Annotated in this window: 38 protein-coding genes and 1 other annotated feature (1 of these 39 running past the window's edge); of the genes, 27 read left to right on the top strand and 11 right to left on the bottom strand. The window is 57.6% G+C overall.

Going from position 1 to position 57,671, the window contains the following annotated elements; genetic code table 11:
• From cas3f to ACFOSU_RS12475, 5 genes are all read right to left on the bottom strand, one after another.
• Positions 1-2,093 carry the 5' portion of a type I-F CRISPR-associated helicase Cas3f gene (gene cas3f, locus ACFOSU_RS12495; RefSeq protein WP_380690102.1) on the bottom strand. The gene continues 1,270 nt to the left of window position 1, outside the view, so the window shows 2,093 of its 3,363 coding nt (coding positions 1-2,093); its start codon is at positions 2,091-2,093; its stop codon lies beyond the left edge, outside the window.
• Positions 2,090-3,073, bottom strand: coding sequence for a type I-F CRISPR-associated endonuclease Cas1f (gene cas1f, locus ACFOSU_RS12490; protein WP_380690100.1), 984 nt, complete (start codon positions 3,071-3,073; stop codon positions 2,090-2,092). Before cas1f ends, cas3f begins: the two co-directional genes overlap by 4 nt.
• 506 nt (positions 3,074-3,579) lie before the next feature.
• Positions 3,580-4,353: a metallophosphoesterase gene (locus ACFOSU_RS12485; RefSeq protein ID WP_380690099.1), complete on the bottom strand. Its 774-nt coding sequence runs from the start codon at positions 4,351-4,353 to the stop codon at positions 3,580-3,582.
• Between the two features lie 282 nt (positions 4,354-4,635).
• Positions 4,636-5,199, bottom strand: a complete 564-nt coding sequence (locus ACFOSU_RS12480; protein WP_380690097.1) for a hypothetical protein — start codon at positions 5,197-5,199, stop codon at positions 4,636-4,638.
• Positions 5,200-5,530: 331 nt separating this feature from the next.
• Positions 5,531-10,864 (bottom strand): hypothetical protein, encoded by a 5,334-nt coding sequence (locus tag ACFOSU_RS12475; protein ID WP_380690180.1) that lies wholly within the window; start codon positions 10,862-10,864, stop codon positions 5,531-5,533.
• A 378-nt stretch (positions 10,865-11,242) separates the two neighbouring features.
• Positions 11,243-11,358: a sequence feature (AL1L pseudoknot), on the bottom strand.
• Positions 11,359-11,899: 541 nt separating this feature from the next.
• On the opposite strand from ACFOSU_RS12475, the gene ACFOSU_RS12470 reads away from it, so the two are divergent.
• From ACFOSU_RS12470 to ACFOSU_RS12460, 3 genes are all read left to right on the top strand, one after another.
• Positions 11,900-13,324 (top strand): sodium:solute symporter family protein, encoded by a 1,425-nt coding sequence (locus ACFOSU_RS12470; RefSeq protein ID WP_380690095.1) that lies wholly within the window; start codon positions 11,900-11,902, stop codon positions 13,322-13,324.
• 109 nt (positions 13,325-13,433) lie between these two features.
• The gene (locus ACFOSU_RS12465; RefSeq protein WP_380690093.1) at positions 13,434-15,086 is read left to right on the top strand and encodes an amidohydrolase; all 1,653 of its coding nucleotides are present in this window, start codon (positions 13,434-13,436) and stop codon (positions 15,084-15,086) included.
• The gene (locus ACFOSU_RS12460) at positions 15,086-16,063 is read left to right on the top strand and encodes a CobW family GTP-binding protein (protein ID WP_380690091.1); all 978 of its coding nucleotides are present in this window, start codon (positions 15,086-15,088) and stop codon (positions 16,061-16,063) included. Before ACFOSU_RS12465 ends, ACFOSU_RS12460 begins: the two co-directional genes overlap by 1 nt.
• Before the next feature lie 215 nt (positions 16,064-16,278).
• Here ACFOSU_RS12460 and ACFOSU_RS12455 read toward each other — a convergent pair whose 3' ends face one another.
• Positions 16,279-17,190: a LysR family transcriptional regulator gene (locus ACFOSU_RS12455; protein WP_380690089.1), complete on the bottom strand. Its 912-nt coding sequence runs from the start codon at positions 17,188-17,190 to the stop codon at positions 16,279-16,281.
• Positions 17,191-17,292: 102 nt separating this feature from the next.
• On the opposite strand from ACFOSU_RS12455, the gene ACFOSU_RS12450 reads away from it, so the two are divergent.
• The 5 genes from ACFOSU_RS12450 (at position 17,293) to ACFOSU_RS12430 (ending at position 23,549) form a co-directional block, all read left to right on the top strand.
• A complete protein-coding gene (locus ACFOSU_RS12450) occupies positions 17,293-18,825 on the top strand; it encodes a 4Fe-4S dicluster domain-containing protein (RefSeq protein ID WP_380690088.1) in 1,533 nt (510 codons plus the stop codon).
• A gap of 23 nt (positions 18,826-18,848) precedes the next feature.
• Positions 18,849-21,776: a molybdopterin-dependent oxidoreductase gene (locus ACFOSU_RS12445; protein ID WP_380690086.1), complete on the top strand. Its 2,928-nt coding sequence runs from the start codon at positions 18,849-18,851 to the stop codon at positions 21,774-21,776.
• Positions 21,776-22,666 (top strand): hypothetical protein, encoded by an 891-nt coding sequence (locus ACFOSU_RS12440; protein ID WP_380690084.1) that lies wholly within the window; start codon positions 21,776-21,778, stop codon positions 22,664-22,666. The genes ACFOSU_RS12445 and ACFOSU_RS12440 overlap by 1 nt, the downstream gene beginning before the upstream one ends.
• A gap of 150 nt (positions 22,667-22,816) precedes the next feature.
• Positions 22,817-23,188, top strand: coding sequence for a YidH family protein (locus ACFOSU_RS12435; protein ID WP_380690178.1), 372 nt, complete (start codon positions 22,817-22,819; stop codon positions 23,186-23,188).
• A 7-nt stretch (positions 23,189-23,195) separates the two neighbouring features.
• Positions 23,196-23,549, top strand: a complete 354-nt coding sequence (locus ACFOSU_RS12430) for a DUF202 domain-containing protein (protein ID WP_380690082.1) — start codon at positions 23,196-23,198, stop codon at positions 23,547-23,549.
• 263 nt (positions 23,550-23,812) lie between these two features.
• Here ACFOSU_RS12430 and pdxR read toward each other — a convergent pair whose 3' ends face one another.
• Positions 23,813-25,285: a MocR-like pyridoxine biosynthesis transcription factor PdxR gene (gene pdxR, locus ACFOSU_RS12425; protein ID WP_380690080.1), complete on the bottom strand. Its 1,473-nt coding sequence runs from the start codon at positions 25,283-25,285 to the stop codon at positions 23,813-23,815.
• Between the two features lie 1,015 nt (positions 25,286-26,300).
• Here pdxR and ACFOSU_RS12420 point away from each other — a divergent pair.
• From ACFOSU_RS12420 to ACFOSU_RS12345, 16 genes are all read left to right on the top strand, one after another.
• Positions 26,301-26,810, top strand: a complete 510-nt coding sequence (locus ACFOSU_RS12420) for a TRAP transporter small permease subunit (protein ID WP_380690078.1) — start codon at positions 26,301-26,303, stop codon at positions 26,808-26,810.
• The gene (locus tag ACFOSU_RS12415; RefSeq protein ID WP_380690076.1) at positions 26,810-28,126 is read left to right on the top strand and encodes a TRAP transporter large permease; all 1,317 of its coding nucleotides are present in this window, start codon (positions 26,810-26,812) and stop codon (positions 28,124-28,126) included. Before ACFOSU_RS12420 ends, ACFOSU_RS12415 begins: the two co-directional genes overlap by 1 nt.
• Before the next feature lie 150 nt (positions 28,127-28,276).
• Positions 28,277-29,347, top strand: coding sequence for a TRAP transporter substrate-binding protein (locus ACFOSU_RS12410; RefSeq protein WP_380690074.1), 1,071 nt, complete (start codon positions 28,277-28,279; stop codon positions 29,345-29,347).
• Positions 29,348-30,035: 688 nt separating this feature from the next.
• Positions 30,036-31,466: an acylating sulfoacetaldehyde dehydrogenase gene (gene sauS, locus ACFOSU_RS12405; protein ID WP_380690072.1), complete on the top strand. Its 1,431-nt coding sequence runs from the start codon at positions 30,036-30,038 to the stop codon at positions 31,464-31,466.
• Positions 31,467-31,477: 11 nt separating this feature from the next.
• A complete protein-coding gene (locus ACFOSU_RS12400) occupies positions 31,478-32,602 on the top strand; it encodes a succinate--CoA ligase subunit beta (protein WP_380690070.1) in 1,125 nt (374 codons plus the stop codon).
• Positions 32,599-33,483 (top strand): succinate--CoA ligase subunit alpha, encoded by an 885-nt coding sequence (locus tag ACFOSU_RS12395; protein WP_380690068.1) that lies wholly within the window; start codon positions 32,599-32,601, stop codon positions 33,481-33,483. Before ACFOSU_RS12400 ends, ACFOSU_RS12395 begins: the two co-directional genes overlap by 4 nt.
• Positions 33,484-33,602: 119 nt before the next feature.
• A complete protein-coding gene (locus tag ACFOSU_RS12390) occupies positions 33,603-35,120 on the top strand; it encodes a tripartite tricarboxylate transporter permease (protein ID WP_380690066.1) in 1,518 nt (505 codons plus the stop codon).
• Positions 35,107-35,562, top strand: coding sequence for a tripartite tricarboxylate transporter TctB family protein (locus tag ACFOSU_RS12385; protein WP_380690064.1), 456 nt, complete (start codon positions 35,107-35,109; stop codon positions 35,560-35,562). The genes ACFOSU_RS12390 and ACFOSU_RS12385 overlap by 14 nt, the downstream gene beginning before the upstream one ends.
• Before the next feature lie 44 nt (positions 35,563-35,606).
• Positions 35,607-36,593 carry a tripartite tricarboxylate transporter substrate binding protein gene (locus ACFOSU_RS12380; protein ID WP_380690062.1) on the top strand — a complete coding sequence of 329 codons (987 nt, stop codon included), beginning with the start codon at positions 35,607-35,609 and terminating at the stop codon, positions 36,591-36,593.
• A 42-nt stretch (positions 36,594-36,635) separates the two neighbouring features.
• A complete protein-coding gene (locus tag ACFOSU_RS12375; protein ID WP_380690060.1) occupies positions 36,636-38,267 on the top strand; it encodes a GMC family oxidoreductase in 1,632 nt (543 codons plus the stop codon).
• Between the two features lie 252 nt (positions 38,268-38,519).
• A complete protein-coding gene (locus ACFOSU_RS12370) occupies positions 38,520-39,821 on the top strand; it encodes an MFS transporter (protein ID WP_380690058.1) in 1,302 nt (433 codons plus the stop codon).
• A 678-nt stretch (positions 39,822-40,499) separates the two neighbouring features.
• Positions 40,500-40,904, top strand: coding sequence for a nuclear transport factor 2 family protein (locus ACFOSU_RS12365; protein WP_380690056.1), 405 nt, complete (start codon positions 40,500-40,502; stop codon positions 40,902-40,904).
• Positions 40,905-40,968: 64 nt separating this feature from the next.
• On the top strand, positions 40,969-42,411 hold the full coding sequence (locus ACFOSU_RS12360) for an NAD(P)/FAD-dependent oxidoreductase (RefSeq protein WP_380690054.1): 1,443 nt from the start codon (positions 40,969-40,971) through the stop codon (positions 42,409-42,411).
• A 152-nt stretch (positions 42,412-42,563) separates the two neighbouring features.
• Positions 42,564-44,006, top strand: coding sequence for an APC family permease (locus ACFOSU_RS12355; RefSeq protein ID WP_380690052.1), 1,443 nt, complete (start codon positions 42,564-42,566; stop codon positions 44,004-44,006).
• Between the two features lie 177 nt (positions 44,007-44,183).
• Complete coding sequence (locus ACFOSU_RS12350) at positions 44,184-45,170, top strand: AAA family ATPase (protein ID WP_380690176.1); 987 nt, start codon at positions 44,184-44,186, stop codon at positions 45,168-45,170.
• Positions 45,170-46,888: a cobaltochelatase CobT-related protein gene (locus tag ACFOSU_RS12345; RefSeq protein ID WP_380690050.1), complete on the top strand. Its 1,719-nt coding sequence runs from the start codon at positions 45,170-45,172 to the stop codon at positions 46,886-46,888. Before ACFOSU_RS12350 ends, ACFOSU_RS12345 begins: the two co-directional genes overlap by 1 nt.
• A gap of 15 nt (positions 46,889-46,903) precedes the next feature.
• Here ACFOSU_RS12345 and ACFOSU_RS12340 read toward each other — a convergent pair whose 3' ends face one another.
• Together ACFOSU_RS12340 and pta are read right to left on the bottom strand one after the other, a co-directional pair.
• Entirely contained in the window at positions 46,904-47,659 is a 756-nt protein-coding gene (locus tag ACFOSU_RS12340; protein WP_380690048.1) for a sulfite exporter TauE/SafE family protein, read from the bottom strand.
• A gap of 25 nt (positions 47,660-47,684) precedes the next feature.
• Positions 47,685-48,698 carry a phosphate acetyltransferase gene (gene pta, locus ACFOSU_RS12335; RefSeq protein WP_380690174.1) on the bottom strand — a complete coding sequence of 338 codons (1,014 nt, stop codon included), beginning with the start codon at positions 48,696-48,698 and terminating at the stop codon, positions 47,685-47,687.
• 776 nt (positions 48,699-49,474) lie between these two features.
• Here pta and ACFOSU_RS12330 point away from each other — a divergent pair.
• The 3 genes from ACFOSU_RS12330 (at position 49,475) to ACFOSU_RS12320 (ending at position 53,566) form a co-directional block, all read left to right on the top strand.
• Positions 49,475-50,941 (top strand): sodium:solute symporter family protein, encoded by a 1,467-nt coding sequence (locus ACFOSU_RS12330; RefSeq protein WP_380690046.1) that lies wholly within the window; start codon positions 49,475-49,477, stop codon positions 50,939-50,941.
• 83 nt (positions 50,942-51,024) lie between these two features.
• Positions 51,025-52,671: an amidohydrolase gene (locus tag ACFOSU_RS12325; protein ID WP_380690044.1), complete on the top strand. Its 1,647-nt coding sequence runs from the start codon at positions 51,025-51,027 to the stop codon at positions 52,669-52,671.
• The gene (locus ACFOSU_RS12320; RefSeq protein WP_380690042.1) at positions 52,664-53,566 is read left to right on the top strand and encodes a CobW family GTP-binding protein; all 903 of its coding nucleotides are present in this window, start codon (positions 52,664-52,666) and stop codon (positions 53,564-53,566) included. Before ACFOSU_RS12325 ends, ACFOSU_RS12320 begins: the two co-directional genes overlap by 8 nt.
• Before the next feature lie 339 nt (positions 53,567-53,905).
• Here the strand turns inward: ACFOSU_RS12320 and xsc are convergent, their stop codons facing one another.
• Together xsc and thiO are read right to left on the bottom strand one after the other, a co-directional pair.
• Positions 53,906-55,726: a sulfoacetaldehyde acetyltransferase gene (gene xsc / locus ACFOSU_RS12315; RefSeq protein WP_380690040.1), complete on the bottom strand. Its 1,821-nt coding sequence runs from the start codon at positions 55,724-55,726 to the stop codon at positions 53,906-53,908.
• Positions 55,727-55,966: 240 nt separating this feature from the next.
• Complete coding sequence (gene thiO, locus ACFOSU_RS12310; protein ID WP_380690038.1) at positions 55,967-57,139, bottom strand: glycine oxidase ThiO; 1,173 nt, start codon at positions 57,137-57,139, stop codon at positions 55,967-55,969.
• Between the last annotated feature and the right edge of the window lie 532 nt (positions 57,140-57,671).

Genomic DNA, 57,671 nt, shown 5'->3' with positions numbered 1-57,671 from the left:
GGCGTATCCTTGGCCAGCGCCTTGATTCGGCGTTGGGCGAACGCATCGTGCTGTGCTTGAAATGCCGTAGCATCGCCGCAATCGTGGTGTTGCCTGTCGTGCTCGTCGAACCAGGCACAGCAGATATTCAGCGGCTGCCCCGGTTCGCCGCGATTCTTCTGATATTCGGCGCGCCCAGCGCTATAGGCAGAAAACAGGCCCTCGACCATCGCCGGGGGCAGCGTCGCCGACGACAGGATGAGCCGCGAGCCAAGCAAACCAGTCCAGTACACAAGTCGACACAACGCGGGCATGTCGCCCATGCCGAAATCGTCGGGTTCATCGAGAACGAGATCTGCGCCCATGAGCCGCAGCATCGGTGGGATCTGGCTGCCGCCGCGCAGGCTTTCGGTGGCCGGCATCAGGTGGTCGATAGTGCATACGAGGATAGGGGCGGTTATCAGCGCGCGTGCCTGTGGCGATTCGACCACACGCGAGAGCAGCGGATGCTCGTTGATTTGTCCGTCGAAATAGACATGGCTATCGGTATCGAACAAGGGCTCGGCGGAGCTCTTGCCCTGGGCATCCAGCGCGCGTTCGCGATATTCGTAGAGTCGTCGGCTGGCCTGCCCGCCCACGCGAATCGCCAGATCGTCGCTGGCCAGATTCAAGTCGCGTCGATAGGCGCTCCCGGTCTGCAGCGTGAGCGTGCGCAGACCGAGCGCGATGGTGAAGCGCGTGCCACGATCCGGGTCGGCCAGGGCATAACAGATGCGGCCATTGGCCAGCGTTTTGCCACAGCCGGTCGAGGCCATGTTGACGCCGAAAAAGCCTTGTCGTTCGCTGCGTTCACGCAGTGATGCGGCGAGGTCGAACGCACGGTCCTGCCAGCGAAATCGGGCATCGGCGCTGCGCTTGCGAAAGCCCTTGTGACGAGCGATACGCGGCAGTGCCGCTATGGTGTCCGGCAGGCGATGGCTGATCTCGCCGACTTCGCGGGTCACGCCCAGCAGGTGGTCGTCCAGCCGCTGGGCCAGCGCGCCGCTGCGATCCGTGTTGGCGAATAAGGGAAAATCGCGGTCGCCATACGTCGTACGATGGCGTGCCTGATCGCTCAGGCTGGAATAGTGATGATCGGCTAGCATCAGGCACAGACGCGCGATGTGCAGCGCGTAAACGTTGTCGATACCGACCGCGGCCAGCGCGTCGAGGCGTGTCAGGCTCTGATGGGCGATACGCCGAGCGCGCTTTCGCCATGCTTGACTGCGTACCGGCAGGCCGTGCGGGAACTGCCAGTAGGGCGCGATGATCGATTGCTCGTTTGGCGCATCGATTTCGTTCCAGGCGGCGGTGATGTCGTTCGGTAACGTCGGGATCGAGTCTGCATTTACACGCGACGCGCGCTTGCCGATGCGCTGCTGTTCGTCGTCTTCTGCATAGCTTGGCAGTACGGGCAGTCTATGATGGCTTAGCACCAGCCAACCGACGGTCCTGGCAATGGATGGCAAATCAGCCAGCGGCAGCGGCGCGCTGTCTGTTTCCCCGTCACGAATCAGGCGGGCCAGCCAATCCTGTTCGTTGATCTCTTCCGGGGCCCCTAGCCGGGTCAGCCAACCGACGTCGTCATCGTCGCCGACGAACGCCTGCAACAACCGCAACGAAATCCATTCATGGCGATAGCGATTGCGTTCGGTGTTCTTGCCGGTGAGCTTGTCCTGGAATGCCTGGCACGCTTTGCCGAAGTCATGGAAGAGGGCGGCGAGCGATGCCAGTAGATGAATATCGGTGAGTGTGTGCCAGTCGTTCTCATCCGATCGGCGAAGCACGTTGCTGCGCGTCGTGTTGGTGGGCACCGCGCCGCGAAAATTGAAGCGCGAGCCGTCGCCGACGACCCACAGTAATTCGCTATGATCGCGCCCGCGGATCCAGTGACAGGCCACGGCGGTGTTCTTGCGAGCGTTCTTGCGCAGCATGCGGCGCAGCGTGTCCAGGCCCGCGTTCGTGATGGGCGTCTGCCACGTGCGTTCGCCGCGTCGTTCGGCAAATTGGTCGAGGATTCGGCGTGTTTCCTTGAGCGCGTTCTTGCGACACTGGGAAACGAGCACGACATTCATGCGGATGCGGCCCTTCGTGCCAGGTCATCGGCGACTCGCTTGATCGTATCGATCATCCCGTCGAGAGCCTCGACCTGGGTCAGGCGCTGGATACAGGCCTGACGGAACTCCTGTTCCTCATCGCCACGCGCCGCCGAGATGAAGGCCTGCGGCAGGATTACCCCATCCTTGACCAGGTCGGCGACGTCGAAGACCAGACCGCCACGGCGCGTCTTGCCATGTAGCACGGCCAATCCGTGCGGCAGACCCAGCACCCAGCAGGCCGTTGCCGCCAGACCGTAGGCCAGATAATTACCGTGATCGAGAAAGCGATTGGCGGGGTCGGTGCCGCTGCCGCGCTTGGCGCGAGTGAAATCGCCGTAATTCACGCTGGTCGTGGCCAGTTTGTACAAGGTGCGTGTGAGGCGGGCTTCCAAGGTGAGTAATTCAGTGGTGTTCTGTGCGGACCCGATGGCTTCGGCATGGCGATTCAAGGCGTCCTGGAGCCGTGCGCTGTCGCAGTTGAAGCCCGCGTCGCGCAGTGCCCGATCGTCGTTCCAGAGATTGCTGATCGTTTGCAGCCGCGATTGCTGAAACGCTTTGGCCGCCTCAAGCCGCAGATCGTCATCGAACCAGAATCGAACCCATTGCTGCAGATATTCGGTCGGGCGATATTCGCTTTGCGGCGTGAGCCAAGCGACATCGATATCGACTTCCGTAGCCGAAAACAGAGGCGTGCCGCCGCCGCCGCAAAAGCCCACCAGCACGCCCGCCTTGGACAACTCGCGCATCGCCGCCTGGGTAATCGACGTGCCTGTCCCCAGCAGGATCGACGTGGTGTTGGCAATCGGAATGTTCCAGTATTTGGATTCCTTACCTTCGTCGGTAACGTATTCGACGCGCCCGCCTTTGACCAGTACTCGGCAATGCTGCAAGTAGTACAGATTCGCCCGCTTGGAATGCAGAATTGTTTTCAGATCGCTCGGCGCGAGGTCTTCCATGCTTGTCCCCCTTTTACCGAACCTACGACAAACGCAAATCGCTGGGCAAGTAACTAGAAGGATTTAGCATCTGACCAGCCGTTCTACAGGTCTCGAACAGTCGCCTCGTCAATTACCGCTCGAACGATGGGCTAGGCGCCCGGCTGACTCACGTTGTTCGGCTTACCGGCTGATGACGTAATCGCCGTACTATCGTTTCAACGATGAGCGGTGGTTAACCCAGAGGGGCAGCGCATTGTCGAGGAAGTCCCGACAGCTCAACCGCCTTCTTTGAAGTGTCCGGCGAGAACAGGTGTGTCGGGTATATCCCCACAGGTTGGAGAGGAGCGCAGGCATTTCGCCGGCGGGTTCGAGCGGAAGTGGATCGTTAACCGAGTTATACGCAGCAAAAGAGCTAGAGCACCGCAATAGACGGTGCCGAGATGACGCCGCGTGGCGGTGGGGCCAATGTCTTGGCTTAATTAATGGCCACAGTCAGCGGAGATAATTCGCCGCTACAGGTTCGGCTACAGGTCTATCACGAGCCCGGCATCGAAACCGCACTCTTCGTCTCTATAACCGAGTTGGTTGCTGACGACGCGTGTCGTGCCTTTCGGCGTGACGATGGTCGTATCCGCCGACCAATGGTTGTGCCCATAAATCCATAGCGGAACCGCATCGCCCATCAGGTGCTCGAGATTCGAATGGAAGTACGCAGTCATCTCGTCGCCTGGACCGAATTGGGGGTTGGTAACAGCCCAGGTCGGGGCGAAGTGCGTTACAACCACGGCCGGAGCGCTGGGCCGTAGGGCTCCCTCCAGCCATGCGACATCGCGGTCGTACCATTCAACCATCCGATTGGGCGAAATCAAGCGCCCGTCGCTCCGGATCTCGGCAAAGTCAGCCATGACGGGATGCGCGACCCGCGCCACGTGACTCCACGGCAGCGGACCCGAGTCGAATCCTGTCCATAAGGTGCAACCCAGGAATCGTTGTCCGAGAATCTCCAGTTCATCGCGCTCAAGCAGATGCACGCCCCGTTCGGCAGCCAGCGCTCTGGCCTTGATAAGAAGAATCGGGGCGTCTTTGCCGAAAAATTCATGGTTACCCATAACATGGTTACCCATAACGTAGAGCGTCGGCCGACTGAACGTCCTGCCGGCCCACGCGATGCCTATCGTGCTGGTATGAGTATCGCCTGCGAGCACAACCAGATCACAATCAACGTCATCCCGAATATTCGCCTTCTCGGGGCGCTTGTAAAATTCGAGGTGCAGATCAGAAAGAATACGGATCTTCATGCGGGTCCGTGTGCTATGAGTACGTGATTGAGCCAGTAGAGGTTAGTTTAACGCTGGGTTCTGCGCCGTTCCGCGGACGGTATAGAAAAGTTAACGGATGCTTTCGATCTTCTGCCGCTATACGTTTTGGGACATACGGATTGTGGATCCATTACACGCCTTCCGGCCGATGATGAGCCTTGGTCGAAGTGTCCACATTAACGGATGAGAGCCCACGCGGTATTTCGCAGTTGGAAGATGTTCGCACGATGGCCTCGACGTACGGGAGGCGTACAAATGACTCTATGAGTCCCCACTGCCATGCCCATTAAAAGGGTCTTCCAAAAGGCGCTTCACGCGGATATAGGCCTCGATCCAACAATTCAGAAGCCTGATAGTCTCTTCAAGATCTAAATAGCTCGCTCCTGCGCCCAAATTCTTTAGCCCTCGAAAAATTTCGCGGAATATCTCGCCAACTTGGCTGTCGACGTTTACCCATCTGTTATCAGTGCGCAAACGGCCTCGTTTAAAATCGAAGCTTTCCAGTCCCTCGTCATTTTTTTCAATCGGCTTTGGCTTGGTTGGTGCGTTTGGGTCATCGACGACCAGTGGTCGAGGTTCATATTCGCGGCCGTTGACCTCGACTGGACCCTCCCAGCCTGATAGTTCGTCAATCAGCTGTTGGCGTCCCTCCGAAGTTTTTTCGGAATTAACGAAAGCCTGCCGTGATGCATCGATAACGGCCTGAAAATGCTCCTCAGATGGGAACATATCGCCGCCTGGCACGACTGTGGCCCTTATTCGAAAACCCGTTGCCGTATTTTCATCGTCTGGATGAAAGATCGGGTTGATCGCGATCATTTTCATATTGGCACGAGCGGCCTCTGGGCAAACGTATTTCCCCAATTCGGTCAGACACTGTTGGAACCTGGAGTAATGCCTAGGACGTATCGGGAACGTTAGGACAAGTGTGTTCTGCATAGCGTCATCCAGTTGTGTTTTGCAACACTATAAAAGCATGACCGAATAGTCGTTTGCAAGAACAAAATATTAGTAACCGTGTGCCCTAATTAGATATGTGTTTATTGATTATATAAAAAGCAATTTAGGGGTTCCAAGACGTGGTAGGGTCGAAGCAGTTCGATGAATATCAGACGCGCGACTATGGAAGACCTTTTCTTGCGTAGATCGGGAGCTGCTAACGCTGTAACCAGCTTATCGCAGCTGCAATAAGCAACAGCAGGGTGCGATCGGAATCTTGTAGATTCACGCTTAGCATGTATTTTCCTTCCATGTTTATTACTGCCCGTTTATGCAGGCGAACGGCTTGAGCCAGAGATGCGGCTTCTGCATCAAATACCAGCTCTAAGCCCTCGACAGCCAGCTGACGCAGCAGCCACCGACGCAATATAGCGGCGTTTAATGAACCGTTCTGCAGTGAAGCGTCGATGCTGCGGAATATGCTCCGCAGATCATGGGCGCGCGGAATTCTCAAATGTCCTCGCGGTCTGACCCGACGGCCGGTTAGATACCCTAATTTTAATCCACGGTCGCGCTCGCCCAAGAACTCGGCTATTGCTCTGTAGCGGTCAACCGTGAGACGTAGTCGCCACGCCGCTGTGTAATCGTTTATGCCCTCGCGTTTTGCTAACGCAACGCTGGCAGCGAGTTCCGCGGTCAGCGCTGACAAGTCAATTGTGGAAGGGCTCTCCGTCAGTGTCACGTTCGTCTCCTCTTCGATCACGTTGACCCGTTGATGGAGGAGCGCAGGCAGCCAAGTTGAGTTGAAACGACTCAAGAATGGGCCACCCCCACTGACCTGAGTTCCGCCATGGTGCACGCGCCATCGGTCGATATCATTCGTCTTGCGTGCCAGGAGGGCGGCTTCGAGTTGGCGAGATAGTCCAAGCCAAGGGGGCGTCTGGGCATGGAGTAGAGGAACCGAGTGTGCGTACCAGATAAGCGTTGTGGTGGGAGTGGCGTGTCCAAGTTGTTTGGAGAGATAACGAAACTGGAGTCGGGCCGGCAAGTGGTTTATCGGTTTGAGCCGTTCAAATGACGAGTCGTAATGCGCCCCGGGTTTCAGCATTCTCATGGGTTGCGTGGTGTGACTGGGATGGGTAACCAGCGCTGCAGCTGTGGCGGCGTTGTGGCGAGCAATATGTCCGCGTGCGCTGGATGCGTCGATATAGGTCGACGCCGCAGTTCGAAACCCGGTCGAAATCGTGCGGGCTATGCCCGGTACATCCATACCGATATCAGGTGCTAACAATATTTTCCCCGGATTATTGATTTTCCAGCCAAGTCGCCCTAGTAACTCGGTTAGTCGGGTGCTGATTGCGCCAGGTATGTGTACCGATACGACGCGTCGACTTGATAGCGTTTTCAGTTGTCTTCGCTTTATAGGATGAACATGTATTGATAACTTCTCGTTGTCGATGGCGACATCGCGAGACATTAGTCCGGCAACCTCGCCGAGGCGCAAACCGGTTGTCATCTGAATGAGAGCGCCGGCTTCGGCTATCGTCGCCTCGTCGGCCGCAGTATCAAGTGAAAGCGCAGCGAGCGAACGATTGGTCGTAGCCGATAGGGCTGACTCTATAGCGGCACTTTCTTCATGACTCGAACAGTAGCCCGCACGGCGTGGTGCACTGGATTGCAGGCCGTCAAACGCTCTTGAAAGATCGATCTCAACTCCTATCCGATCGAGTATTTCGGAAAAATGAGACGCTGCTGAGGCCACCGTGCGAGCTGTGGCTCGCCGGGCTCCAGACCTCGATCCGATTGCGATTTTTCTGAACGCCTGCTCGAGATCGTCTGGATCAGTAACAAAAATGTTTCCCGGGCCGACACTGCGTATCAGTCGAGCGCCAATTGTAGTTAGGTAATCGTAGGCCGACGTGTCTGCCAATCGGTGCTCTTTGCGGAGGTAGATCACGAAAGTCGTTAACAGATAAATCAGGCTGGTGGAGCCAAACCTATTTCGAAACTCTTCGGCGAGTTCGGTAAGGCGTCGACGATTGGCTACCACATCACGTCGCACAGCGATTTCATTAGCGAGGCGACTGACGCGCCGGTATTCGGCAATCGCTGCTTTACGATTGATCGTTTCGCTGCCTTCCGTGGATGGCTCGCTTAAGACCGAATGAGCGACTAGCGCTTCGATCCTAGAAGAAAAGAGTGGGGCCAGTCGGCTCAATGAAGGGCCGATACTGTTTAGGACGCCGCGTTCCCAAGCGCTGCGCGTGCCGGCGATGTGGCATTGGCGACCCAGTCCGATTAGCAATAGCAGATCGTCAAGAGCCGTTTTGGTGTCGTGAGGCAGAAGATGGTGGATTTCATTCTGCGTGGTTAGTGCTTTTTCTATCTGCCGTTGAGTCGCTGGCGTTGAGCGACGGCGATGAATGTTCGAAACAAGCGTCACGATATCGCCTGTGAGCATCTGAGCTTCTGTCTCCTGCAGTCTGGAACCCGGTGGTCCTATGGGCACTTCGGCGATAACGCCCGCATCGAATTTATCGAAGGCATGTAGAGGGAGACTCGGGTCGAGTAGGTGGAGTAAACGTGTGGTCGTCGTGCCTGCGCCATAACTCGCTAACAATATAGTGGTGGCCGCCAGTATCGAGTCTTCGTCACCATTACGCATACCCCGATCCAGAACCTCAAGTGCGCCGGTCTCGATGGCCAGAGCCCAGCGTGAGGCATCGAAATGGACGGTAGCGAAGGCGCTGTGAGAGTTGTCAGGCGAGTGCAGCTGCGGTACGAACGGACGCCGCAGCGCTCGGCGATTAGGTGCCGTGCGGCTGCGAAGAGCGATCAACTCGGCGAGCTTCTCGCGTACAACGTGCTGAACGCCAACAGGCTCTCTTCTCGACTCTTTCAGTAGCTGCTGAATCGCTTGTGGCTCTATCAGCCACTCATCGGCGCTCTCCATAGCAATTTGGGCGTCGAACGCGCCGACCAGTTCGCGGCCTCGCTGATCTTCGATATCGCTCGGTTCGGCCAGCTTTAAGTTGCGACGAGTCCGACGTATCGTTCGAAGTCGTTTGTAGTCGGCGATCAGCTCGTTGGCTCGCCGAGGCAAGATTGCATTCGGCGGGCTGTGACGCCGGGCCGCCCCAACCAGTCGAAATCCGAGCTCTTCTACGTAGCGCTGCAGGTTCGGAGCAACACGATTGCCAAATTCCATCGGTGAGTCTGGGTCGCAGGCATCGAACACCGAATCCCCGATGCTATGACCCATCTGCAGTGCGGTATCTGAACCGGCAATATCGAAGCGATCTGCATGACTGGCAAAAAGATGCCTGATTAATGGGAGGGGGATTACCCACTGAGGCCACAAGTTGGCCAGAGCGTGTCGATTCAATTCCGTCCTGTCAGCTGTTGCGGCATCTTTATCGTTCGCAAACCACAAGGGACCTGTGCCGTGTAATGCTGCCCGAACACGCTCCAATAAAAGAGCGTCGCTGTCTTTTCGGCTAGCTAGCAGCCGCTCGGCGCGACTTAGCTGGCGAAGATACGCCTCGAGCTGCCCTGTAAAAAGCTGTGGTAACACGCAAACTCTGGCATCGAGTTCGGGATGGGTGGTTTTATCGGCGACTAGGCACAAGCTCCACTGACCCATGTTGCCGCTGGAGACTAGGAACTCGCGCCGGGTAATCGCGGCGATTGATGATGTGAACCGGTGAGCTGTACAGACCCCGAAAAGCAGCGCCAGGTAAGCCCCAAGGGCATGGACGCCGGCCATCACTTTTGCAATTGGCGCCTTGGTGAGTTGTATTGACGCTTCGGTTCGGGCAGTGACCGTTTCGACTGCTTCGCGTGCTTTCTCCCATCGAATTGCGGCGCGCGATGCCCCAACTAGATTTCTATTCGGTAGCTCTCGCCCTTCAACCTGAATGCCCATTGAACTGAGTGCATCACAATATATGGATGCCAGTCGGCTGGCAGGCGTCGCATAATAGTGCCCCGCTGCAGTCGAATGCTCGAGCGAAGATCCCGATAACCATTGAGCGTCGCGGAGATGGCCGGTGTTTACGAAAGCTTGGACCGCGAGCGTGTGAATACATCTGGTCTCGGTAAAACGAGGACAGGTCTGTCGTAGTCGGTTGCGCAAGTCGAACCATGCTCTTTGCCAGTGCTCGATCCGGCCTATGGCTGACAGCTCCTCGGATGAATAAAGTTCGCGCAATGTTGAAAGAGTAAGCGCAAGCGGCTGCGGCAGTGGTAGTGCCAACTCTGCCGATGTCACTTCGAACCAATCAGATGGCAGCCCGTTCAGTCTTGGCAGCGGTTGAATCGTGGTGATCCAAGATTCGGGAGTCAGGCGTAATGCTCCGGGAACTTCACTTTCGGTTCCTCGCGCGAGGTTCAAAATTGCATCGAGGCACTCTATCCGTCGCCTGCCTGTCAGCAGCATCAGCGATGCGCACGCGGCAGCGGCAATATCTATAGCTGCGCCGGCCGTTGCAGATGCCATCGTTGCTAACAGGATGTGCCAGATTTTAGAGGCCTCTCCGCACGTTAGCGTGCGGTCTGTATCGGGTAGCAAAGCCCCTTCAAGGTGGTGCCGAGTCGCTTGCTCGAACTCGAATTTGGTCGAGTCCAAGCTGTCGCTGGGTCCGACCTCTAGAGGCTCGTCTTCGTCTTGATAGAAGTCGAGGACAAAGGCACGTTCATAACCTTCCAGGTCTTCGAGAGGAATCTCGTCGTCCGGCGGGGCATCAAGCGAGGTTGGCGGCTTTTTGAAACGGTGGATTCCAACCAGTCCACCTGGGGAAATTGTCTGAGGCGGAGGAATGATCCGGGCAAGCGTCGGTTTATCAGCGCGTGGTCGCTTAGTAGGTGGCGATGTCCGATTAGCTTTCCGCCTTTTTCGAGCCGCGGCTGCTGCAGGCGTCAGTGCGGAGCGAGCGAAGCATTCTGCTGCGTCGCTCTGCTCTAAGAAGTAAGGAGAGATCAGCCGACCAAACTCATCCGCTTCGATTCCGATTGGCCATCGCTCAGCCAGAGCAGGCGACGCCGTATCGTCGAATCTGTTTGTGGGTTCAACCGTGAGAACATCACGGATTCGTCGAGCGGCTGCTTGGGTCCCGGTTCCTTGCATTCCGCCGGTGATTACGCGTAGGAGAGTCGCTCGAAGTATGGCTAGGGCTGCGTGCTCTCCTCGGCGTGGAACGAATGCACCGTAGTAATAGGAAAGGCCCAGCGCACCTGCAATCGGATGCATGTTCCCTTGCGCCCGAGTTGGATCACGGTGAAATTCGATGTGAAACGCATCTGCCAGACAGGCGAGTTGCTCCAGCCGCTCCTGCTCTTGGTTGGAGTAGAGATGATTGAGTAGGTCGAGCCCCCGGCGGATCTCGCCCGCAACGAGTTTCCCTTTTGGGATGCATCCGTCGTCTAGTAAGGCGAGAGCCGGATGCGTCAAACGGGAAATGCGAACGCTGTTTTCGTTGGCAACGAGTTCGATGCCATGCAGCTCCGCGAATGCAGCTATACGGTCATGTTTTGGTTGGGACTGTGAGCCCATGACAGTGCCTTTTGCGTAGTCATAACCGCAGTATTAAGCGTCAACGATCAGCGTTAATGCGGTAGCGAATACGCTAAATCATATCGAAAAACCTAAACCAAATAAGGAAATAAGGTGGAATAATCCATCAGAAGGAAAAATAATGGCGCTTAATATGATGCCACTAAATATGGCTACGAACCGCAGTCGGGAGTTCGACTCTCTCCGGGCGCACCATAAGTAAAAAGACCAGAAGCCTTCGGTTTCTGGTCTTTTTTTTGCTCGCTAGTTTGGTGTCCCAAGACTGTTGGATCGCCTCGCACAATTGTGCATTGCGCTGTTGTCGAGTTTAACGACGCTGGGGACCGACTTGTTCGGTTTTTCGCCTGAACAAGTCCAGGATGTGATCGGCAAGACCCTGCAGATCGACTCGACACCGTACGGGTGGTGTTGGGCGTCCATGAAATCGATCATCACTTGTCTCGGCGGTCGATGCGCTAAGGGCAAAATACGCAGAAGCCGTGCGCAGGGTCTCGTTCGCGCGCTTCAACTCGCGATTCTCTCCCTCAAGCATATTGACGCGCTTACGCTTGACCGTGGCCTAAGCGCACCCACTAGCGCAGCGTCTCGTTGTGGAGCCGAACTTGCCTGCGATCGAGCCGATGGCCACCCACCGGGACGCGTACTTGTCTCGATGATCGGACACCATCCGCACCGCACGCTGGCGGACTTCCGGTGAATATTGTTTGCTCTGTTCTATAGCTCCAGTCTCTCAAGAGTTGGAGCCTACGGTGAAGCCGGGGTGATTCGGAACCCACCAGGACGTTCACGGATAATTCCAAAGTAGTGGTGAGGGGAATACCCAGGGAAGTGCACGTCGGATTTGGATTCTCCATCACTCTCGGTTGCTGGTCTCACCTGATGAATAGGTTTGGCTCTATCGCCGGCGTAATTGCCGCTGCTAGCTTCCAAATCTACTAAAAGATTGGCCATAAATTATTTCGGCTTAAGAAATAAAATGAGTTGTATTGGACAGTCGGGTAAAAAAGGGGCGCCATGACTTGGTATATCGTTTGGCTAGTATTGTTTCTCGCAGCCATTCTTGCGTTAGGTCTCATTTATTCGCGCAAAGTGGAGACCGCCGATCAGTACGTTATGGCGGATTTCAGTTTGGGCCCCTTTGCGATCGTGGGGAGTATCGCCGCCACGGTGCTTGGGTCGGCCGCAATTATCGGCGCCGCCGGCAAGGGATTCGATTTGGGCGCGGCGTGGATATTTTCCAAGACATTTGCGCCGGTATCGATTCTGCTTGCGGTGATTCTGGGTACCACCATCCGCAAGCTGAAGCTTTATACGATTCCCGATCTATTTGTACGCAGATTTGGGCGAGCGACAGGCCTCATACCTGCGATTATCATCGCGATTTTGTACATGACACCGACTTTCGGTATGCAGTTGGTGGCGATGGGATCGATCTTGAGTACCGTAATTCACATGCCCGAATTTTTGGGCATGCTCCTCGGTTTCGTCATTTGTGTCGCATTCACATTGCTCGGCGGTATGCCCAGTGTGGCCTGGACAGACGCGGCGCAATCAGTACTGATAGTCGCTGGTGCATTCATATTGCTTTTTGCGGGCATTCATTATGCAGGTGGCGTCGATACTGTTATCCGGAATACGCCCAGTGAATATCTAAACCCCCTCGGCGGCACATTGCCGACCAAGGATATTCTCAAATACATATTTGTTTTTGGACCGTTCTATCTGATTTGGCAAACCACTTGGCAACGATTGACCGCTGCTCGAAGCCCGAAGGTGGCGGTCTGGTCGGTGAGTATCGGAATGGTGGTCGCAGCCTTGATTTCTCTCGTGTCGATCTGCATCGGTATCGTTGCGCGACAAGTCATACCACTCGATACGGATCACGACCTGGTTTACACCCTTTTCCTTACGCGTGTGACGACCCCCGCGCTCGGTGGTTTTCTCATGATTTCGCTTTTTGCAGCGGTGCTGACCGGCGCCACATCGTTTCTCTTGAGTGGCGCTACGAATATCTCCAAGGACATCTATCAGGGATGGATTGAGCCGGCCGCCGATGACCGGGCGGTTCTGAAAGTTTCGCGCTGGTCAGTGGGTGGTATGGCCGTGCTGGGTCTCGTCATCGCTCTTTCCATCAATGACATCATCAAGATATACACGTATGCCTTGTCATTGTCCGCGATCACGCTGGTGATGCCGGTGATGGCTGCAATGTTCTGGGAACGCGCCACAAAGAGCGGAGTGATGGCCAGTATTATCGTCTCACTGGTTTTCGGACTTCTCTGGAATGTACTGGGGCGGCCCTTTGGTATTCACGAGATCCTGCCGGGGCTGGGCGTATCGTTCCTGGTGCTGGCCACCGTGAGTCTACTGACGACGCATTCCTCCGATGAGGATGTATCTGCTTACTATTTCAGCCTCAAGGATAAAGACGCCGTCTAGCGGCTGTTGGTTGCTGGCTGTTCACGTCGCGTAGGTAGGGCGCTTAACCGAGCTTTGGTTACGTTGGATTTTTACCGGATCGTGTCGGCGATCGATTTTCGGAGAATGAATGAGTTCGTCTACTACAGTTTTTCAAGCACGCAAAATTCTGACCATGGCTGCCGATCGCCCTTACGCCACCCACGTAGCGGTTCGGGATGCACGCATATTGGCGGTTGGTACTCAGGACGATATGCGGGAGTACGGCGATATCGAAAGTGACGATCGATTCGCGGACAAGGTCCTTATGCCGGGGTTGATTGAAGGTCACTCGCACCTTCACGAAGGTGGCTTGTGGCAGTTCTGCTATGTGGGCTATTACGATCGGCGAGGACCGGACGGCAGGACCTGGCAAGGCTTGAAAAGTCCAGCGGCGGTTGTCGAGCGGCTGAAAGAGGCGGAAATGCAAATCGCCGAGCCTGGCGCGCCACTGCTCGCCTGGGGATTTGACCCGATTTATTTTTCGGGTGAAAGAATCACCAATCGCGAATTGGACCAGGTCAGCCAGACACGCCCTGTTGCAGTCTTGCATGCGAGTTTTCACTTGATGAACGTCAACAGCGCGATGCTCACCAAGGCCGGTATCACGAGTGATTCGGATATCGAAGGCGTAATACGCCACGCCGATGGCGAGCCCACGGGTGAACTGCAGGAGTTTGCCGCAATGTTTCCGGTCAACCGGGCCATCGGCAATGCGTTTCGGCTGGGCGGCGCCTCCAGAACAGGACTTGAGAATTTTGCGAAGCTTGCCCAGTTGGCAGGTGTGACGACCGCAACCGATCTCAATAACGAATTGACCGATGCCGATAGAGACGCGCTCGTGGTCGCGACATCAGACGCCTCCTTTCCGGTCCGGCTAGTGCCGGCATTTCGGACCATCGGCGCACTCGATGCCATCGAACAAGGGATCGAAAAAATTGAGGCTGCGACAGCTCACAATAGTCCGAAGTTGCGTTTCGGCGCGGTCAAACTGGTCCTGGATGGTTCTATCCAGGGGTTCACTGCACGGCTGCTGTGGCCGGGCTATCACAATGGCCACGCCAACGGGATATGGGTTACGTCGCCCGACGAGGCGGTAACGCTAATCGAAAAATATCACGCCGCTGGTTTCCAGTTGCATATCCATACGAATGGTGACCAGGCGACGGAAGTCGCGCTCGACGCCATTGAAAACGCGCTCGTCAAGCACCCCCGCAGAGATCATCGGCATACTTTGCAGCATGTGCAGATGGCGAATTCGGCCCAGTATCGGCGCATGGCTACTCTCGGCGTATGCGTAAATCTCTTTTGCAATCACATTTATTACTGGGGTGACGCGCATTACGCACTGACGATGGGGCCATCCCGTGCGCAGCGGATGAATGCCTGCGCGACCGCGCAGCGCGAGCGCGTTCCATATGCCATGCATTCGGATGCGCCGATCACGCCTATCGGTCCGCTTTTTACGGCTTGGTGCGCTACAAATCGCGAGACTGCATCCGGTCGCACTCTAGGCGAGGGCGAGCGTATCTCCGTGGAACAGGCGCTCAGGGCTATTACTCTGGGTGCGGCGTATACACTGAAAATGGACGACGAAGTAGGATCCATTGAAGTCGGCAAGTATGCCGATTTCTGTGTTTTGGATGAGAATCCTCTCGATTTGCCAGTTTCGGCACTGAAGGATATTCAAGTGTGGGGAACGGTACTGGGCGGCAATGTTTTCAAGGCGCCCCCGGCGGTGTGATGATAAACCAAGCAGGAAAGACAATCCCGCTTACCGTCGTCGGCGGATTTCTGGGCAGCGGGAAGACCACTCTCATCAACAGAATCCTTCAGTCGGATCGCGCAGGTCGGACAGCAGTCCTGGTCAATGATTTTGGTTCGGTTAACGTTGATGAGCGAATGATTGCCGCGGCTGGCGGCCAAACGATTGCGCTTACCAATGGATGCGTCTGCTGCTCTATCGGCGATGACTTGACCGAGGCGTTGATCCGCGTCTCTGAGATGCATCCTGTACCGGAGTGGATCGTCATTGAGACGAGCGGTGTCGCGGACCCGCGGCAGATTGCACAAGTCGGCGTGGTGGATCCGATACTGGTGGTCGATGGCGTAATGGTGCTCGTTGATGCTTCGACGGTGGAAGCCCATATGGAGGATAGTCGGATTGCCGATACCGTCCTGAGGCAGATCGAGGCAGCCGATATGCTGATCTTGAACAAGGCTGATCTTGTCGGCTCGGCTGATATAACCCGGCTTCGGAGTTGGCTCAGTCGCGTGGTGCCCGAGGCCACGATCCATGTGGCAATGGATGCAGATATCCCCTGGGAACTGGTGCGAAGTCCCGATGTGGCGCGATCAGTCAAGCCGCGTGGCCGTGTGCCAGACCAATGCGTTAAGTTGGCTACAACAATGTCGGCCGGCCCTGTGGAACATGATCATATCTACGCCACATGGACCTATGAAACGAGCCGCGATCTAAGTCGAGACAAGCTGCGTCTGCTGCTCGATGAGATGCCGCCGCATGTGCTCAGAGCCAAGGGTCTCGTCCGACTGGAATCGGAGCCCGCAGTTGAGACGATCATTCAATTTGCTGGACACTCGCGAGCACTGAAGTCCTCGGGGCGAGCGGCCCCCGACGTGTCCAGAATCGTATTCATCAGTACGTCCGAAGATGCGGATTTTGCCGCTATTCGTGAGTTGCTCTTGACGGCGGAATGCTGATTGGCCCTGAGTTACCGATAAAGCCTGCGAGCTGCGCCCTCGCTGATACGCCGGTATATGACGCGTCATGCAATCGGCGCATTATCCTGTCCCAGCTATCCTTCAAAAACGTCAGTCGATAAGCCGACGAACTCTGGAAAATAGTCCTTGCTGTTACCAGGCCCGTGAAGTGATACGGCGTCCCACAATCGGTTTTACAGTCGGGAAATGTTTCGTTAATCGGTATCAACACCGTGTAAAGCGGACGCTATTTGCTCATTCAGCAGGTCTATGAAGGCCTTGGAAGCGCGCGTTGGCTGCTTATTCTGAAGTTGCAGCAGATGCAACGGACGCCGTAAGACGAAATTCGTGGGGCGCAGTTGCACTAGCTGGCCTGCACGTAGCTCGTTGTCGACGGTATGCAGGGGGGCGATGGTAAAACCCGCGCCCGCGATCACCGCCTGCTTGACGGCCTCGGTGCTCCCCAAAGACATAGCGTAGTCAAAATTGAGCCCATAGCGAGCCATGGCCTGTTCGATTACAGCGCGGGTGCCGGAACCGGCTTCGCGCATGATGCATGGTGCGGCGGCGAGGTCCTCAAGCGTCAACTCTGCGATCGCCGCAAGCTTCGAATTCGCCGCGACCACTGGAACCAGTTCATCGTCGGTAAAAGCTCGCACGTTGAACGCGGCGTCATCGACGAAGCCTTCCGTGAGGCCGACATCGATCCGTCGTTCATGCAGATCGTCTTGAATGGTGTCTGTATTGGCGATCGACAGTTCTATGTCTACATAGGGATAACGATCGTGATAGCTCGCCAGAATTCTCGGCAGGAGATAGTTGCCAATGGTCATGCTGGCGCCGATACGTAGCCGGCCAGAGCGCAGATCTCGCAGCTCTTCGAGCGCAGTCTGGGCTTCTGCTTCCAGTGCGAAGAGTCGCCGGGCGTAGTCCGCCAGCACACGGCCGGCCTCTGTGGATTCGACACCGCGGGGCAAGCGATCCAGCAATAGGCTTCCGAGCGCCTGCTCGAGTCCGGATACATGGCGGGAGATCACCGACTGGCTCAAATACAGATGTTCTGCAGCGGCGCTGAAGCTGCCGAGATCGGCGACCGTAAGAAAAACGCGTAGTTGGCGAAAGTTCATGGTTGCGAAAAATGCATAGCAAGTATCGTAATAATGTACTTTTTAAGATGGCGCGCCAAGGGTACTGTCGTTGTAACAACAGTGTAGTGGGCAAGCACGACAATGCAGCAAGCAACCGAGAGCGAGCCAACGCTTCCGCGTTGGGCCAAGGTCATCGATCAGACGTCCTGTATTGGCTGCCATGCCTGCACGACAGCCTGCAAATCGGAAAATGACGTACCTGTCGGTGTCTCGCGGACCTACGTTAAATCTGCCGATGTCGGTGAATTTCCCGACGCACGTCGGGCATTCCAGGTCACGCGTTGCAACCAGTGCGAGGACTCGCCTTGTACGACAGCTTGTCCGACCGGCGCCATGCACAAGCGGCCCGATGGGATCGTTGATTTCAACAAGGATATCTGCATCGGTTGTAAAGCCTGCATCGCCGCATGTCCCTACGATGCGATCTTTATAAATCCAGAAGACAATTCCGCTGAAAAGTGCAATTTTTGCGCGCACCGAATTGATTCTGGCCTGGAGCCCGCTTGTGTCACCGTTTGTCCAACCCAGTCGATTTTCGTCGGCGATCTGAATGATCCGGACTCGCGCGTGACTCAAGCGGTCAGCCGCGATGTAGTAATGGTCCGCAAGCCGGAGAAACAAACCCGCCCCAAGTTGTTCTACAAGGGCGCCCATCAGGCTACCCTGGATCCGTTGGCGGCCACGCGACCTGCAGGGGGCAATTTCGCTTGGGCTCAGCAGGCCCGGGATAGCGATATTGTTCCCTCTGGTCACCCCACTCGGGGTACGTCGTCCGCCGCAGCCAAGCTTTCCTACGATCAAGCGCACAGAAGCCCTTGGGATTGGCGCGTCAGCGCTTACACGTGGACCAAAAACGTTGGAAGCGGGATCTATCTGATAACGCTGATGCTGGTGGCCACGGGGTTGATGGACGCGGGCAATCCACTGTGGCGTTGGGTCGCGCCGGTGGGTGGCGGTTTCTTTGTTGCGCTGACGTGCTTGCTGCTGGTTGCTGATCTATCCCATCCGTTTCGGTTCTGGATGATCTTCTGGAGGCCGCAATGGGATAGCTGGCTCGTCAAGGGCGGCGTGATTCTGGTGGCCTACAGCGCGCTTCTGGCTGGCCATTTCGCATCGAGTATTTACGGGGCGACCTGGATCAGCGTCTGGTTGATGTGGCCCGGTGTCGTGCTCGCCATACTCAGCTCGATTTATACGGCCTTCCTGTTTGGCCAGGCCAAGGCGCGCGATCTGTGGCAAAACCCGCTGCTTGCGCCTCATTTGCTGGTGCAGTCCATTGCGGCGGGCGCGGCGATTGTCGTGCCGTTTGCCATGGGGTTTGCGCCGGACGCGGTGCAGGTACTGCTGTGGTGGACCGGTGGAGCGACGCTGGTGCACTTGGGCTTCGTGGCGGCTGAAGTCGCATCGCCGGCGCCGACTGCTCACTCGGAGCTGGCGCTCCACGAGATGACCAAGGGGCGCTTCAAGCAGTTCTTCGTGGCCGGCGTCCTGCTGTCGGTAATCGGACTGTCCGCGCCCTGGTTGGGCGTGACGGCATGTCTGTTCGCGTTCCTGGGGCCACTGGCCTACGAACATGCTTTCGTGCAGGGCGGCCAGTCCGTCCCGCTGGCCTAGGCATATTGCTGCGAGGACTTGTGATGAAACCGTCCAGCTGGATCAAGTCTCTTAATCAGCGCGTATCGGCGCTGCGCCAGGACACCGAGAGCCGCGGGGAAACGTTCTACGCCGGCGCCAGCCGTATCAGTCTGGCGAGTTTTCCGCCCAAGGAACACTGGGATGACTGGATTTCTCTCGAGCCAGTGAGCGGAACGGGCAAGCGCAAGGAAACGCACTACATGCTGGTGCCGACCACCTGCTTCAACTGCGAGTCCGCCTGCGGCTTATTGGCCTATGTCGATAAAAATAGCCTCGAGGTTCGCAAGTTCGAGGGCAATCCGGAGCATGCCGGGTCCCGCGGGCGCAATTGCGCCAAGGGGCCGGCCACGATAAATCAGATCACCGACCCGGATCGCATTCTGTATCCGCTCAAGCGTGCCGGCAAGCGCGGCGAAGGCCAATGGACGCGGGTCACTTGGGATGAAGTGCTGGATACTTTTGCAGCGCGCATTCGAAAGGCGCTGGTGGAAAAACGCCATCGCGAAATTATGTATCACGTCGGCCGTCCGGGAGAGGATGGATTCACCGAAGACATTCTCAAGGCCTGGGGCGTGGACGGCCACAATTCGCATACCAACATCTGCTCATCGGGTGGTCGTGCGGGAGTACAGTACTGGATGGGCTACGATCGCCCCAGCAATGACTTCGCCAATGCCGAAGTCATTCTGCTCACCAGCTCACATCTGGAAGCCGGACATTATTTCAATCCGCACGCACAGCGGATCATGGAGGCCAAGAAGCGCGGCGCGCGGCTGATTGTGGTCGATGTGCGTATGTCTAATACGTCAACGCACGCCGATCACTGGATCTCGTCCTATCCTGGTAGCGAAGCTGCGATCTTTCTATCCATCGCGCGCCATCTCATCGTGACCAAACGCTATAACCGTGAGTTCGTGCGGCGCTGGTGGAACTGGCACGAGTACATGAGCGTCGAGCGGCCGAATGAACCCGATACGTTTGAGGCATTCGAAGCAGCGTTGGCTGAGATATACGCCGAATACACGTTCGACTATGCCGCCGCGGAATCGCAGGTGCCGGCGGCCAAGCTCGAGGCGGTGGCCGAGACGGTGGCGGGTGCCGGTACCCGGTTGTGTACCCAGAACTGGCGTTCCGCCGCAGCGGGTAATCTCGGGGGGTGGCAGGTGTCACGCACGCTGTTCATGCTCAATGCGTTGATGGGAGCGATTGGGACCAAGGGCGCCACCTATCCCAACGGCTGGAACAAGTTCGTGTCAAAACGACCATTTTCAGCCGGTCATCCCGATCATTGGAACGAGTTGACCTTCCCGAAGGAATACCCGTTGGGCATGAACGAGATGTCGTTTCTGTTACCTCACTTCATGAAAGAGGGCCGGGGATTCATCGACACGTATTTCACCCGTGTATACAACCCGGTGTGGACAAACCCAGGCGGCTTTGACTGGGTGGAAATGCTGTCCGACGAAAAGCAGATTGGCCTGCACGCCGCATTGACCCCGACGTGGAGCGAAACCGCGTATTTCGCTGACTATGTGTTGCCGATGGGGCATTCGTCGGAGCGTCATGATGTGGTCTCTACCGAGACACACAATGGACAGTGGGTCGCATTTCGTCAGCCAGTGCAGCGCGCGGCTCGGGAGCGTCTCGGCGAAAAGATCACGGATACCCGGCAGGTTAATCCCGGTGAGGTCTGGGAAGAAAACGAGTTCTGGCTCGAACTGACCTGGCGTATCGATCCGGACGGTGAGCTGGGTATCCGCCGATATGTAGAGTCCAAGACCACGCCCGGCGAGCGTATCTCTCTCGACGAATATTACGGCTGGATATTCGAAAACTCCGTGCCGGGATTGCCCGAAAAGGCAGCGGCGGAGGGGTTGACGCCGCTGGCATATATGCGCCGTTATGGAAGCACGCAAGTCGGCGAAGGTGCTGATCGGTTGTACGACCGCGAAGTGGACCCAGCTGAAATTGCGGACGAGCACACTGATGCGCATGGGCGGGTCTATACGCGTACCGATGCGCCGCCCAATGCAAACGGTGCGCCGACACCAGATCCCGAGCCGGATTCAGAAGGGCGCAGGGCGGTCGGCGTCGAGATCGACGGCGCCATCGTGGCCGGTTTTCCCACGCCGAGCGGGCGACTCGAATTCTATTCTTCGACATTGGCGCAGTGGGGCTGGCCAGAATATGCCTTGCCCACGTATATCAAGAGTCATATCCATCGCGACAAGCTGGACAGTGATCAGATGCCCCTGATTCCGACCTTTCGCCTCCCGACACAGATTCATACGCGCGGCGCCAACGCAAAGTGGCTCAGCGAGCTCGCCCACAACAACCCGGTCTGGGTCCATCCGGACGACGCCACACGTCTTGCCATCCGTGATGGCCAGCGGATTCGTATCGAAACTGAACTCGGCTATTTCGTCGGCGAAGCCTGGGTCACCGAAGGTATTCGACCGGGAGTAGTGGCTTGCAGCCATCATATGGGTCGCTGGCAGTTTACCGGCAGCAATGATCATCACCAGCGCACGATGGAGACAGCGCTCGATCATGCCGGTGATCAATGGTCGCTAAAGCCGTTGGCAAGTAAACAGCCGCTGGCGCCTCAAAGCGAAGCGGACCCTGACAGAAAGCGCGTGTGGTGGACAGCTGTGGGCGTGCATCAGAATCTTACCTTTGGTGTGCATCCCGATCCGGTGTCAGGCCAGCATTGCTGGCATCAGGGTGTGCGTGTTCGTCCGGCCGAGCCGGGTGATGTGCCCGGCCAAATTCATGTCGACATCAGCAAGTCGGATGCCGTGTATCGAGAATGGTTGGCGATGACCCGACCGGCCGATCAGGTGTCTCCTGATGGTACACGCCGCCCGCGTTGGCTTCTGCGTCCGCTTAAACCGACTCGCGAAGCCTCGAAATTACCCGAGGTGTTGTAATGAGCACGTCCGGCGCATCCGCGGATCTGCTGCGGCTATTGGGTGGATTTGTAGAAACGCCCGGCGACGCGCACCGAGGCTGGGCTGCTGCATTAGGCCTGGTTGCGCCAGAATCGCTTGCGGCATGGCGCAAGCGTCACGCGCAGTCGTTCGTCGAACAATGCTACCCATTCGCGTCGGTCTACCTTGGCTCGGAAGGGGCTATCGGCGGAGAAGCGGCTGACCGAGTGGCAGGTTTTCGAGGGCTGTTGGGAGCCAGGATAGACGGCTCGCCAGATGCACTGGCGCCACTGTTGGCCGACTATGCCGCACTGGTCGAGCGCAGCGAGAGCGACCCGCGTGCCCGACATGCACGCAAGGCGATGCTTTGGGAACATCTCCTGTGCTGGTTGATGCCCTTTCTCGACAGTGTCGTGCGAGTCGCGCCGGCGCCATACGCGCCGTGGGCAAGCGTGGTACGCGATGTCTTTTTATGCGAGGCGACACTTCTTGGCGATCCCGGGCGCATGCCGTTGCACTTGCGCGAAGCGCCGATCGCGGATATCGGAAAGCACGCCAATTCGCTGGACGACGTGGCAGGCGGATTACTGGTACCAGTCTGTAGCGGGATCGTGCTGACGCGGCGTGATTTGTCCTGTATTGCCGACGAGTTGGGCGTGGCGATGCACGTAGGCAACCGTCGCCTGCTATTGCGAAGCCTGCTGGAACAGCAGCCAGCGGCAACGCTCCGGCAACTCGCCGATGAGGCCGGTCGTCAAGCGCGTGGCTACGCGCGTGATCGCGCCACGCTGGGTTCAATTTCGGATTTCTGGTCCGAGCGCGCATTGGCCACGGTAGCGGCTATCGACGCCATGGCCGTACAGGTCTCGGCTGCAGCCATCGCCTCGTGAACCTTTGGCGACGGCTATCATCGGTCTATTATCGGGCAGGAGCCAAGGTGTTCATCCCGACGCCGGCACAGGTTCCATGCCAATTATCCTCGGCTCATGAATCGCGTGATCCGCAGTATTCTGGCTTGTTCTTATCGGGGCGATTCCAAGATGAAAGTTGAAAAATCCAATCCCCAGAAAAACCCTGAGCACGAGCCTGATTACCGCTTCACATTGGCCAACGAGCGGACCTTCCTGGCTTGGATTCGAACCGCGCTGGCGTTGCTGGCCGGCGCGGTCGCTATCGTTCACTTGGCGCCGGAATTCACGGTCCCCGGAGCCCGGAAGCTGTTGGCGGGCGTACTCGCGGTCATCAGTATCGCGAGCGTCGCGGGCAGCGCGCTGCGCTGGCATGGTTCACAAAAGGCGATGCGATGTGATGCGCCGCTACCGTCCACACTGATGCCGTGGCTACTGGCATTGGGGGTAGTTGTTGTCGGGCTGCTAGTGCTCGTATTAACCACAGTCTTCGGCGATACCTAGTCGCTGCGTGACTTACGTGCGCGCCAAGGATGCAACTCATGGCGGCCCATTGGAATTGCCGGGGCTCCAGGCTGAAAGAACGGATTTGTCATGGACTCGCAGTAGCCTGGCCTTTCTAGTCAACGGCGCGCTGTTGCTCATCCGCGGCGAAATTTACGCCCCGACGTCGATACATCTTGCTGCCTGTACGATTGCATTCGTTCTCGCCTTTTTCACGATGCTTATGGCCTACCGTCGGCGACGTACCCTCGCCTTGCGGCCGTTGCCCGAAGACCTGGCGTCTCCTGTCGCATTGATGCTTGTCGGCGGCGGTACGGTGATACTGGGCTTGGTGATTCTGATCGTATTGGTAGTCGGTTGAACTGAACCGCACCGTCGAGCGGGCTCATCCCTCCAGCGGGTCCCGATCCAACGCAATTCCGAGCCCCCATACGTTTTCAAACGACGGGCGAGGGCGTGTTGGTTGGACGGTGAAGTAATCACGACAGGGTAGCCAATGTCGTTAAACGAAACTCCTTGATCCCTGTTCTAGGCGGGTAATGCGAGCAGTGCCGAGACCGACAATTATTCTAATAAGTCAGCCCGGCGCATGCCGCCTGTCGCCCAATCCCTCGTCAGATCCGCCTACGCGACGCGGAATGTATCGATGATCGACGTCAGTTGCATGATGCCGGCCTCGATCTTGTCTTCCGAAATGGCTGCGAAGCCTAGTCTCAGGTAATTGCGCGGCGGGTTGTCGGCCATGAAATGGATATTGCCGGGTTCAACAAGGATGCCTTTATCGGCTGCACGCTGGGCTAGCGAAATGGCATCCATGCCGCGCGGGCCGCGTACCCAGAAAGATGTGCCGCCATAGGTCGGTATCCGGGTTACATCGGGCAAGTAGCGGTCTAGCGCGGCCGACATCGTGTGCCATCTCTCATTATAGATTCGTGTGAGCCGATGGACTGCGGTGTCGTGGTAACCACGCGCGAGGAAAAGCGCGACGGTGTGCTGATTGTTACTCGGCGGGTGGCGCAGCATGAGCCGACGCAACGCACGCGCCTCGTGGATGAACGGGGTCGGTGCCACCATATAGCCCATCCGCAGACCTGGTGCGAGTGTCTTGGAAAGGCTGCTGACATAGATGACGCGACTGTTCTCGTCGAGACTCTTCAAAGCAGGAATGGGATCCTTCAGAAAGTTCGTCTCACTCTCATAATCGTCTTCAATAATGATGACGTCGGATGCCTGTGCCTTCGCAAGCAAGGCGCGACGGCGCTCGAGCGACATGGTTACCGTAGTGGGGGATTGGTGACTTGGGGTGACATACACGACGTCGCATTCGTCCATTCGTTCATCGACGACCATGCCCTCGTCGTCCAAGGGAATCGGCACGACACGTGCGCCCGAGGTTTCGAAGATATTGCGCGCATCTACATAGCCGGGGTCCTCGATACCGACGACAATGTTTTCCGACATCAGCAGGTTCGACACGAGATACAGGGAATGTTGCGTTCCCAGCGTTATAAGTATTTCGTCCGGATTGGCCCAAACGCCGCGCTCGGGCAGAACCTTGGTGTGCAGCTGTTCGAGGAGCATCGGGTCATCACCGTCGATGCTGTCACTGAACCATTCCCGGATCGCATGCTTGCTGTTGGCCTCGCGTGAACACTCGCGCCATTCATTGAACGGAAACAGTTCGTGATCGAGTTGGCCATAGATGAACGGATATGGATAATTTCGCCAATCCCTCGGCTTGACGATGTTACGTTGCTGGTCGGGTCGCACCTGCAGTCGCCGGCGCCAGTCAAGCTGGTTCCGGCGCGAGGTGCATTGACGGGCATTCCGACGAATACATGAAGGCTGGAAACTGTCGGCGACGAAATACCCGCTGCGTTCACGCGAATAGAGAAAGCCATCGTCAACCAGTTTTTCGTAGGTCAGCACGACTGTGTTACGCGAAACGGAGAGTTTTCGAGCAAGTTCACGACAGGACGGGATAGGGCTTCCCGGCGGTATATGACCATCACGTATGGCGTGAACCATCATGGTGCGAATCTGTGTCTGCAGACTCTCGTTATCGGACGGTTCAAAATAGAAAAGATGATCTCGCATGCCATCGCTCCGAAAATCTCGGCCGTGAGCGCGTGCGAATTCAACCCCTCACTGACTTGCTGCTAATTGTGATTATTAAGCCAGTGATATCATCGAGTTAACGCATTTTTACAGGTTGCGCTTTCGGCTATTGGATATTGCACCTGTCTGAGTATCGGACAAATTATCTCGCTTTGTAATTAGATTTTTCGAAAGCAATAGTTCGGAAAAATCGAATTCATCTCAATGCCGGTACGGCGCGGGCGGTCGCGACGGTGGACATCTGCAATCCCGGCACGGCGCGGGCCACAGCGAACGAATTCTGTTGTGGAAGTGGACTGGCACGGCATTTTCTAAGTCGCCACGTAGCGCAGGGCGTTACCCGGCCAGACTTCACAACGGTCTAAAAGCTCCAGCGGGAAATCCTTCTCCGCGTCAAACCGCTGGTATTTGCATCACGCGCTGACGAAACGGGGCGAGTAGTCAAATTGTAGCCGCCGGAGCTTGAATGCGACGTATGTATGCGATCTGGCTGACCACAGTACGAAATAACTTTGTCACGGCATCTATAAGGATGCGCGTCGGCACGACTGGTCGCGAATAGTCGGCTGCAACGTAAGCTGCAGGGGTTTTGGCACCACTGAGCGTCTGCAACTGGCACTAACATTATCCGCGAAACGCTTGCTAGCGTCAGATCAAGTCCTGCCAAATTAAAAATCGATTACAAGACACAAGGAGAGCAAGGGTGATAGAAAGCAGACATCGCTTGCGCCATCTTTCTAATTGTGTCGTGCGGCTGTGTTGCGGAAGGCCTGCAGCGGGCTTCTCGTGGCGAGTGTCGTTGGATGTCTACTCTATTAGACACCAGCGGTGTCCTGTGCTGTCAACAGGGTATCGCGGCATGCGTCACCCTAGGAATGAGTCTTAGGATATCAAAGAGGTCGGCTTGCTCGATCTTTGTTACATAGCCACACAATAAAAGCCGAGCTTGATTGGGGGGATAATGCAGCGCAAGGAGCAAAGACTGAGACGTTTCGTGGCCGTTCTCGACCTGCCGGGGATATGGGTTGGCAAGGCGGCCGCCTGGCTCATTCTGCCTATGACCGGCGCACTGGTTTTCGAAGTCATCAGCCGCTATGCATTCGGTCGACCCACAAGCTGGGCCTACGACATGACGTTCATGTTCTACGGTTCCATCTTCATGCTCGCTGCTGCCTATACCCTTGGCCGTGACCAGCATGTGAGAGCCGATTTCCTCTACAACATCCTCCCTGTTCGATGGCAGGGCGCTAGCGATGCGTTCTTCTATTTCTTTTTCTTTTTTCCCGCCATCGGAATCTTCACTTGGCTCACCTATCAGTATGCCTGGCGATCATGGTCGATTGGAGAATCATTGGTCTCCAGTCCGTGGCAGCCGATCATTTACCCGTTCAAGATGGTGATGCCGGTCACCGGCGCATTACTGCTGATCCAGGGTTTATCTGAAACGATCAAGTGTCTGTATTGCGTGGTTACCAACAAGCGCTTCACGGCTGAATCCGAGTGATGTCCGATCCAGCGCTGGGTTTCGCCGGTTTGGGAATGATCGGTATCGCTCTGCTAACGGGCTATCCCATGGCATTCAGTTTTCTGTTTGTCGCCTTGATCGTAGGTTATCTGGGAATAGGCAACCTGGTTTTCTACCTGTTGACGTTCCAGTTCTTCGGAACCATGCGCGACACCACGCTGGCCGCCATCCCGCTATTCCTGTTCATGGGCTACGTGCTCGAACAATCTGGACTCATGGATCGCGTCTTTCGGGCGTTACGTCTGATGCTGTCCGGCCTGAGTGGCTCTCTCTATCTGATCACCCTTCTGGTTGCGATCATCTTTGGGGCGGCTACGGGCATTGTTGGTGCATCGGTCACGATACTCGGTGTGATGGCGGCGCCGGTGATGAAGGAGTCCGGCTACGACACGCGTTTGTCTGCGGGTGCCATTTCGGCGGGCGGCACGCTGGGTATTCTTATCCCGCCGAGCATCCTGTTAATCGTAATGGGCCCGGTCATGGGTGTTCCGGTTACCGATCTGTTCGCGGCCGCCATCGTGCCAGGACTCATGCTGGGTGCGATATATATCCTGTATACCCTGATCCGGTGCTGGATCAATCCAAAGCTCGGCCCGCCACTGATAGGTGCGGAAGCGGAGGTCGGGCCCGCAGCGAAAGCCCGGGAGTTCTTTGCCGGCGTGTTTCCGGTCGCGATGATCATCGTCGCGACGCTTGGCGTAATCCTGGCCGGAATCGCCACACCGACCGACGCGGCGGCGACCGGTTCATTCGCATCCCTGGTTTTGGCGCTGAGCTATCGCAGCCTGAATTTTTCTCAGTTCAAGACGGCGGTCTTCCGGACAGCGCTAACCACCAGTTTCATCATGTTTTTGCTGGTCTCAGCGAACTTCTTCGGTGCGGTGTTCTCGCGGCTCGGTAGCGACAAAGTGCTTACGGAATGGCTGCTGAATCTGCCGTTGACGGGCACATCGATGCTGGTACTCATGTTGGCTATCGTGTTTGTGCTCGGCTCGCCACTCGAGTGGATTCCGATAGTGCTGGTCGTGGTGCCGATCTTCATGCCAACGGTAACGCATATGGGCGTCGACCCACTCTGGTTCGCCATTCTGGTTGCGGTCACGCTGCAGACATCATGGCTCACGCCGCCGATGGCGCTATCGTCCTACTTTCTCAAGGGCGTCGTGCCGAGCTGGCGAATGGGCGATATCTATGCCGGCCAAGTCCAGTTCATCGTTCTGCAACTGGTCGTCGTTGGCCTGCTTATGGCTTTTCCCGGCATCGTCGGTTGGCTCCCGTCGCTTATCGATAACTGACGCCTGTCGAAAGCGATGCAAGAAAATAGAAGAGGGAAACGAGGTACTTAAAGGCTGCGTTCGAGATATGAATCAATAACAAGACTGAATGCGAAAAGAGGGAAAGTAACCATGAACGTTAGGCAAATAACCACCACGATAACGATTCTGATGAGTTTTCTGGTCGCCGTGCCTGCATGGGCCCAGGATCAGAAAGTCTACGACATGCGGATACAGACCGCCGTGCCATCGGCTAGTCTTTTCTACAAACTTCTGGAACAGATGTCCGCAAACGTGGACACCATGTCCAACGGCCGATTGAAGATCGACGTGCTGCCGGCAGGTGCGGTCGTGCAACCGTTCGAGCAGTTGGATGCTACAGCGCAAGGCCTCGTCGAGGGGTGCTTTGCATGGGGTAACTACTGGTCGGGCAAGCATCCGGCTTATGTCCTGTTCGCCAACGCACCAGCCAGTACCGGTCTCGATCAGGATGCCATGCTGGCCTGGTACTACCGTGGTGAAGGCGAGAAGCTCTATAACGAGCTTGACCAGGAAATCATGGGCCTCGACCTGAAACCGTTTATTATCCAGCCTATCGGACCGGATCCGCTGGGTTGGTTCAAGAGTCCTATCAATAGCCTCGCAGACTTCAAAAAAATGAAGTATCGGTCGCCACCCGGCATCGCCGGCCAGACGTACAAGGAAATGGGTGTGTCCGCCGTATCATTGCCCGCGGCCGAAATCGTGCCGGCTGCACAGCGTGGCGTCATTGACGGGGCGGAATGGACCAGCCCTTCGGACGATCTGAATCTCGGCCTCGACAAGATCTGGAAGAACTATTATCTACAGGGTCTGCATCAACAGACCGACATGGGTGAACTGCAGGTCAACAAGACTTTCTGGGACAGCCTGCCCAAGGATCTACGGGCGATTTTCCGCAGCGCGGTCCAGGCACAGGTCTCAGAAACGTTACAGGCGAATATCGACGCCAACTCCCAAGCGCTTCAAGAAATGGAGGCAGAGGGCGTGAAGGTGCACGATACGCCGGACGAGTACTATCCCGCGTTCATCAAGGCGCAGAACAAGATTACTGCCGAATACGCAAAGAAAAACAAGTTCTTCAAAAAAGTACTTGATTCTCAGATTGCGTACGCCAAGAAAATCTATCCGTATCGCTCTCAGATACTAGAGCTGTATACCAACCTTGTTAACACCGCGCACGAAGAACAGTCCGCCCGCTGAGACTCAGCGAATTAAGTCGACTCGGGACAGGCGCTAGCGCGCCTGTCCCGCCGCCTGCGCTGTTGTTGCCATTGATCATAAACGTCATCCGGCTCAGCCGGATTACAGGCTCGGAACTGTGCAACTGCGCGCCTAAGTCGTGACGACCCAAGCGGGCGGTGGTTTTGGGCATATCGATCTGCCTGTCCATGCGTACGGATACGAGGCGCATAGTGCATTGGCGACGAGCTCTTAAACCTGAGCCATACGATATTCAGTGGCTCGGTTGATGTTTGCATAGACGCTCGTCTTTCAACATGTGGCGGGCGAGGCCGCCCGACAGCCCGCATAGGTCGTGGTACGGCAGGCGCGGCGATGTCGATATGCCTGGAGTCAGAGCCACGGCCCGACTTGCCTGGTCCTAGACGCGTGATTGAATCTCATAATTGACGAGCTCCGCGCAGGCTGAGACGTGGCCGCATGGCGTGACCCAGTTTCCACGGCCATCATCGTTCAGCTATTCGAAACCATCCGCAGACACGGCTTAGGGGCCGTTCCTGCGCTCTGGTTTGACTCGCCTTGGCCCTAAAATCCATCCGCAGTTGGCACTAACGATGGCCGAATTCGACTTGCTAGTTTCAGAATCAGGCAAGTCGATTGTTTTAAATAACGATAAGTAAAACAGAAATTTGCGAAAAGAGGAGTAGAAATGACTGCTCAAGCATCGTCTGAAGCATCGCCCGTCGCTGAAACGCCCGAATATGTGTCGGGCCTCATCCGAAAAGCCCGTGACGCGATGGCGGTATTTGCCAATGCCGACCAGGCGAGAGTCGACGAGGCGGTTATCGCAGCTGCCTGGTCTCTATACAAGCCGGACCGGGCGAAGGCGCTCGCCCGGAAGGCCGTCGATAGCACTGGTATCGGCAAGACCGAAAGCAAGGTCATCAAGAATCAGCGCAAGACATTCGGCGCGTTGCGCGATCTCTTGCGGGTCAAGAGTGTCGGCGTAATCGAAGAGCTACCCGATCTCGGCCTGGTGAAATATGCCAAGCCGGTGGGCGTTGTGGTGGCGGTTACGCCGTCGACCAATCCGTCGGCAACTCCCGTTAACAAGATAATGTTCGCGCTCAAAGGGCGCAACGCCATAATCATTGCGCCCTCACCGGCGGGGCGTGAGGTGACCACCGAAACTATCGACGTGGTCCGTGCCGAGTTGGGCAAGATCGGTTTGCCACAGGATCTTGTCCAGGTGCCGGACGCGCCGCCGTCCAAGCCGTTGACCGCAGAATTGATGAAACAGGCCGATCTCGTGGTTGTCACCGGCTCGCAGAATAATGTCCGTCAGGCCTACAGGAGCGGCACGCCCGCGATCGGTGTCGGTGCCGGTAACGTGCCTGTGATCATCGACGAGAGCGCCGAGCTCGACGCTGCGGCGGACAAGATCTGCGCATCTAAAATTTTCGACAACGCCACCTCCTGCTCCTCGGAAAATTCGGTAGTTATTGTCGATTCCATTTACGACGATGCGATTGCCGCGTTGGAGAAAAGTGGCGGTTATCTGGCGAGCGCGTTCGAAAAGGATGCCATCCAGGATGTGCTCTGGCGCGACGGCAAACTCAACCGCGATATTATTGCGCGTGACGCACCGATCGTGGCCGAGCGGGTGGGGCTCAGCGGTAAGGCGCGTGACGCCAAATTTTTCATGGTCGAGGATGAGGGCGCCGGCCCCGATCATCCGTTCTCAGGCGAGAAGCTGTCACTGGTCCTGACTGTGTACAGAGCCCGTGACTTCGACGACGCCTGCCGCATCGTGCGCGATGTGCTCGAGTTCCAGGGTAAAGGCCACTCCTGCGGTATTCACACCCAGGACATCGGCCATGCCGAGCAACTCGCTGAAACCACCGACGTCGTACGCGTACTCGTAAACCAGGCGCACACCTTCGGTAACGGCGGTAGTTTCGATAATGGCCTGAATTTTACTCTGAGTATGGGCTGCGGAACCTGGGCTGGGAACAGTATCAGCGAGAACCTGAACTACCGAAATTTCATCAACATCACTCACCTGGTCCAGACCATTCCAGCAGACGAACCGAGCGAGCAAGAATTGTTCGGTGCGTACTGGTCTCGGTACGGGAAATAAGGAGAGCTGATATGGATTTTGTCGAGTACGCGGGCAAGCAGATACTTGCCGAAGCAGGGCTGCCCATTCCGCAGGGTATTTACTGTCGAACTGCGGAGGAGGCGGCGGCGGCAGTCGACCGGCTCGGGCCCAGTGCGATCAAGGCGCAGGTGCCGATCGGCAAACGGGGCAAGGTAGGTGGCATAAAACTGGTGGACGATGCGGACGCGGCTCGCGCTGCAGCTGCCAGCATATTGTCGATGCAGATCGGTGAATATGATGTCGCTGGTTTGCTGGTGGAACAGAAGGCGCCGATTCGCCGTGAATTCTATGCCGCCGTGATGAACGACATGAGCGCGTGTTCACCTCTGGTGTTGTTCTCCGCCGAGGGCGGCATGGATATCGAGGAGCTGGCGGACGCTAGACCCGAGGCCATTTGTCGTATTCCAGTCGATATCGAGCAGGGGCTGGCTCGATCCCAAGTGGTTGCAGCGCTGACTGGTATGCAGCTTGATGGGTGCGTCGATGCCATCGCCGATCTACTCGCGCGGCTCTACGATGTCTATCTGGAGCGCGACGCTGAGCTGGTTGAAATCAACCCGCTGGTACTGCTGGAAGACGACAGTCTGGTAGCACTCGACTGCAAGCTGCGGATCGACGATGCCGCGGCGTATCGGCAGGGCGACTATGTCGCGCGCAGTACACCCGAGCCGTGCAGCACTCTGGAGGCTCGCGGCGCCGACCTTGGTTTCAAGTTCATTGAACTCGACGGCGAAGTCGGCCTGTTGGCTAACGGCGCCGGCCTGACCATGACCACCATGGACGTGATCAGTCATGCCGGTGGCCGACCGGCCAACTTTCTGGAGATTGGCGGAGAGGCCTATACCAAGGCCACGCCGGCACTGGAATTAGTGCTGTCGAACCCTCGCGTCAAGAGTCTGATAGTGAATTTCTGTGGCGCCTTTGCTCGCACCGACGTCATGACCGAAGGGGTCATCGAGGCTTGGGAAACGCTCAATCCTCAGGTGCCGGTTTTTTTCTCGATCCATGGGACAGGCGAGGACGAAGCCGTGGAGTTGCTGCAAGCGCGCCTCGGTATTACGCCATATGACCGCATGGAAGACGCCGTCCAGGCCGCAGTGGAGGCAGCGCAATGATTCTCGAAAAACAACATCGGGTATTGGTCCAGGGCATCACCGGTCGCCAGGGCAGGTTCTGGACCGAACGCATGCAGGAATGTGGTACGCAGATCGTGGCCGGGGTCAACCCCAAGCGAGCCGGTGAAACCTGCTGCGACGTTCCGGTATTTGCATCCGCGCGTGCGGCGGTCGACGAAGTCGGACCGATCGACGTGTCGGTGATGTTCATCCCGCCAGCGGCAGCTCTTGGTGCGGCCATCGATGCGATCGAAGGCGGCGTGAGAATGATCGTGGTGCTCACCGAGCACATCCCTTCCCAGGATGTCATGCGAATTCATGCGGCCGCGCGCCAATACGGCACCCGCATCATCGGCCCAAATACAGCTGGGATTGTTACGCCCGGCCAAGCGTTTGCCGGGATCATGCCAGCCTTCAACGGTCGTATTTTCCAGCCTGGCGATGTCGGTGTGATATCGCGCAGTGGCAGCCTCGGAACGCTCATTTGTTTGAATCTGGTGAACGCCGGTCTTGGCCAGTCCGCATTCCTGGGGGTCGGCGGCGATCCCATGCTCGGCACCACAACGGCACAAGCTTTCCAAGCCCTCGACGCGGACGTACGTACGAACGCAATCGTGATCGTCGGCGAGATCGGTGGTGCCATGGAAGAGCAAGCCGCTGAAGCCGTCGAGCGAAGCAGCAAGCCGGTGGTGTCGTTCATTACCGGCCGTGCATCGCCTCCGGGCAAGAAGATGGGCCACGCCGGCGCCATTGTCATGGGTAACCAAGGCAGCTATCACTCCAAGCGCAGCAGTCTTGAGGCCGCAGGCGCGCGGGTGGTCGATACCCCGGGCGAGATCGCCGTGGCCTTGCAGGACGCCATCGCGACGCTTCATGCATAACGCCGCCTAATACACAAGGAGGGCCAATACACGCAGGCGAGCGCAGAGCGCCGGGCGGACGAACGAGAAATAATTGGATCGGTGACGTCCTGGACGGATGCCGGCCGAGGAGAAAGCCGTTGCCCTTTCTAGACTATCTTCCAGAACTGTTCACGTGGTGGAACATGACGATGCTCATCGGCGGAACCGTCGGTGGCCTGCTGTTGGGCGCTGCGCCCGGCTTGAGTCCCACCATGAGTGTTGCGTTGCTGATTCCGTTCACTTTCGCGATGGATCCGGCCGCCGGCCTGATCCTGCTGGGCGCCGTGTACACCGCGACGGTGGCGGGTGGTGCAGTGAGCGCCATCCTCGTCAATATTCCGGGCGCTCCGGCCAATATTGCGACTCTGTTTGACGGCAATGCAATGGCCAGGCAGGGCCGCGCGACAGAGGCATTGCACTACTGCTTCATTGCTTCGGGTATCGGTGGCATCTTCGGCGTGCTGCTGCTCATGTTCTTCACCCCGATGCTGGCCGAATTCGCGTTGAGGTTCGGGCCCAGCGAACTATTCTGGATGGCCGTGCTCGGTATTACCGTGATCGGTTCACTCGGCGCCAAATCCACGCTGCGGGGGCTGTTCGCCGGCGCCTTTGGCGTGTGGTTGTCCACGATTGGCTACGATCCGGTACTCGGTGTGCCCCGTTTCGTGCTGTTTCCCGATATGGCGGGCGGCATCAACATCATCGCCGCTCTTATTGGACTGTTCGCAATACCCGAGGTGCTCGCCCTGCTGTCTCGAGCGCGCGCAAGAGATCAAATAACCACCTACGAGATGTCGCAACACAGCGTCTGGACTTCATTACGTGGCTGTGTGAAGCGCATCCGGGCACTGACCATCGGCACCATCGTCGGTAGTTTCGTGGGCCTGATTCCGGGTGCGGGTGGTCAAATCGCCGGGCTGGTTGCATATGACCAGACACGCCGGTTCAGTCCGTATCGCGACCGTTTCGGTCAAGGTGAGCCTGCCGGCGTCATCGCTGCCGAAAGTGCCAATAATGCAATGGTGGGGCCCTCGCTGGTGCCGCTTCTCACCCTGAGCATACCGGGCAGTCCGACCGCTGCAGTGCTGCTAGGCGGGCTGCTGATTCACGGGCTCTTTCCGGGGCCGGATCTGTTCACCAAGCATGCGGAAGTGACCTGGGTCTTCATCGACTCGCTGCTTCTGGCGCAGGTGGTGATGGTGATCGCCGGACTGTATCTGTCTCGCTTCAGTTACTACATCACGCGCATTCCCGCCGAATACATGGCCGCTGGCGTGATGGTGTTGGCGGTATTCGGTACGTACAGCGTCCAGAACAGTTTTCCGGACGTGTTGTGGATGATGGGGCTGGGCGTGGCCATGTATTTTTTCGACAAGGCCGGCTTCAGTGCCGCGCCTCTCGTGCTCGGCATTATTCTGGGCCCGATCGCCGAAACCAACTTCGTCCAGGGCCAGATGGTGTCGATGAGCTCCGGCGGCACCTTGCCGTATTTCTTCACCGGCACGCTTAATTTGATCATGATCGGATTGTGCGTGGTTTCGGTGGCATACAGCCTGTTCGGCGAGATAAAACCGAAAAATCAGCCGCAGCAGGAGGTGATGAATGAGAGTCAGTAAATTGAATCTGGCCGTCAATACCGGCTGCCTGGGTTTGTCTGCCGCACTCCTGTACTTGTCTTTCAACGGCGAGATGCCGCGCGCCTATCTGTTCCCGAAGATAATATCCGGTTCGATGCTGTTGCTGGCCATAGCTATCGCCCTGAGCGAATGGCGCCGGGTCGCCACGCCCGCGGAGGAACTGATATCCAAAGTCCCGTGGGCCAAGGTATTCCCGGCGCTAATGATTACTGGCGCGTATCTATTACTCCTGAACAGACTGGGTTTCTATACCAGTTCCCTGCTGATGTTCTTCGCAGTTGTGGTGATCTATACGCCGGAGAATCGACGGCTTAGGCGTGTCCTGATGCCGGCGATTATCGCTATCGGTTTCATGGCATTCGTGTATCTGGTTTTCGCCAAGTTACTGCAGGTGCTGCCGCCAACCGGAAGTCTAATGTAGACGCCTCAATTATATAAATAAATATGTGCGAAAGGAGAAGTGAAATGGCTATTCGGAATAGAAAAATCGACAGAATCTTACGCTATACGCTGGTGTCGTTTGTCGCTGCCATTGGTTTTGCTGCCAGTGCGGCTGTTGGAGCGGCATCCTATCCTGACCATACGATCAAGATGACGGTGACCTATCCGCCGGGGGGCGCAACCGACTTCCAGGCGCGCATTGCCACGGAACAGGCCAAGAAGTACCTGGGCCAATCGATCGCCATCGTGAACAAGCCCGGTGCGGGCGGGCAGATTGGCTGGAACGAGTTCGTACGTTCGGCCGAGCCCGATGGCTACGAACTGTCCACGTACAACGTGCCCAGCTTCATAGCCCAGGCCATCAAGTTTCCGTCGAATCAGTTCGGCGTCGACAAAATGGAACCGGTCGCGAACTGGGGGGCGGACCCGGCAGTGCTCATCGTGCCGAAGGACAGTGATCTGAAGACGATTGACGACTTCGTAAAGTTTGCCAAGGAAAACCCCAACAGGATCACGGTGTCCGGAGCAGGTCTGTATACGGGCCATCAGATCGCCACGCTGCAATTGCAGAAAGCGGCGGGCATCAAACTGAACTACATACCCACCAAGGGTGGGGTGCCCGCGTTGCAGTATGTGATCGGCAAGAAGGTCATGGCAGGGTTCAACAACATGTCGGATGCGTATCGCAGCCGTGATCGACTCCGGGTGCTGGCGATCGCCGACACGGCGCGCAGCAAGAAATATTTTCCTGACGTGCCGACGTTCAAGGAATCGGGTCTGGATGTGGACGCTTCGAGTGTCAACCTGCGCGGCGTGATGGCGCCCAAGGGGACGCCGGAAAAGATTCTCGATCAGCTCAGCGACGGGTTCCAGAAGATGTTCAACGACCCTGAAACCGTCAAAAAGATGGAGGCTGGCGGGGCGCCGATCCGAGTTATGGACCGCCAGCAGGTCAGCGACCTTTGGCACAAGCGCGAAACGCTGGTGAAGGCTCTGATCGCAGATCAATAGCAGAAATGGAGGCCGGTATACGGAGCCGGATAGCAAATATTCATGTCGAGTTCTCAATGTTTTGATTTTGTCATTGTCGGGGCTGGGTCCGCGGGCTGCGTGCTGGCCCGTCGGCTTGCAGAAACCGGGCGCTACTCGGTTCTTCTCATGGAAGCTGGAGGTCGGGACAGCTATCCCTGGATCCATGTGCCGATCGGGTACGGCAAGACGATGTTCAATCGCAAAGTTAACTGGGGTTACTCGACAGAAGCCGATCCGAATATCAATGACCGCACTGTGTACTGGCCTCGTGGCAAGGTTCTTGGCGGATCCAGCTCTATCAACGGCCTGATATATGTGCGTGGCCAGGCCGAAGACTACGACGACTGGCACGCCAGAGGTTGTGACGGTTGGAGCTATGAGGACGTGCTGCCCTATTTTTTACGCGCCGAGGATCAGGCCCGAGGTGATGACCGGTATCACGGGGTCGAGGGCCCGCTTGCGGTGTCGGACGTTGGCGAACCCAATCGTCTCTGCGACGCCTTTATCGGCTCCGGCGAAGCGATCGGGATACCACGTAACAACGACTTCAACGGCGCTACTCAAGAGGGCGTCGGCTATTTTCAGCTTACGGTGAAAAACGGCCGCCGCTGTAGTACGGCGTCGGGCTACCTCAAACCTGTGGCGAGCCGGAAGAATCTCGAGATAATGACCCACACCTTGTGTAGCCGAGTTGAGTTCCGTGACCGGCGCGCGGTGGGTGTTCACTACACTCGCGCGGGCAGGAATGGTTTTGTGGGCGCCCGCCACGAGGTCATTCTTGCGGGAGGCGCCATTAACACGCCGCAGATACTCGAACTGTCCGGGATCGGCCCCGAGCAGGTGCTGGCCGAACAGAATATCGAGCCGGTAAGTATTTCCGAAGAGGTCGGCCAAAATCTCAGCGATCATCTTCAGGCGCGCCTGATCTATAAATGTTCCGAGCCGATCACCACGAATGATGACCTGAACAGTTTCGTTCGCAAGATGGGCATCGGATTACGTTATGTGTTGTCTCGCAAAGGCCCACTGGCCGTCGGCATCAATCAGGCTGGAGGGTTCGCGCGCAGCGGCGCCGACGTCGAGCGGCCGGATATCCAGTTCCACTTTGGAACGCTCAGTTCCGATCGTCCGGGCTCGCCCGTTCACCGCTTTTCCGGCTTTACCCTTTCGACTTGTCAGCTACGCCCGGAAAGCAGGGGTTCGGTGCATATACGGTCGACGGACCCCAGCGTCTACCCGCAGATCAGGGCGAATTATCTGGCGACTGAGATGGATCGCCGAATCATGGTCGATGGCGTAAAACTCGGTCGGCGTCTTGCCGCAGCCGCACCGTTATCGGGCTATATCACCGAGGAATACGCGCCCGGGATGGACGTGCAGAGCGATGAAGCGCTGCTGGATTTCGTCCGTGACGACGCGACGACCATCTTTCATCCGACCGGAACGTGTCGCATGGGTCCCGACGCAGAAGCTGTCGTCGATATGCGTCTGCGTGTTCGTGGCGTGGACGCACTGCGTGTAATCGATGCGTCGATCATGCCGTCCATTGTGTCCGGAAATACCAATGCGCCGGTGATAATGATTGCCGAAAAAGGTGCCGACATGATCCTCGAAGACGTCGACAAGCAGCAGTTCTGTCGCGACATCGCCTGATACCGATCGCTGTGTGCGATGCCTTCTCGGAACAGCAGCGCGGGGGGCCTTGGATATCCCAGCACAGCGAGACCGCGAAGTCGGTGGTGACCGGCGTTCAGCAGTCGCTATCCGGTCCCGACGAACAGGCACGCGCCGGCTCGAATCCGTTTATTGGCCTCTAGCCCGCATTGCGTACCCGGCGGGAGCTCGCCGGTTCGCGAGTGGCAAACAAGGCGAACCATGATTCCTAGTCTGATAAAAGGAAGATAGATGGAGACTGATTCTTACACGCCGGATCCCCAGAGCATAAGAAAGGTTGCCATTGCGAGCGTGATCGGCGCCACCATCGAGTGGTACGACTTTTTTCTCTACGGCATCGTGGCTGGGCTGGTATTCAACGTACAGTACTTTCCAGGCCATGATCCGCTGGTCAATACCATGTTGGCCTATGCGACTTTTGCTGTTGGGTTCATAGCGCGGCCGCTTGGCGGCCTGATCTTCGGCCATTTCGGTGACAAGGTCGGTCGCAAAAGTATGCTGGTGATCACCCTGACCATGATGGGGATCGCCACATTCCTGATCGGTCTGTTACCCAATTACGCGACCATAGGTATCTGGGCGCCAATACTACTGCTCATCCTGCGCATCGTGCAGGGCCTGGCGGTTGGTGGCGAGTGGGGAGGCGCGGTGCTCATGACCTATGAGTCCGCACCTCGTCACAAACGCGGGTACTACGGGAGCCTGCCGCAAATTGGCCTGGCTATCGGTTTGTGTCTGGGCTCGGGCGTGACCGGCCTGCTCTCTCTATCCCTAACTGACACCGCATTCCTGGCGTGGGGGTGGCGAATCGCCTTTCTATTGAGCGGCTTTCTGATCTTCACAGGTCTTTATATTCGGCTCAAGGTCATGGAGTCGCCGCAATTCGAGCAGGCGAAAAAGAGTGGTCGCGAGATCAAAGTGCCATTTGCGGAATTGCTGCGTCGTCATCCTAAAAACATCGTGTTGGGAATGGGGGCACGCTACATCGATGGTGTGGTTTTCAATGTGTATGCGGTATTCGCTATTTCATATTTGACGTCGCAACTTCATCTGTCACGAACGATGGTGCTCGGCGGCGTGTTCGCGGCAGCGTTGATCATGGCGTTCACAATTCCTTATTTCGGCGCGCTCTCCGATCGCCATGGGCGGCGCAAGGTATACGGCGTTACCTCGATCGTATGCGGTATCGCCAGCTTTGGAACGTTCATGGTATTTCAGGCCACCGCCAATCCGCTGTGGATATGGCTGGCGATCATTCTGCCTTTCGGTATCGCCTATGCAGGTGTATACGGGCCTGAAGCTGCCTTGTTCTGCGAGCTTTTCGATACCGAGGTGCGCTATAGCGGTGTGTCATTTGTCTATCAGTTCTCAGGCATATTCGCCAGCGGTCTGACCCCGTTGATCGCCACGGCACTGCTTGACCTGGGTGGTGGCAACCCATGGCTGATTGCGACCTACACGCTCGTCGTTGCGGTAATCAGTGCGATTTCGGTCTATATGATGAAAGAGGTGGTAATGGAGCGGGGATCGTAATCGTGTCGTTTGAAGTTGGCCGATTCGCGTTCGGCACATGTAGCCCCGGCCATCGCGAGAGCCCTCGATATTCGAGATTCCGGCCCGTGGCTTGGTTCATGAAAATGCAATTTCCGCGCCTAGACACCGGGTGCATGAATGCTGGGCTATTTTTCGGTGATCTCGTTCGCGGTCATTGGCCGTTGTTGTCGTGATCGCGGCGGTTTGCGCGAGTTGGGATGGGCTGCCCGCGCACCACGCCACTTCCGGGGCCCAGCCACTTGTGATTGTCAGCTAATGCGTTGTCCAGACAGCCAGACATTGGGCACGCGGTGGTTGCAAAAGCCAACACGCGCCTGCATCTAGCGCGCGACGCGTGAACAGGCACTGTTATGGCCTGTTTTAGGAATTCGATCGTCGTGGCGTCCTCTTATATAGATATAGCGCTGTCGCCAAGCTCGCTCACATAAGGTGTTTGTGTTCCGCTTCGACGCCGTTCCGCGCCATGGAACCCCTATCGACTGGATGATAAAACAATAGAAAACAACTTGTTTTGCTCTGGTCCAAGCTAAATAACGTTATTGGTCCTACTCGGGGCCATGTGCTCCGCCTAACGTGAATCGTCATCCAGTATCCGCAACGCAAATACCAGCTGCGCGGTGTTCGATTGCAGACATTTACCGCAGGAGGAAAGCCGGCATGGCCGAAATGCAGAATGATCTATCGCCAGAGCAAGTGCTCAAGGCAGTGTTCGAGGCCTTTAACCGCCACGATGCGGACGGCGTGATGTCGTACATGAGCGACGATATCGTCTTCGAGGCGATCGCGGGAGACCAAGCCTACGGTTCGCGAATCGAAGGGCAAGATGCGGTCAAAGCTGCGTTCGAGGGCGTCTGGGCCAATTTCCCCGATGTGCAGTGGCGCGACGCACGCCATTTTGCCTGCCGCGATCGCGGGGTCTCCGAATGGAGATTCACAGCGACCCAGCCGGATGGGGATGTGATTGAGGCCGACGGCTGCGATCTTTTTCGCTTCATCGACGGCAAAATCGTCGAGAAAAAAGCCTTTCGCAAGAATCGTCCGCCGGTCGCGGCGAAAGCATAGATTCAAGGTTGTACCCGCGCGTCGCGCGGCCCAGATAGTACGGATCGAATCGCAGAGGTGAATCATGGAAAGTCCGGTCCAGAAGTATTCGGACGAAACAACCGCCACGGCGAGCAGTCAGCCCTATGATTCGCGGTATGACCCACTAAAGAGTCATGCACATCCAGGCCAAGGACAGGAATATGCGCCCACTTATTGGGTGGATACCGTGGGCCCGCCGCCTGCGGACGATGGTCCTGTCACAGCTGATCTCGATGCGGATGTCGTGATCATCGGATCTGGTTTTACCGGGCTGGCCTGTGCGATGTACCTGGCAGAAGAGCATGGCATCAAGGCTACGGTTCTTGAGGCCAATCGCAGTATCTGGGGTTGCACGAGCCGCAACGGAGGCCAGGGCCAGAATGCCAGCGGCCGCCTGAAGCGTTCGCAGTGGATCGAGAAATGGGGCAAGGAAACGGCCCTCAAACTCGATGCCGAGTTGCGGATCTCGTTCGATTCATTCCGGACATTGACTCGGGAGATCGATTGCGATGCGCAGCCGGGTGGTCATCTGCATATCGCGCACCGGCCCAAGAAAATGGAGGCATTGCGCGTCGAGGCTAAGGTGATGCGCGAGGTGTTCGGTTACGACGCCACCATCCTAAGCGCCGAAGAACTGCATCGCGATTATGTAGATGATTCGGAAGGATTTGGTGCCTTGCATGAGCCGGATGGCATTGGCGTACATCCGCTCAAGCTTGCACACGGATACATGCGGCGTGCACGTGCAAAGGGCGCTCGCGTGCATCCGGCCAGCCCCGTTGTCGGCATTGAAACCCGTAACGGTGTACATCACGTGCGCACGCCCGGGGGTACGGTGCGTGCACGCGCGGTGGGAATGGCGACTGGCGGCTATACGTCCAACGGTCTGCACCCGAGCCTGGATTCCAAAATCATGCCGGTGCTGTCCAATTCTCTGGTCACGCGTCCGCTGACACCACAGGAACTGGACGCTACGAATTTTCTCACCAAGGAGGTGGTCACCGACAGTCGGACGCTTCGTTTCTATTATCGGTTGTTGCCTGACAACCGTGTGCAGATGGGTAGCCGAGCATCGATTACCGGCAAGGATGCGCCCAACCCAAAGCATCTCCAGGTGCTCATCGATGGCCTGCATCGCAAATTTCCACCGCTCAAGGGCATACAGATCGATTATTCCTGGTGGGGCTGGGTGGACGTGTCACACGACGCGATGCCACGGGTGTTCCAGCCGGATCCCAAGGAGTCAATATTCTATGCCGTGGGTTACGGCGGCAACGGCGTGTCGTTTTCACAGCACGCCGGCCGTCGCATGGCAGAGCGTATCGCGGGTCGGCAGCTGCCGGTTTTCGAACTGCCAATCTACAACTCGCCGCTGGAGTATCCGAACATCTTCAACGCGATCCGTTCGCGTGCATTTGCTCCATTCCGCCGAATTGGACAGCGATCCCTTTATCACTGGTACTACCTGCGTGACGAGAAGTTCTGAGCGTGGCATGCACTTTGCCGATTAGATGATTGGGGCCTCGAGAAACTGACGAGACAGGCAGAGTGGAATTGGCCGCTGTCGAAGTCAGACTGCTGCTAAACGTCGTCTGGCAAAAGCCAGTGAATAACGGCGAAAAAAAGGAGGAGAGGATCATGGAAGAACGTACAACATTGGAAAGAACGCTCAAGCCGCACTGGGTATGGGCGATTGCGTTTGGATCGGCGATCGGCTGGGGCAGTTTTGTGCTGCCGGCGGACTGGATGGGGCAGGCGGGCCCACTCGGCGTGATTATCGGGTTTTCCATCGGCGCCGTACTGATGATGATGATCGGTGTCAGCTATGGCTTTCTGATCAAGATATGCCCGGTGGCCGGCGGCGAATTCTCATACGCTTATCTTGGTTTCGGCCGAGTGCATGCATTCATATGCGGCTGGTTCCTGACCCTCGGGTACATGGCGATCGTGGCGCTCAATGCCTCTGCAATGGCGTTGCTGGCGAAGTTCATCGTGCCCGACATCGCCAATATCGGACTGCTCTACAGCGTAGCGGGTTGGGATGTCTATCTGGGGGAAATCGTGATCGCAAGCCTGGTGCTGATTGTGTTCGCGTGGCTCAATACGCGAGGAGCGAGTCTCTCTGGCAAGACTCAGTTCTTCTTCTGCGTGGTGCTGATCGTTGGCGCGGTACTGGTGACGCTCGGCATGCTGTTCTCGCCGCAGACTTCGTTCAGCAACCTGGAACCCTTGTTCAAGCCGGGGGTGCCGGCATGGTCGGCTATTGCCGCCATCGTGGCGATTGCACCGTGGGCCTTTGTGGGCTTCGATAATATTCCCCAGGCCGCAGAGGAGTTCGACTTTGCACCGTCGAAGGCGTTCATGCTGATCATTATTGCTCTCGCGATGGCAGCAGTTCACTATTCGATTCTCATCATTGCCACCGGGTTGGCAATGCCGTGGACCGATTTGGTCAGCCAAGGCTCGATATGGGGAACGGGTGACGCAATTCAGAGCGTGCTCGGTAGTGTCGGTCTTGGAGTGCTCGCCCTTGCGGTCTGCATGGGCATCTTCACCGGGCTCAACGGTTTCTATATATCGTCGAGTCGGCTGATGTTCGCGATGAGCCGTGCCCGGATTCTGCCGCCGGTGTTCGGGAAGCTTCATCCCACGCATCGGACGCCGACTGCCGGCATCGTGTTCACCTGTGTGATCTGCCTGTTCGCACCGTGGTTCGGCCGAGATGTACTGCTCTGGATCGTCGACATGTCGGCCACGGGCGTCACGATCGCGTACTTCTACACCTGCGCCGCGGCGTACAGGTGCTTCAAGTGGACGCCCGATAGCCCGGGCCTTGACTACGAGGGGTGCGTATCGCCGGCCAGAAAGGTGCTCTCCCTGATTGGTGCCTTGAGCGGGTTGTCCTTTCTGGGGCTGCTGCTCATCCCGGGATCGCCGGGTTTCCTCAGTGAACCGTCATGGATTGCGCTGGGACTGTGGGCGGCGCTCGGTGTCGTGTTTTATGGCGTGTACGGTCGGGCATACCAAGCCGTGCCCAAGGCGGAACTCGACCATTTGATTCTCGGAGATCGAGCGCCCTAGACGAAGCGTACACCTTTGCCTGGAAGACTCGTGTGCAAGTGCACGCGGGTCTTCCATGGTTTGGCAGTAATCTCTCAGTCAGGATTCCAGCGGTGGCCGTGGCATGCAGGCCTTGTACCGGCCGGGTTCGGCATGACAACCCACAGATACAAGGGAGTAACCCGAGTGACGGAATTGATGAACGCCCGGCCGGATAGCGTCCGTTCTGCACGCGACCTGTTCGGCATCGACAGCGATCTGGAAGTGCCGATATTCACGGAACGTGGCGACTATGTGCCGGAGATCGATTCCGCCTATCGTTTCAATCCCGACGTTACGCTGGCGATACTCGCAGGATTCATGCGTAACCGTCGGGTGATGGTTCAGGGGCTGCACGGCACCGGCAAGTCAACACATATCGAGCAGGTAGCGGCACGGCTAAACTGGCCTTGCGTGCGGGTCAATCTGGACGGTCATATCAGCCGTCTGGATCTGGTCGGCAAGGATACGATCGTGATTCGCGATGGACGCCAGGTCACTGAATTCCAGGAGGGCATTGTGCCCTGGTCTTTGCAGCGACCGGTGGCCTTGATCTTCGATGAATACGATGCAGGCCGACCGGACGTGATGTTCGTGATCCAGCGTATTCTCGAACGAGAAGGCAATTTCACACTGCTGGACCAGAATCGGGTGATTCAGCCGCATTCGCATTTTCGTCTGTTTGCCACCGCGAATACCGTGGGGCTGGGCAATCTCAGTGGCATATACCACGGGTCGCAGGTCCTCAATCACGCACAGCTCGACCGCTGGAACATCGTAGCCAAGCTCGACTACCTGCCGCGCGAAGAAGAGATGAAGATCGTGCTCGCCCGCGTGCCGGGGAAGGATCACGAGCGGGGCCGGCGTTTGATCGACGCCATGGTCAGTGTCGCCGATCTTACCCGCAAGGGGTTCGCCGTCGGCGACCTGTCGACGCTTATGTCGCCGCGCACGGTCATCACATGGGCCGAGAACTGCGAGATATTCCGCGACCCCGCCACTGCCTTCCGGCTGTCGTTTCTCAACAAGTGCGACGACGCCGAGCAGCCCTTGGTGGCCGAATATTACCAGCGCTGCTTCGACGAGGAACTGGACGAATCCTACGTACACGAAGGCAGCGAGTCCGCGGGTAGCAGCACGAGCTGATGTCCACAACGCAACAGCTGCTGCGCCGCCAGCAACGCATCGAGGCCTTGTGCGCTGCCTCGCTGCGTGCGCTCACGGGTGACCGGCGTCTGCACTACCGGAGTCATCGCCTGCACCGCGATGCGCGCGTGCTGGCCGTGCACGCGCCGCATTTGCGGCTGGCCGACGACAGAGTCGACTTCGAGTCCTATCGCGGCGTGGCCGATGCCGTCGCGCTACGCTTGCTGTATTCCGATGACCTTCTGCACCGCAGCCTGTGCCCCGAATCATCCATTGCGCGACTGATCTTCGAACTGCTGGAGCAACTGCGCGTCGAGGCGAAGGTGCCTGCGGGGCTGCCCGGCATGCGACACAATCTGGCGACTCGTTTCGTTGATTGGTCGCATACTTTTCACCGGTCCGGATTCACCGAAGGCGAGGTCGGTTGCTTCGTTTACGTGGTAGCGCAGATGTGTCGCGAGCGACTGACCGGCGAGCCGTTCCTCGAGGAAACCGAGGTTATTGTCGAGACGTTGCGCGGTGAACTGGCGCCCGAACTCGGTCATGCACTGGCGGCCTTGAAACGCCATCGCCACGATCAGGCCGCCTTCGCCGAACCGGCCCTTGAGATCGCACACTTCGTGGCCGGGCATGTAGCCCGTCAGCGCGAGGCGCAAGGCGTCGACACATCGGAACCGGACGAAGAGGGGCGTGGCTTTGAACTGCTGCTGGATTTCACGGATGAGGATAGCGAGGCCGTGGAAACGGTGGTATCCGGCCGAAGCCGGGTCTTCAATGAGACCGGCCAGCAGTATCGGATTTTCACCACCGCCTACGATCAGCAGCAATCTGCCGAGGATGTGGTCCGCGCCGCCCAGTTGATGGAGTTTCGTGAGCGTCTGGATCGCGGCGTGCGTGAGCTTGATGTGAATATGCGACGGCTGGCACGCCTTTTCTCCGCTACGCTCGCGGTGCCCGAGCGCGACGGCTGGCAGTTCGGTGAAGAGGAAGGCTATATCGACGGCCGTCGCCTGGCTCAGGTCGTCAGTTCGCCTGCCGAGAGACGCGTGTTTCGCATCGAGCGTCACGTGCCCCGGGTGCATTGTCAGGTCAGTTTTCTCATCGACTGTTCCGGCTCCATGAAGGCCCACGGCGAGTTCGTAGCTCTGCTCATCGACGTACTTGCGCGGGCGCTGGAAATAGCTGGCGCTGCGACTGAGATACTCGGCTTTACCACTAGTGCCTGGAGTGGTGGGCGTGCGCAGCAGACCTGGATGCGTGCCGGCCGGCCAGCGCACCCGGGCCGCCTCAATGAAGTGCGTTATCTCGTGTTCAAGGATGCCGAGCGGCGGTGGCGAACGGCTCGCCGTGGTATCGGTGCACTGCTGCGACCGGATTTGTATCGTGAGGGCGTCGATGGCGAGGCCGTGAGCTGGGCCTGCGAGCGCATGGTCGGGCGCGAGGATCGGCGTCGTATCCTGGTCGTGATCTCCGACGGTTGTCCGAGCGACAGCGCGACCGATCTCGCCAACGACCGCTTCTATCTCGACAATCACCTGAAAGATGTCGTCGATCAGCGCGAGCGTCAGGGCGAAATCGCGATCCGCGGGCTCGGTGTGGGGCTCGATCTAAGTTCCTATTATCGCGACAGCCTCGTCGTTGACCCGGACGCGCCGCTGAATACCGAGATTCTGCTGGAGATCGTCGAGCTCATCGTGGGCGCTCGGCCACGGCGCTAGCAGCATCGGGACGAGCTATAACGTCAGCAACTGCGTGCCGATCAGCTCGCTGCCGATACCGAGCAGCACTGCGCAGGTGAGCCAGCGCATTGCTCGGGTAGACAACGGCGGCGGACAGTGGCGCCCGAGCCATGTCGTCACCGCAATCACGGGCACCGCGCTGGCCGTCAATACAAGAATCTGTGTATCGATTGCGCCCTGAAGGGCAACCAAAAGGGTGCGTACGGTGGCGGTGAGCGAGAATATGACGGTCAGCATGTTGCGTATCGCTGTAAGCGGCAACGGTTGCCGATAGAACTGATAGATCAGAGGTGGCCCGGGGATACCGAACAGGCCGCCGCAGAGTCCGGACACTACGCCGCTGACGACAAAGCCGGAGCATCCGGAAGGCGTGTCCTGTTGCACCGGCGTACGAAGCAGGCTGAAGGCGCCGTAGATGATGAGCAGCCCGAGGGCGACGTGCAGTAGCCTGGATAGGCGGCTGTCGAGATATTCGAGCAGTACGATGCCCACGAGTGTCGCTGGCACGACGCCGAGCGCGGTGCTGGTTACCAGAGGCCAGTGAATGTGGCCAAATCGGCCGGGCAGGGCGACCGCGCTGTTAACCAGTAGCAGGAGTCCCACGATAGTCGCGGTTGCAGCGACTGGCACGATATCGAGTCCGCTGGTGACTCCGATCAGGATCATACCCAGCCCGTAGCCGGTCACCGTCTGAAAGTAGCCGGCAACGGCTGCGACCACAAGAAACGGCAACAGGATCTCGGAGTTCAATTCGCTTGGTCGGGTTGCAAATCTGCTAGGGCGCGTCTTGACTCGCGGCCTGAGCCTGTACTGCCGTGACCGCGATGACGTAATACACGTCCTCGGCGCTGCAACCCCGCGATAGATCATTAGCCGGCTTATTCAGCCCCTGCAACAAAGGACCGATCGCCTTCGCTCCGCCCATGCGTTCGGCGAGCTTATAGCCGATATTGCCGGCTTCGAGGCTGGGAAAGACGAGCACGTTGGCTTTGCCGCCGACCCGCGAGTCGGGCAGTTTGCGCTGCGCGATCTCAGGCACGATTGCAGAGTCGAGTTGTACGTCTTCGTCGATCGCTAGTTCCGGCCGCGTGGCATGTACACGGCGAGCGGCATCGATCACTCGATCCACAGTCGCGTGTCGCGCACTCTGATGGGTGGAAAACGAAAGCATGGCGACACGCGGTATGTCGTTCAGCAATGCCCGGCCACTGTCAGCGGCAGCCAGGGCGATCGTTGCCAACTGCTCGGCGTCGGGTTCAATCACCAACCCGCAGTCGGAAAAGATCAATCCGCCCTTGATGCGATGATATGGCTCGCAGAACACCATCAGAAAGAAGCTGGAAACCATGCTCATCCCGGGCCGCACACCCAGCAACTGGATAGCACTGCGCACGACATCGCTGGTCGTGTGCACGGCGCCGGCAACAGAGCCGTCTGCATGGCCGGTGCGCACGAGAAGGTTTGCAAACGTCAGAGGGTTGTAGGTCTCGTGTTCGGCCTGCGTTTCGGTCATTCCTTTCGCCCCGCGTAGCTCGAACAGGGCGTGTGCAAGCTCAGTGGTTAGCGGCGACTCGCTCGGATCGACGATATCGATGTTAGCCAGCGAATGACCGGCGTCCGAGGCGGCGCCGTTGATAGCGACCTGATCGCCGACGAGCGTAATCCGGGCGACGCCGCATTCCGCTGCGCGAACGGCGGCATCCATTATGCGGGGATCATCGCCCTCACACAGGACGATGCGTTTGGGGGTGGCCTTGGCCCGTTCGATGATTTGATCTAGCACCTTCATCCTGGCGTTCTCCCAAGGTGGCGTCGGCGGCGCGGCCTGAGAATCGGGCTCTGTGTCGTCGATGAGCGCAGGCATCCCATCTAACAGCGCGTAGCAAAGCGAGACTATCCAGGCCACCATGCACGGTGGGTGGATGGCCGTTCCCGCTCTTCAACGTCCAACCGCAATCTTGAAATTGAAAGATGATTCCCGGCGATCCGGTATTTTGCGGTTCGGTCATTTCATACCAACATTTCTTCATAACAGTAGGTCTTGTCTTTGCGCATGGATAGGTCCAAAGCGCAGGCCCATGTCGGGCCAGATCAACCGTTCGTAGCGCCGGCCCTGGAGCCAAACGAGGAAGCGTTTTGGCTCTATTGGCAGCGTGGTGCGATTGCTAGTTTTCCTGAACAAGCGTTGTTGATGATGATATGCCGACGGGAAATGAATTCTGTGCGGCCACACAGCACACAGCACGCAACACGAATGAGCTCGAACTTCAATTGACGTGTCGCAAGGCCGACGATCCAAGTCACCATCGATTGTGGGTCCACGCCGCGGGAAAGAGCATGCCGATCTGTTTGTGAGGACATACCGGTTGTGTCTCGCGAATGGTAGGGCCTGCGATTCGTGCTTGGATTGGCTAAGCGATCGCTAGCGGAGTGACGAGAATGCATCCGGAGGCCGGCTAGCCAATCGGCGTAACGCGGCTACGGACGCTGAGCGAGCCAGGGCGCGAGGGATGATTTCCTGCCGGTTCCGGAGCCGGTGTGCCAGAGACACGTAGGGGTTGGAAAATGACTTGGTATCTGTCCTATATCGTCGTTTATTTCGTGTTCATGTTCGCGATGGGTTTTTACTTTTTCACTAAAGTAAAAACATCGGACGCCTATCTGATCGCGGGCTGGAATGTAGGGTTCTGGCCGATCGTAGGCACGATCATCAGCACAAACTGCGGGGCTGCGGTATTTATCGGCTGGGTCGGCATGGGTTTTCAGGTCGGCCTGTCGGGTTTTTTCAAGTTTGCATTGCCGGCATCGATCTTTGGACTGATCCTGATCGTATTCTTTGCGAAGCCACTCAGGAGGCAGCGTCTTTACACCATAGCCGACCTGTTCAGCGAAAGATTCGGGGGGAGTGCCGGGCTCCTTCCTTCGATCCTTTCTGCGATTATTTATTCCGTGCCGACGACCGCCCTGCAGATGGTTGGCATGTCCACTGTTTTTCAGCTGACGCTCGGCATGGACGCCATGTCCGGGATCACGCTGTCATTCGTGCTCATCCTCGGGTTCACCATCCTCGGCGGGCTACCGGCGACGATCATCACCGATGCCATTCAGGCGGTTATATTGATCGTGGGCATCACGATTCTATTCATTGCGAGTCTGTTCTACGGTGGCGGGATCGGTCAGATTCTCGCCAATACGCCTCCGGAATACCTATCGCCGGCCGGGCCCAATGGTATCGGCGACGTCTTGTTATTCGCGCTTTCCGTGGGACCGTTCTATCTGATCTGGCAATCGACTTGGCAACGTATTTTTGCGTCCAGGACCGAACAGATTGCTCAAGGGGCAGGTATTGCCGGCATCGTGCTGGTCATGATCATCGCCGTACTGCCGTATTCCATCGGCCTTATCGCAAAAACCTATGTGCCGGCGGACATCAGGCCGGATCTGGTCTTTTCCTATGTCACCACAGATCTGCTGCCGCCGGCACTCGGCGGTATTGTCTTGGTCGGCCTGCTGGCCGCGCTGATGACCGGTGCGGACTCATTCATTCTGCAAGGTAGTTCGAATCTCACCCGCGACATCTACTATCGACTCCTGAATCCACGCGCGAGCGAAAAGAGTCTCATGTTCATGTCGCGATTCACGGTCGTGATCATTTCTGCCCTGGCGGTACTTGTCGCGTACAAGGTGACCGATATCATCACGCTGTATCAGTGGGCGCTGAGACTGTCGGCCACGATCATGGTGTTTCCGTTCCTGGCCGTGATGTTCTGGAAGAGAGCGACGAAAGCCGGCGCTCTGACGAGCATGACGCTGGCCGGACTCGCCACCCTGAGTTGGCCGTATCTGGGCATTACGCTCAATCAAACGGTCTTTGGCTTCACCGTGTCGCTGATCAGTCTCGTAGCGGTCAGCCTGGCGACGAAGCACTCTTCCAACGAGCAGGTCAGGGCGGTCTACTGGGACGACCTGGATTCTGCAGCAGATAACCATGACGAGCGTACTTTAGCGCGCAGCCAATCCTTGTCCGGGTGAAATCAACCAGATAGAGGAGCCCATCCAACCATGTCTGTTGAAATGTTCTGTAAAGGTATCCCGCGGCCGGGCCAGGTCGCGTCATGTCGTGGCTTGAGATCGTGAGCTGTACGGTCTTCTCGGCCCGGCGCATCGTGACCATGAATCCGTCGCAGCCGCAGGCGACCCATGTGGCGGTGCGCGACGGCCGTATTCTCGGAGTCGGTACGCTGGCCTCCCTCGATCTGGGCGACGACTATGTCCTGGACGATCGTTTTGCCGACCGGGTGATGATGCCCGGTTTCGTCGAAGGGCACAGCCACGCTCTTGAAGGCGTGCTTTGGGAATACTGCCATGTGGGCTATTTTGACCGCATGGATCCCGATGGCACCGTCTGGTCGGGTCTCACGACGGTCGCAGCGGTACAGGAACGGTTGAAAACGTATCGCGTCGGCCTGGGTGAAGCCGTTCCCTTGGTGGCCTGGGGATTTGATCCGATCTATTTTTCCGAACGCCGATTGACGCGCTTCGATCTGGATCGAATCGACCGCGAACGCCCGATCGTCGTTCTTCACGCCAGTCTCCACATGATGACCGTGAATACAGCCATGCTGGAACGATCGGGGCTGGACAGGCAGACGGATATCGAAGGCATTCTCCTCGGCGACGACGGCACCCCCAACGGCGAGTTGCGGGAAATGGCTGCGATGTACGGCGTTTTCGATGCCTTGGAAATGGATATCTTCGCGCAAGGCAGTGGGGTCAAGGCGTTAGAACGCTATGCGCGTATGGCGCGGCGCACTGGCGTTACCACGCTCACCGATCTCTATAACCCGCTCAGCGACAAGGGTCTGGAAACCATGCAGCGGGTCACGCGCGATGCATCGGTGCCGATGCGGCTGGTGCCGGCACTGAGTGCTCTGACGTACGCGGCCGATGAAGGCGTCGAGCGAGTGCTCCGCTGCCGCGAGCGCAATCATGCAAAACTGCATTGCGGACTCGTCAAACTGATGACGGATGGCTCTATTCAGGGGTATACCGCGCGCATCAAGTGGCCCGGCTACCACGACGGTTCGCCGAACGGTCTGTGGAACGCGGCTCCCGAGACGTTGATCGACCTCGTGCATCGCTATCACCAGGCCGGGCTGCAGCTGCATATTCATACCAATGGCGACGAAGCGGTCGAACTGATGCTCGATGCGATCGAGTCCGCGCTCGAACTCTGGCCACGACCGGATCACCGGCATGTGCTCCAGCATTGCCAGATCATCGATCATGCCCAGATGCGGCGTGCACAACGCCTGGGCATCGGCCTCAACATGTTCGCCAATCATATCTACTACTGGGGCGATATCCATTTCGAACGCACGCTGGGCGCCGAACGCTGCCAGCGACTGGAGCCGCTCGCGTCTGCGGACCGGCTGGGGATCCCGATCGCGGCGCATTGCGATGCGCCGGTGACGCCACTGTCGCCGCTGTTCACCGCCTGGTGTACGGTGGCGCGGCGCACGCCGTCGGGACGTGTGCTCGGACAGCATGAAGGCCTGTCTGTGGAACGCGCCTTGCGGCTGATCACCCTGGATGCGGCCTGGACGCTACGGCTGGACGACTGCGTCGGCAGTCTCGAGATCGGCAAGTTTGCCGATATGGCCGTTCTGGAAGAAGATCCCTACGACGTCGGTGTCGACGCGCTGCCCGATATCAAGGTAGTGGCGACGATTGTGGGAGGCGACGTATTCTGCAATGAGTGAGCAGGTGCCGGTTGTCCTCGTAACCGGGTATCTGGGCGCCGGCAAGACCACTTGGATCAATGATCGGATAGGCCAGGGTCTTACGCCAGGTGCGTTGATACTCGTCAACGACTTCGGCGCGATAAATATCGATGCGGATCTGATTGCTTATCGCGATGATCGTGTGATCCGACTCAGCAATGGGTGTATCTGTTGCTCGCTGGGTGAGTCGCTCGCGGTGCAGCTGACTGAAATCAACCGCTGGCAACCCGCGCCCTCCATCGTCTATATCGAAGCCAGCGGTGTCGCCCAACCGCAACGAATCATCGACCTGATTACTGTGTCGAGACAATATCGAATGCAGGAGTCGGTCGGACTGGTCGATGCCGCTTCGGTGATGGACACGCTCACAGACAGTCGGGTTGGCGCTCTGGTATCCGAACAGATTGCGACGGTCGATACGCTGTTCGTGAATAGGTTGTCCGGACTTCAGTCTGACCAGCAAGTCGCGGCGAGGCAGCTACTGGCCGATATCAATCCGGGCGCCGCCATCGTTACAACGTCCGGTTCATCCGATTCGTCGGCGACTCCGCCGCGTATATCGATCGATCGAATTCCGGCCCTCACCGGAGATTCCGGTGAGGGGGAACTGCGCTGGCAACGTTTTGCCGTGACGCTTCAAGAGCCGGTCTGTTGCGCGGAGCTCGAGAAGACGCTCATGCGCTATGCGGATGTGCTGGCACGAGCGAAAGGTTTTGTGAATGACGCCGATTGGCGCAGCGTCGTGTTCCAGTGGGGCGGGAGCAAGGCGGCTTGGATGCTTACGTCGCGAAAGGTGGGTTCGAGCCAACTGGTAGGTATTGGCTTTGACGGCCCCCGTTTTGACGCGCTGATTCAAGAACTGCAGAAGCTTTGAGTCATTTAGGCGAGGGGTCTGTCCGGCCCGTTAGCAAGCGTGGATGACGGCAGGGACTTCTAAATGGATCCCGATGTCAGACTGAACCGCGCGAGCTTGTATTGCATCAGGACTGCGGCGCCGCAGAAAACCACGCTGGGAAGATTGGCTTACGTCAGAACTCGGTGCGCGACGATTTTCTCTGTGGATTGGCGCCATCAGCCGATCCGAAACGGTCATTCATCACGCCTGGGAATCGGATCTTGAGATCTTTAAGTGCCGGGGATCAAACGATGATAACCGGGCAGGGTACGGTGTCCGCTGCCCGGTTACCGGATTGCTGTTCGTCCCTACGGTGAACTAGACAAAGTCCTTGTATTTGTCGAGCAGTCGAGTCGGCTTCTTGAGTGCATCCTTGCGGAAGGGGTCGCCCAGTTCGCGGGTGCACATGATCTCGAGGACGCAGGTCTTGCCCTCGGTCATCTGCATGTCGATGGCCTTTTTCAGAGCCGGCCCTACGTCCTCAAGCTTGTCGACGGTGATGCCTTCCGCGCCCATGGCACGGCCGATCTCGGCAAAACTCTGATTATCGAGCTCGCCGGCTACAAAACGGCGACCGTAGAAGTCGACCTGATTCTTCTTCTCTGCGCCCCACTGGCGATTGTGGAAGACCACTGCGGTGACTGGAATGTTGTGGCGCACGCAGGTCATCGTTTCCATCAGGCTCATACCCCAGGCGCCGTCGCCGGCGTAGGAGATGGCTGGACGCTCCGGCGCCGCGGTCTTGGCACCGATTATGGCCGGGAACGCATATCCGCAATTGCCGAAGCTCATGGCCGCGAAGAAACTGCGCGGCTTTTCGAAGCGCAGATAGCTGTTGGCCACAGAGTTGATGTTGCCAATATCGGTGGAGACCATCACGTCCTCCGGCATGGCTTTTTCCAGTTCGCGCAGAACCTGGCGCGGGTGCAGATACTCACCGCCCGAGAACGGCTTCTCCTTGGAGTTTTCGTCAATAATGTCGAGGCTGTAGTCATCGCGCTCGTGAGTCCACTCGTCGAGCTCTTTCTCCCAGGCTTCCTTTTCGCTGTTGACCGTATCCAGTCGCTTGTCCTTGTTGGCATCACAAGCTAGGTCGCGGCCGACCAGGCGTTCAGTGAGCGCCTCGGCCGCGTCCTTGGCGTCTGCACAGATACCAAGCGAGATCTTCTTGGTCAGGCCGAGCATCTTGTTATCGGCATCAATCTGGATGATCTTGGCATTTTCCGGCCAGTATTCGAGGCCGTGCTGTGGAAGAGTACCAAACGGATTCAGGCGAGACCCGAGGGCGAGTACCAGATCCGCCTGCGCCATCAGCTTCATGGCCGCCTTCGATCCTTGATAACCGAGTGGGCCGCACCAGAGAGGGTGGCTTGCCGGGAAGGAATCGTTATGCAGATAGCTGTTGACCACCGGCGCGTTGAGTCGCTCAGCCAGGGCCTTGCAGGCGTCCACGCCGTCCGCCATTACGACGCCGCCTCCGGAAATGATGATCGGGAACTCGGCCTTGGCGAGCATATCGGCGGCCTCATCGAGGCTGCGCGTGCCGCCGGGACCCCGTTCGACCCGGATCGGCTGTGGTATCTCAACGTCGATTTCGCCGTAGAAATAGTCGCGCGGAATATTGAGCTGGGTGGGCCCCATTTCGGAGATCGCGCGATCGAAACAGCGAGCCGTGAATTCGGCCATTCGAGCCGGGTTGGTGACGTGACCCTGGTATTTGGTGAATTCTTCGAACATCGGCAGCTGGTTGGCCTCCTGGAAGCCGCCCAGGCCTATACCCATGGTGCCCGTCTGCGGGGTAACGATGACCACCGGACTGTGCGCCCAATAGGCCGCGGCGATGCCGGTGACGCAGTTGCTGATGCCCGGGCCATTCTGGCCGATGACCAGACCGTGGCGACCGGATACGCGCGAATAGCCGTCGGCCATGTGCGCAGCGCCCTGTTCGTGCACCACCGGAATCAGGCGGATCCCCGCCGGGGCGAAGATGTCCATGGCGTCCATGAAGGCCGAGCCCATGATGCCGAACATGTCGGTCACGTCGTTGGCGACCATTGTTTCGACAAATGCTTCAGACGGCGTCATTTTTTGTACGCCACTGGCTACGTTACGATTCGTTTTCACGGCTTGATTGCTCATTGCGTCTCCTCCTCGGGAACTGATTTCGCTCTGATTACCGACGTAACCAGCCGACAATTGGGCATGACTAAAAACGTGCCCGTACATTAAAACAATAGCGCCAACGTAAAACCTAATTACAATCGGCGACTAGAAGTAGGTCCAATACGACAGGCCCTTTGGGACCAGCGTTCGGCCCCTGTCTCGGTCGGGTGCCGCGACGCGGCCATTTCGGGATGCAGACAACCGCGTGACACGGCGCTAACCGGCGCCCACAAGCGTCGCGCTGCTGCGGTCTGCGCTGCGGGTGTCAGGCAACCGATAGGGTTCGGGATCCACGATTGGTAAACGATCGAGCAGTTGGTCGACCAGTAGGCGCGTGGCGGCAGGGGCCAGCACCAGGCCGTTGCGATAGTGCCCGGCGTTGATGAACAGATTATCGATGCCGGGCGCCGGCCCTATGAAAGGAACCCCGTCCGGTGCGCCCGGGCGCAGCCCTGCCCATTGCCGTTCTATTTCACAGTCGGCCAGTGCCGGCACCATGTCGAGTGCGCTCTTGAGGAGTGCATTCCGGGCATTCTCGGTAATGGTCTTGTCGAATCCGGCCTCTTCGAGCGTGGAACCGATCAGCAGCCGACCATCTGCACGCGGAATAAGATAACGTCCATTCATCAGCACCACGCGTTCAACGAGCATTCGGCTTTTCATGGGCGGGGTTTTGAACAGCATCATCTGCCCTTTTACCGGGCGCACGGGCAGATCGATACCGACCGTTGTGAGTATCTGGCCGGTCCAGGCGCCACCGCACAAAATCGTCCGGTCGGCACCGAATGTCCCGTGCGAGGTGTCCACGCCAAGGAGTCTGCCCCTTGTACAACGCAGTGCCTGGACCTCGACGCCCTCCCGCAGTTCGACCTGATCAAGAGACAAAAGGCGGGCCCGGAGTGCTCGGCACAGCCGTGGGTTCCGGATGCTGCCCAATGTTGGCATCCAGAGGCCTTCGACAAAGCCGTCCGCCAGATACGGTTCCTTGACGTACAGGACATCGGCTCCGACACGTTCCAGCGGTTTGCCCATACGCTGCGACCAGGCCTGCGCCTGAGACTCGCCCTTGACGCCGAGGTAGAGCAGCCCCATTTGTCGATACTCGGGATCGATGCCGGTTTCGTCCGCCAATCGCTTGGCCAAGGCAGGGTAATAACCCTCCGCCCAATGTGACAGTCGTGAGACGGGCTCGCTATAGCGCCACGGATAGAGCGGCGAGACGATACCTCCGCCAGCCCAAGAGGCCTCGCGACCGCACTCGCCGCGTTCGATGAGCGTCACATGGTGTCCGGCTTCGGCCAGTTGCCAGGCAGTCATCATGCCGATGACGCCGCCGCCTATGATCAGAAAATCCGTAGTACGCATCATGTCCTCGTCATGAATTGGCATGCAAAACAGCTAGGGCAGCGAAGACGATATCGTCAACGGCCTATGATCGACATTGCTTCCCTTTGCATATGAACGAAGTGATTTGCAAGAGAGACCCTGGGTTATTGCAAACGCCTGTTTTTAAAAAAGTGTTACTTGGCGTTGGAGGAGGTCGCCGGTCATCTCGTGTGGGTTGCTAATGCCATCCAAAGGAAAGTAACCACACGCCCGGCGTGTGGGTAGGTCCAATGAAACTATTTATATTGGACCAATACGCCGTTGGCGATTCACGGGCGGCGCGCTACCAACTAACCGGTTTACAAGGCTGAAAAGCTGGTGTTAACTGGCCACGAATGACAAGTGGTTCGGGCGAGTTAAAAAAATAAGTTTATCCGTTCTTATTCGGAATATTAATGAACTAGGTGTAAAAGTCATGAGTGCTCTACCTAAAGATCTGGCGGTGTCCGCGCGTCTTGCCGACGAAATGCGCGAACCGTTTCCGAATTCGTCCAAGATCTACGTCACCGGTTCCCGGCCCGATATCCGCGTGCCG

The organism is Salinisphaera aquimarina (assembly GCF_042643355.1).
Lineage (GTDB): Bacteria > Pseudomonadota > Gammaproteobacteria > Nevskiales > Salinisphaeraceae > Salinisphaera > Salinisphaera aquimarina.
This window is presented reverse-complemented; position numbering and strand designations above follow the sequence as displayed.

What these genes read in the sequence shown, in the direction of transcription:
- cas1f (WP_380690100.1), bottom strand. Translation starts at nt 3,073, where the DNA reads ATGGAAGACCTCGCGCCGAGCGATCTGAAAACAATTCTGCATTCCAAG.
- ACFOSU_RS12485 (WP_380690099.1), bottom strand. Translation starts at nt 4,353, where the DNA reads ATGAAGATCCGTATTCTTTCTGATCTGCACCTCGAATTTTACAAGCGC.
- ACFOSU_RS12480 (WP_380690097.1), bottom strand. Translation starts at nt 5,199, where the DNA reads ATGAAAATGATCGCGATCAACCCGATCTTTCATCCAGACGATGAAAAT.
- ACFOSU_RS12475 (WP_380690180.1), bottom strand. Translation starts at nt 10,864, where the DNA reads ATGGGCTCACAGTCCCAACCAAAACATGACCGTATAGCTGCATTCGCG.
- ACFOSU_RS12470 (WP_380690095.1), top strand. Translation starts at nt 11,900, where the DNA reads ATGACTTGGTATATCGTTTGGCTAGTATTGTTTCTCGCAGCCATTCTT.
- ACFOSU_RS12465 (WP_380690093.1), top strand. Translation starts at nt 13,434, where the DNA reads ATGAGTTCGTCTACTACAGTTTTTCAAGCACGCAAAATTCTGACCATG.
- ACFOSU_RS12460 (WP_380690091.1), top strand. Translation starts at nt 15,086, where the DNA reads ATGATAAACCAAGCAGGAAAGACAATCCCGCTTACCGTCGTCGGCGGA.
- ACFOSU_RS12455 (WP_380690089.1), bottom strand. Translation starts at nt 17,190, where the DNA reads ATGAACTTTCGCCAACTACGCGTTTTTCTTACGGTCGCCGATCTCGGC.
- ACFOSU_RS12450 (WP_380690088.1), top strand. Translation starts at nt 17,293, where the DNA reads ATGCAGCAAGCAACCGAGAGCGAGCCAACGCTTCCGCGTTGGGCCAAG.
- ACFOSU_RS12445 (WP_380690086.1), top strand. Translation starts at nt 18,849, where the DNA reads ATGAAACCGTCCAGCTGGATCAAGTCTCTTAATCAGCGCGTATCGGCG.
- ACFOSU_RS12440 (WP_380690084.1), top strand. Translation starts at nt 21,776, where the DNA reads ATGAGCACGTCCGGCGCATCCGCGGATCTGCTGCGGCTATTGGGTGGA.
- ACFOSU_RS12435 (WP_380690178.1), top strand. Translation starts at nt 22,817, where the DNA reads ATGAAAGTTGAAAAATCCAATCCCCAGAAAAACCCTGAGCACGAGCCT.
- pdxR (WP_380690080.1), bottom strand. Translation starts at nt 25,285, where the DNA reads ATGCGAGATCATCTTTTCTATTTTGAACCGTCCGATAACGAGAGTCTG.
- ACFOSU_RS12415 (WP_380690076.1), top strand. Translation starts at nt 26,810, where the DNA reads ATGTCCGATCCAGCGCTGGGTTTCGCCGGTTTGGGAATGATCGGTATC.
- ACFOSU_RS12410 (WP_380690074.1), top strand. Translation starts at nt 28,277, where the DNA reads ATGAGTTTTCTGGTCGCCGTGCCTGCATGGGCCCAGGATCAGAAAGTC.
- sauS (WP_380690072.1), top strand. Translation starts at nt 30,036, where the DNA reads ATGACTGCTCAAGCATCGTCTGAAGCATCGCCCGTCGCTGAAACGCCC.
- ACFOSU_RS12400 (WP_380690070.1), top strand. Translation starts at nt 31,478, where the DNA reads ATGGATTTTGTCGAGTACGCGGGCAAGCAGATACTTGCCGAAGCAGGG.
- ACFOSU_RS12395 (WP_380690068.1), top strand. Translation starts at nt 32,599, where the DNA reads ATGATTCTCGAAAAACAACATCGGGTATTGGTCCAGGGCATCACCGGT.
- ACFOSU_RS12385 (WP_380690064.1), top strand. Translation starts at nt 35,107, where the DNA reads ATGAGAGTCAGTAAATTGAATCTGGCCGTCAATACCGGCTGCCTGGGT.
- ACFOSU_RS12380 (WP_380690062.1), top strand. Translation starts at nt 35,607, where the DNA reads ATGGCTATTCGGAATAGAAAAATCGACAGAATCTTACGCTATACGCTG.
- ACFOSU_RS12375 (WP_380690060.1), top strand. Translation starts at nt 36,636, where the DNA reads ATGTCGAGTTCTCAATGTTTTGATTTTGTCATTGTCGGGGCTGGGTCC.
- ACFOSU_RS12370 (WP_380690058.1), top strand. Translation starts at nt 38,520, where the DNA reads ATGGAGACTGATTCTTACACGCCGGATCCCCAGAGCATAAGAAAGGTT.
- ACFOSU_RS12365 (WP_380690056.1), top strand. Translation starts at nt 40,500, where the DNA reads ATGGCCGAAATGCAGAATGATCTATCGCCAGAGCAAGTGCTCAAGGCA.
- ACFOSU_RS12360 (WP_380690054.1), top strand. Translation starts at nt 40,969, where the DNA reads ATGGAAAGTCCGGTCCAGAAGTATTCGGACGAAACAACCGCCACGGCG.
- ACFOSU_RS12355 (WP_380690052.1), top strand. Translation starts at nt 42,564, where the DNA reads ATGGAAGAACGTACAACATTGGAAAGAACGCTCAAGCCGCACTGGGTA.
- ACFOSU_RS12350 (WP_380690176.1), top strand. Translation starts at nt 44,184, where the DNA reads ATGAACGCCCGGCCGGATAGCGTCCGTTCTGCACGCGACCTGTTCGGC.
- ACFOSU_RS12345 (WP_380690050.1), top strand. Translation starts at nt 45,170, where the DNA reads ATGTCCACAACGCAACAGCTGCTGCGCCGCCAGCAACGCATCGAGGCC.
- pta (WP_380690174.1), bottom strand. Translation starts at nt 48,698, where the DNA reads ATGAAGGTGCTAGATCAAATCATCGAACGGGCCAAGGCCACCCCCAAA.
- ACFOSU_RS12330 (WP_380690046.1), top strand. Translation starts at nt 49,475, where the DNA reads ATGACTTGGTATCTGTCCTATATCGTCGTTTATTTCGTGTTCATGTTC.
- ACFOSU_RS12325 (WP_380690044.1), top strand. Translation starts at nt 51,025, where the DNA reads ATGTCGTGGCTTGAGATCGTGAGCTGTACGGTCTTCTCGGCCCGGCGC.
- ACFOSU_RS12320 (WP_380690042.1), top strand. Translation starts at nt 52,664, where the DNA reads ATGAGTGAGCAGGTGCCGGTTGTCCTCGTAACCGGGTATCTGGGCGCC.
- xsc (WP_380690040.1), bottom strand. Translation starts at nt 55,726, where the DNA reads ATGAGCAATCAAGCCGTGAAAACGAATCGTAACGTAGCCAGTGGCGTA.
- thiO (WP_380690038.1), bottom strand. Translation starts at nt 57,139, where the DNA reads ATGCCAATTCATGACGAGGACATGATGCGTACTACGGATTTTCTGATC.